The following is a 57,671-nucleotide window of genomic DNA, read 5'->3' as shown; positions in this document are numbered from 1 at the left end:
GCGGAGCTTTCCGGTTTCCCGCTATCGAGCGTAGGGCGGGTCTGCGTAGGCTCATTCATTCGCAACCGGTGGTGCTGCAGAGAATCGTCATCCGCTACCGGGGGGGCGAATATATCGGTTGGCGGAACGGCAAAACGAGCTGGGATGCGAATACGGAGCTCGATGGTCGGCCAATCGAGCTAGTGTGCGAGCTCGATCGAGAGCCTGGTCACGAAGGAACGCATTACGGGATCTGCCAGGTCGCCTGAAAGCTGAGCGAGGCTTTTACAACGGCCCCATCGCGGCAGGGATCGCGTGCCGGCGAGACACCGCAACCTGGCCTCCTGTTGTCATCGTCGTGCCGGCTTGCGCTATAATCTGCCCCGTCGTGGGGGAGTAGTCTGCTTCACCAGCGTGGTGAAGCGTCATCATCAACATAATTGGCGCGCCCGTGCCATGGTGATGACAGCCGTTTCTCGGCTTGGCGAGACCTGTGACGTTATCCCTTCTTACCCGGGCCGGGCGAAGGCGAGACGTCATTGGGTTCTCTTGTCCCGGCCCGTGGAACATAACCGAGATGCGCCTGCTTTCCCAACTCCGCGCCACGGGGCGACTGTCATGATCTGGACTGTCGCACTGCTCATCGCCTCCGCCGCAATCATCTACCTTTCCTGCGAGACATTCGTCAACGGTGTCGAATGGCTCGGCCAGAAACTGCGCGTGAGTCAAACGGCCACCGGCACCATTCTTGCCGCATTCGGCACTGCGTTGCCCGAGAGCGTCGTTACACTCGTTGCGGTTGCCTTTGGCGGCACCCCCGCGCAGAAGGAGATCGGTGTCGGCGCCGCGATCGGCGGACCGCTCGCCCTCAGCACCGTCGCCTATGCGGTCGTGGGCATCACGCTTCTCGCAACGGCGCGCCGTGTCGGTCGGGACAAGGCACACGTCGAGGCGGACACGCGCCGATTGCGCCGCGATCAATTGTGGTTTCTCGCGATCTTCGTCTTCAAGATCGCGCTGGGCTTGGTGGTGTTCTCCTTCAAGCCCGTGCTGGGTATCGCGTTTCTGTTGGCGTACGCCGTTTATTGCTGGAAAGAACTCACGGCGACCGACGATATCGACGGGCTCGATGAGCTGGAACCGCTTAAATTGCGTCCGCACGATCCAAGTCCGGCGATGTTCTGGATCGCCGTGCAGACGCTCGGTGCGCTGGCCGTGATCTTTCTGGCGTCGCGGCTGTTCGTGCGGCAAATCGAAGTGATCGGACCTTGGCTAGGTCTTGCGCCGCAACTCACCGCGCTGCTGCTGAGCCCAATCGCGACCGAGTTACCCGAAATCATGAACGCGGTAATCTGGGTGCGGCAGCGTAAGGAACGTCTTGCTCTCGCCAACATCAGCGGCGCAATGATGATTCAAGCGACTGTGCCCACTGCGTTCGGCCTCTTCTTCACGAGTTGGCATCTCGCCACGCAGTCGATCATCGCCGCGGGCGTCACAGCGGTTGCCATCGTTTTCTTGCAACGAGCCTTCAAGGCACCGCAGGTGCATAGCCGAGAGTTGGTCCGCGTCGGTTGGCTGTACGCGGTATTCGCGGCGCTTTTGATCGTATTTTGATCGGCAGCGTTCGAGCGTAAGCTTGCAACGGGCAAGACGCGGCATCAATATATGTCCTCATCTATTGCGTGCGCGATTCAAGTGTCGCTCCCATGCTCGTTGCAACCGTTCTTCCGCCAGGACTAAGCGCGACGTTCGCATGCGTGCTGCTCGTGGCATTGTCCATCGCCGGAATCCCGAGCGCGCGAGCCCAGGCGGACGATGCGGCGCCGATGACGATCGAGTCCGACGTTCATCGATTTGTCGTCCAGCACAACGGCACGCTCGAGGAGTACGACGACACGACGTTGCGCGCGAATACCGCAACCGGCGTCGATGCGATTGCGCAGCACTATGTCTGGTTCGATAAGGACACCGAAAGATTGACGTTGGTGGCGGCCGAATCGATCGATCCCGATGGCAACACGCATCCGGTCGGCCGCGATGCGGTTCGCGACGTGCAGGAACCGCGCGCGGCCGGCGCGCCGATGTTCGAGGACGGTATCCTGCGCACCGTGATCTTTCCCGGCGTGGAGCCCGGGTGGCGCATTCACGTCGCGTTTCGTAAGTCGCGCTTCAAGGCGATCGAGCCGGGGGCCTTCGCCTACTTCGTCGAGCCTGAGCGCGTCCCCGTCGAGAATCAGCAACTCGTCTTCGATCTGCCGGCTGACATGCCGCTTTATGCCGACGCTCGCGGGTACGCGGCGAAGCCGCCCGTGACCGAGGGCGGGCGTACCCGATACGAGTTCGATTACCGTCACGGTCCCTATGCGCCGATCGAGCACGGCGCGGTAGGGTATGCACAGTATGGCGATCGGCTGATGGTCACCACGACGCCGAGCTTCGCCGCTTTCGCGGAGCGTTACGAGGAGGGGGCCGTCGATCCGACCGCGAACGATCCAGCGATCGTTGCCTTCGCGCACGCACTCACGGCCAATGCGCCCGATGCCTGGTCGAAAGCGCGCGCGCTCTACGACTGGATGCGCGCAAACATCCGCTATGTGGCCCTGTTCGTCGGCGAAGCGGCGACGCGGCCGCACCATGTCGTCGACATCCTGCGCGACCGCTATGGCGACTGCAAGGACCATGTGGCGCTCTATGGCGCACTGCTCGCGGCCGTCGGCATACGCAGCGAGCCTGCGCTGATCGCACTCGGGCCCGTCTACACCTTACCCTCGGTGCCCGGTTACGGAGCGGGCGCGATCAATCACGCGATCGTATGGATTCCCGAGCTTCGGCGCTTCGCCGATACCACCGCGGGCGGCATCGCGTTCGGCGATCTGCCGTCGAGCCTCGTGGATAGGCCGGCGCTGCTCGTCGACGAAGGCGTGCTCGTACGCACGCCGGCGACGCAACAACGCTCGCGCGATGCGCGCGTGCAGATCGGCATTGACTCGAGCGGCAGGGGGCGCTACGCCTATCATGTCGAGGATAGCGGTTTCACAGCCGAACTCGAGCGAAACGCCTTCCGGCGCGCGACGCGCGAGCGCATGCAGCAGATCGCCTATGAGCGGTTGCAGAAAGCGGGTCTACGTGGCACGGCGACGCTCTCGACCGACGACGTATCGGCGACGGCCGGCCCGTTTGCGGTCACGATGACGGGCATGATCGAGCATATCGTCTGGCCCGACGGCATGATGGGCGTGCCGGCGCTCTCGAGCCTGGCGGGCGGGATCGCGACACAGGTCGAGGACTGGCTCGCGGTGCCGCGGCGAACTCGACCTTATGTCTGCATCGGCGGCACGTTCGAAGAGGAAGGGCAGATCGATCTGCCGCCGAACGTCAAGACGATCTATGTCCCCGAAGCACTTTCGATAAGCGCGGGCGGCTTGACCTATGCGTCCGATTACATTTTCGATCCTCAGACACGCGTCGTTCAGGTGACGCGCCGGCTGAAGGCCGATTTCGGCAAACAGGTTTGCACGCCAGATGAATTTGCGCAGATGCGCGTCGCGCTGGAACGAATCGAGCGAGACGCCATGGCGCAGGTCATCGTGCAAGGCAGTGGCCAATAGCGATCGGGTACATGCACGATCGAACGTATCGATCACCGTGCGATTTTAAAGAGTGCGGGAATAATCGGTTCCCGGCAGGTCAACGCCGAAGCGCTCTTCGCCGTGATGTATTAAGCTGCTCGGGGGCTTCGAACACCGCGACGACGCCCACATTGAGCTCATCGACAGGATTCATGTTCGCGGTCAAGAGGCATTTGATGATCAGTGACGGTTCTTCGCAAAGCGGCGCCCCCGCGAACCCAGGCCAAATCGGTACGAATGGCGGCGCGGGTCGTGCCGCCGCGGGAGACGAGCAGTCTCCGTTCAGCAGTCTGCGTTTCCACCAGATCTTTCCGACGCTGACCGATGCGGAGATCGATCGGATGCATCGTTTTGGTGCGCTCTGCTGCTACGCGGCGGGCGACATGCTTTATAGCACGGGCAGCTCGAGTCCTGGCATGTTCGTCCTCTTGTCGGGCAAGGTGCGTTACATCGCGCGCGACGGCCTCGGTCGTCAACGCTTGATTCGCGAGGACGTTTTGAGGGGCGAATTTACGGCCGATATCGGCATGCTGTCCGGCAAGCCAGCCCTCGTCGATGCTGAAGTCATCGAGCAGGTCGAAGCGCTCGTGATCCCGCCGGACAGGCTGCGTGCGCTGATGATCGCGGAGGCCGAGCTCGGCGAAAAGATCATGCGCGCGCTCATTTTGAGGCGTGTCGCGGCGATCGAGCGCGGGCAGGGCGCGGTGCTCGTGGGCTCGCCCAATGGGCCCCGCCTGCTCGCGCTGCAGCACTTTCTGCGGCGCAACGCGTATCCGCATGTGGCGCTCGACGTCGGCGATGCCGATGCGATTGCCTTACTCGAGCGTTTGACTCCACAGTGCGATGACATGCCGCTCGTCGTATGTCCCGATGGCACCGTGTTGCGCAATCCCGACGAGGGGCAGCTCGCGTCTTGTTTAGGACTCCTGCCGGAGTTCGATCGCGCCCACCTATACGACGTCGCGATCGTCGGCGCGGGACCGGCTGGTCTGGCGGCAGCCGTGTATGCCGCGTCCGAGGGCCTGTCGGTGGCCGCTTTCGACTGCCGCGCGCCAGGTGGTCAGGCGGGTTTGAGCGCCCGCATCGAGAACTTCCTGGGTTTTCCGACGGGGATCTCCGGGCAGGCGCTGGCCGGGAGGGCGTTCGTTCAAGCTCAAAAGTTCGGTGCGCACATTGCCATTCCGGTAGAGGTGAAGGCCCTGCATTGCGGAGAGTATCCGCTCGAGGTGGAGTTGACGGGTTCACGCCGTGTCACGGCGCGCACCGTCATCATCGCGAGCGGTGCGGAGTATCGGCGTCCGGCCGTGGATAGCCTCGGGCGCTTCGAAGGTCGCGGCATCTACTACTGGGCGACGCCGATCGAGGCGCGACTATGTCGCAACGAATCGGTGCTGCTGGTCGGCGGCGGCAACTCCGCGGGGCAGGCGGTGGTGTTTCTTGCTTCGCACGCCGCTCATGTCCATTTACTCGTCCGCGGCCCGGATCTCGAACAGAGCATGTCCCGGTATCTGATCGATCGCATTCAATCGCTGCCGAACGTCACGATCCATACGAATTGCGAAGTTGCCGCGCTCGAAGGCGAGGAGCGGCTCGAGCTCGTCCGTTATCGCCGGCGCGACGGTGCGCTCGAAAGCATCGCGACTCATCATCTGTTCCTCTTCATCGGTGCCGAGCCTAATACGAGCTGGCTCCGCACTTGCGGTGTATCGGTGGACAAGAAAGGCTTTGTATTGACAGGCGCTGACCTGGGGCCGGAAGAGAGTCCGAGGGCCTCGCCGCTGCCGCTCCAGACCAGCGTCGCGGGCGTGTTCGCGATCGGCGATGTCCGGTCGGGTTCGACGAAGCGCGTTGCGGCGGCCGTGGGGGAAGGGGCCGCCGTGGTCGCGCAGATTCACCAGTTTTTGGCCGCGCAGTCGGAAGCAGCCGGTGCGTCCATAGCCGCCGCCAACGTTCGCTAACGCGTGGCGCGATGTAGTGCCCCTGGAGTGCTGCTGCGCATGCTGCCCCTTCGATGATACTGTCGAAGCTTCATTAAAAAGGGCTCGTAGATGGACCGCATGGCAGCCATGGAAACGTTCGTCGCCGTCGTCGAGGCGGGATCTTTTTCGGCCGCTGCGCGCCGGCTCGACCTCGGGCAGCCCGCCGTTTCAAAATCGATCGCGCAATTGGAACAGCGACTCGGCGCGCGGTTGCTCTTGCGCTCGACTCGCGGGCTGACGACGACCGACGCAGGCCAGCGTTTCTACGAGCACGCGAAACGAGCCATCGAAGAAGCCGAAGAAGCGGAGCATGCGGCACGGCAGTCTTCGGACAGTCTTTCCGGGCGCCTGCGCGTGTCGGCGGCCGTGACCTTCGCCCGCTTGCACATTCTGCCGGGGTTGAAGCGCTTTCTCGATCGTCACCCGCATCTCGAGATCGACATCGTGCTCGACGACCGCAACATCGATTTGCTCGAAGAAGGCATGGACGTCGCCCTGCGCATGGGGACGCTCGACGACTCCGCGATGACCGCGCGCAGGATTGCAAGCAGTCCGCGGCTCGTCGTCGGCACGCCTGCCTATTTTGCCGAGTCCGGCATTCCGAAGACGCCGGCCGATCTGAGCGGCCACGAAGTGATCGTCTATTCCCAGCGAGGCGGCGGTGAGTCATGGTCGTTCAGTCAAAGCGGCAAGCAGGTCACCGTGGCCGTTGCAGGCAGGGTGCGTGTGAGCGCGGCGGAAGGCATACGAACAGCCGTGCTCGGCGACATGGGCCTCACCGTCGCTTCGCAATGGATGTTCGCGCCCGAACTCAGTGAGGGCAAAGTGCGCGCCGTACTCAAAGACTGGGAACTGCCTCCAGTCGACCTATGGGCTGTGTTCCCGTCCGGTCGCCTTGTCACGTCGAAGGCGCGTGCGTTCGTTGCGTTTGTCGAGGAAATGCTGGCGGTCTCGCCCGCCTGAGGCACCGGGTCTCCTACCTTGTGGTTCAGGCGAACGCGGAACCACTCGCCGCGGCCGCGCCGCGGCTTGTCGAAAAAGCGGCATTAGACCGATTGCGTCGCCTTTTGCAGGACCGGGAACATTTCCGACGGATCAGGACGGTGCGTGTAATCGGGGTTCACTTCGGAGTACAGAACAATGCCGTTCGTACCGATGACATAGCGCGCCGGCATCGGCAGTGTCCAGCTCGGGTCGGCATTGAAAGTCGGCAGGTCGTTCTTGAGCTTCTGGTAGAGCTCGATCAGATAGTCGGGGAGCTCGAATCGCAGTCCGAATGCGGCAGCCGTGCCATTGTGCGTATCGCTGAGCACGGGAAAGCGCAGCTCGTTGATGCGGACTGACTTGCGGCTATTGACGGCGGTCTGCGGCGAAATCGCAACCACATTCGCACCGTAGCGCTGCAACTCGGGAAGTGCCTCATTCAGCGCCTGCAGTTCGAGGTTGCAGTAGGGGCACCACACCCCGCGATAAAACGTGACGACGAGCGGACCTTGCTCGAGCAGTTCGACGGACGAGACGTCGTTGCCGTTCTGGTCCTTCAGGCGAAAGTGCGGCGCAACATCGCCGGCCTTGATCGCACGGCTCGCCTGACCGGAGGCAATGAGCTCAGCCGTCGCTCGCTCCATGACGGGGTGGATCTCCGGTGGCGCGTTGTACGGGGGCTTGCCAGCTTTGAAGTCGGCTTTGAAAGCGTCGAGTTTGTCCTGAAGCGACATGATGTATCTCCGATGATGCGGTAAGTGGCTGTTCGCTGTCGGCCCGTTTATTGACCCGTGCAGCCGGGACACAGCGGCTTTCGTTACGGCAGTCACGACATCTGTATTCGTCGTGGCTCGATCATCGGTGAAACGCAAACGGCGCGGATAGGAGCCAGCGGGCATAACTGCCATTCCCATGGGGCATGGTCTCAAAGGGCAAGATCCGAGAGCTGTAGGTCAGCGTCTGTGAGAGGGCAGGGTCACATCGGCGTGCGAACGAAAGCTGATCTGCTAGTATCTGACTGGGTCAATCGTATTGCGATACCGGTAGGAGCCATCACGTGCGCCATTACACGAAAGCAACCTTCAATGTGACGGAAAGCGTTGGCTTCCAACTCGTCAGGGCGCGCAATCTCATCATCGCCGAGATGGACGGCGCGCTTAAGGAGTTCGATATTTCGAGCCAGCAGATGGGTATCTTGCTGGTGCTCAGGCGGAAGCTGGCAACGACACCTTTCGAGATGTCGAAGATGCTCGGAATGGACACGGGCCTGATGACGCGGATGCTCGACAAGCTCGAAGCGAAAGGGCTCCTCGTTCGTTCACGAGATCAGCAAGACCGGCGTGTCGTCAACCTCGCACTCACGAACGATGGGACGGCCGTCGCCGACCAGGTGCCGGAGGTTGCCGTGGAAGTGCTGAACGCCCGCCTGAAGGCTTTCACGAAGGACGAGCTCACCGAGTTGCGCAGGCTGCTGCACAAGTTTGCCGGCGACTGACCGGACACCGCGGGTCATCACCAGACCATCCCCGGTCTCATCGAATAAGACGGATTGTTCATCCCACCGAAACTGTGAGTTATCAATGCGCCGTTGACTATATCTGACAGGTCAACTATCGTGCGTGCACAGTTTGGAGAGAGAGAACATGTCCGGCACGATTTTTTTACCCATATATCTGACACGTCAGAGAAATGACGCTCAACCGAACCCCAGGCGGCGCGTTTCAGCCGTACTGAGCATCGGTATGTCAGTGATATTCGCCGCAGTGCTATCGGCGTGCGCGAACTATGCGGGCATCCATAGCGATGCGAAGCCTGCCGAGCCGCAACAGTACGCCACGCAGCAAAGCATTCCCGCTGACGGGGGCCGTTGGCCTGCGGCCGACTGGGCTGACCAGTTCGGCGATGCGCAACTGAAGGCGCTGATCGTCGAAGCGTTGAAGGATAGCCCGACGCTCGATCAGGCGCGTGCCCGCGTAGCGGCTGCTGCTGCTTACAGCGAAACGGCGAACGCCAACACGATGCCGCGCGTCGATGCCAGCTACTCGCTCACGCGCCAGCAATTCTCGAGCACGGCGCTCGTGCCGCCGCCCTACGGCGGCTCGTGGCAGACCGAAAACAAGGCGCTGCTCAGCGCTTCGTACGATCTCGACTTGTGGGGCAAGAATCGTGAGGCGCTGAGGGCGGCTATCTCTCAGCTTCAGGCGAGCGAGGCCGACGCGCAAGTCGTCAAACTGACGCTGACGACATCCATTGCTCGGACATACAACCAGCTTGCACGCCTCTACGCGCTGCGCGACATCGCGCAGCGGGAAGTCGCCAGACGGGAGCAGATCGAGCGCATCACCGCAGGGCGGATTGCGACGGGGTTGGATACCGAAGTCGAGCGCAAGACCGCGCAGGCTAATCTGGCGACGAGCCGCGCCGCGCTGACAGCGCTCGATGGGCAGATCCTCACGACGCGCTATCAGATCGCCGCGCTGCTCGGCGCCGGTCCCGATCGCGGCTTACAGCTTGCCCAGCCGACACTGGGCCCGGGCGACGACGTTCGCCTGCCGGACAACCTGCCGGCCGATCTCGTGAGCCGCCGCCCCGATATCGTTGCGTCGCGCTGGCGCGTCGACGCGATGACGCACGACGTGAAGGAGGCGAAGGCCGAGTTCTATCCGGACATCAACCTGAGCGCCGCAATCGGCCTCGACGCATTCGGCTTCGGCCGATTCCTGACGGCGGCGAGCCGGACAGCTTCCGTCGGCCCGGCGGTCCATTTGCCGATCATCGATGCGGGCGAACTGCGCGCCAACCTGAAGGGCCGCTATGCCGACTTCGACTATGCCGTCGCGACGTATAACCAGACGCTCGTGACTGCGCTGAGCGAAGTCGCCACGCAACTCGCCGGCGTTCGTTCGACAGATGCTCAACTCGTCGATGCGCAGGCGGCGCAGGACGCCGCGCGCAAAGCCGACGAACTCGCGCTGATCCAATACAACGCGGGCCTCACGAATCAACTGACTGTATTGAACGCGGACGTCAACGCGCTATTGGCTGATCAGGCGGTCGCCAATCTCCGTATGGATCGCCGCGACAAACAAATCGCGCTGGCTTCCGCGCTCGGCGGTGGGTTTGTCGATACGTCCAACTCGGGAAAAGACGCGCGGCCCTATCCGGCAGCGGCATTGCCTGACGGCCGCGCTCCCTCGATGCGACCGGCTGTTGCTGCCCCACGTTGAACGGCAAACCCATCCCATCTACTCGGAGAACTCAGATGAGCGAAATCGACACCTCGGAGCTCGAATCGTCGCAAGCGACGAGCGCCAAACGCGAGACCACATCGGCGAAAGCCGTTACCTCGAACGAATCGAACGCGCGGAAGAGGAAGTTGCTACTTGCACTGCTCGGCGCTGCCATCGTGGTTTCGGCGGCAGCTTATGGCGCGTACTACATGACCTACGCCCGCTATCACGAATCCACTGACGACGCGTACGTTAGCGGCAACCTCGTGCAACTCACGCCGCAGGTGACGGGCACCGTCGTCGCCGTGAATGCCGACGATACGCAGATCGTCAAGCAGGGCGACCCGGTCGTGAGACTCGACGACGCCGACGCTAAAGTCGCGCTCGGCAACGCGGAAGCGACACTCGCGCAGACCGTGAGGCAAGTCAGCAGACTCTACGTGGACAACCAGTTCTACGCCGCGAACATCGCTCAGAAGCAGTCGGACTTGGCCCGCGCCCAGGACGACCTGCGCCGCCGCCAGGCAGTGGCCGGCACGGGGGCCGTGTCGGCCGAAGACATCGCTCACGCGCGCGACACCGTCACGGCCGCGCAGGCGGCGCTCGATGCCGTGCGGCAACAGGCGCAAGCCAACCACGTCCTGACCGACAACACCACAATCACGCAGCATCCGAGCGTGCTGGCGGCCGCGTCGAAAGTGCGCGACGCGTACCTGGCATACTCGCGCAACACGCTGCCCGCGCCGGTCACCGGCTATGTCGCGAAACGTTCCGTGCAAGTCGGCGAGCGCGTGTCGCCCGGTACTCCGCTGATGGCGATTGTGCCGCTCGACGGGGTGTGGGTCGATGCCAACTTCAAGGAGAGCCAGCTGCGCGGCATGCGCATCGGCCAGCCTGTGGCGCTCGAGGCGGACGTCTACGGCGGCAAGGTCAAATATCACGGCCGCGTGGTCGGTTTCTCGGCGGGTACGGGGAGCGCCTTTGCCACATTGCCCGCGCAGAATGCGACCGGGAACTGGATCAAGGTGGTCCAGCGTCTGCCCGTACGCATCGAACTCGATCAGAAAGAACTGAACGCCCATCCACTGCGTATCGGACTATCGATGAACGTCGACGTGGACACGCACGACGACGCCGGCGCGCAACTCGGCGCAGCCTCGAACACGACTTACCGCACGGATGTATTCGCGAACTGCGGCGCGCAGGCCGATGCCGAGATCGAAAAGATCATCGAGCAAAACACGAGGCCTGTCCGGCAACTTGAGCGGAGCGCATCATGAATTCCCCGATTCGACTAGCACCGCCGCCGCTGACAGGCGGCAAGCTGATTCTGGCGACGATCGCGGTTGCGCTTGCAACGTTCATGAACGTCCTGGATTCTTCGATCGCCAATGTGGCCATCCCTACGATCTCGGGCAATCTTGGCGTATCGGTCGACGAGGGCACCTGGGTGATCACGCTGTTCGCCGCGGCCAATGCGGTGGCGATTCCGCTGACAGGATGGCTGACTGAGCGAGTCGGCCAAATCAAGCTCTTCGTCGTCGCGATCCTGCTGTTCTCGTTCTCTTCGTGGCTGTGCGGCGTGGCACCGAACCTGATGGTGCTGCTCGCGGCGCGCGTATTGCAGGGCGCGGTAGCTGGACCGCTGATCCCGCTGTCGCAGGCGATCCTGCTCGGATCCTATCCGAAAGAGAAAAGCTCCACGGCGCTGGCGTTGTGGGCAATGACGGCGACGGTCGGCCCGATCGCCGGCCCCGCGCTGGGCGGATGGATCACCGATAGCTATAGCTGGTCGTGGATCTTCTATATCAACGTGCCAGTCGGTCTCTTCGCGGCGGGGGTGACGTGGTTGATCTATCGGGACCGGGAATCGCCGAAGCGCAAGCTTCCGATCGACAAAATCGGACTGCTGTCGCTGATTGCATGGGTGGCATCGCTGCAGATCATGCTGGACAAGGGCAAGGACCTCGACTGGTTCAACTCGCCTGTCATCTGCACGCTAGCCGCCGTGGCCGCTGTCAGCTTCGTCTTCTTCCTGATCTGGGAGTTCACGGCGAAAAACCCGATCGTGGACGTGCGGCTTTTTGCGGTACGCAATTTTCGGGGCGGCACGATTGCGATCTCCGTCGCTTACGCCGTGTTCTTCGCGAACCTGGTGATTCTTCCGCAGTGGATTCAGGGCTATCTGGGCTATCGCGCCGTGGATGCCGGTCTAGTGACGGCGCCGCTCGGCATCTTCGCCGTGCTGCTTGCTCCAGTGATGGCGAAGGTCATGCCGAAGTCCGATCCGCGCGTGTTGGCGACGCTGGCGTTCGTCGGCTATGCCGGCGTCTTCCTGATGCGTTCGCACTACACCACAGACGTCGATCAATGGACCCTCGTATTGCCGACGCTCTTGCAGGGCATCCCGACCGCGCTCTTTTTCGTCCCGCTGACGGCGATCATCCTGTCCGGACTGCCCGCTGAGAAGATTCCCGCGGCGGCTGGCGTATCGAACTTCGCGCGCGTATTCGCGGGCGCGGCCGGCACTTCGCTCGTCACGACCGGCTGGAACGACCGGACGATTTTGCATCACGCGCAACTCGCCGAGCAGGCGAGCGTCGACAATCCCGCCTATGGGGCGGCGATCGCGAATGTGCATGCGGTCCTGGGCGGCAGCGTGGATCAGGCCGTTGCTTTCTTCGAGCGTTCGCTGAATGCGCAGGCGGCGATGCTCGGGCTGAACGACATTTTCTGGCTGTCCGCCGGGATCTTTGTCGTGATCATTCCGCTCATCTGGCTGACGAAACCGGCAAAGGGCGGAGGCGGCGCGGCGGCCGCGGGCGCACACTGATTGCACCGCAGCACGAGCGGCGAACGACGTCGGATGATGCATCATCCGACGTTCTCTTTTCCAAAAGCGACACGCGCCCGGCATCGTTTTTTTATTGATTGACCGTTCAAACAAAAAAAACATAGAGTGGCCGCGAACGACAGAACGCCACTCGAAGAGCGATCGATTTCAACGACGACGGAGCGCATATGGACCACCTCAACGGGAAGTCACGTCAACTCGGCACAGCCATTAGCTGCGCCGCTCTATGTCTCGGCTCGCTGTACGCGGCAAGCGCGTTCGCGCAGGCAAGCGCAAGCCCAGGCGCGGGCGCGGGCGCGGGCGCCGGGGGCGCAGCCGATACTGCGAATTCAGCAAACACGGCGAATTCGTCGAGCGCGGCGAGCGTTGCTCCCGCAACGACCGCAGCCGTGGATCCCCCGACGCCCGCCAGTGCTCCGGCCTCGGCATCGGCGCCGGCGGCCTCACCATTGACAGCAAATGTCACGCTGGCCTCGCAATACGTCTCGCGCGGGTTTCGTCAGACATGGGGCAAGCCGGCGATTCAAGGCGGCTTCGACTACACGCACTCGAGCGGCCTCTTTGCCGGCACCTGGCTGTCGACGGTCAGCAGCAAATTCATCGAGGGCGGCACGGTCGAATGGGATCTCTACGGTGGCTACGGCGGCTCCCTCGGCGATCTGACTTATACCGGCACGGTCTACTACTACGTGTATCCCGGCGCCCGCATGGAAGCGAGCGCAACGAACTACAACTACGGCGAATTCGTTGCTGCGCTGACTTACAAGTGGTTCACGGCCCGCTATTGGCTGACTTACACGCCGAACTACTTCGGCTACGACAGCCAGTCGCTTGGCATCGGCAACGACAAGGGCAGTCGCGGCTCCGGCTACCTCGACTTGAACACCAACATCGATCTCACGCACGGCTTTTCGCTGCTACTCCATTACGGCTGGGAGCGCGTGCAAAACTTCTCCGCGTACAACTGGCAGGATGGGAAAGTGGCCATCTCGAAGACGTTCGATGGCGGCTGGACGCTGACAGGGGCGGTCACTAAGGCGTGGGGCGCGACAAACGTGTACGACCGCTACACGACGGGTGCGCGCGATTCGGCGGGCAACATCGCGGTTTCGAATCCGTTGCGGACGACGTTTTTCGCGACGCTGACCAAGACGTTCTGATTCATTTCCCAGGACTCATTCCATGCTTTCCCGAAACGACATGAGCAGATCGTCCCCGTTTTTATTGATTGATCGTTCAAACAAAAAACACTAGAGTATCCGCATCGAATCCCGAGGCCGCTGACCCATGCCCAAAGTCGGAATGCGCGAAGTGCGTCGCGCGCAACTGATCGACGCCACCCTGCTGTGTATCGACCAGTGTGGCCTGTCAGGCACGACGCTCGCGTCGGTCGCGCAGCGCGCGAACATTTCGACGGGTATCGTCAGCCACTACTTCGGCGATAAGAGCGGGCTGCTCGAAGCAACGATGCGCCATATCCTTCGCGATCTCTGGGCGGCGACGAGGCGTCGCCGCCTCGTCGCGGCGAAGGCCGGCCCGCGCGCGCGGCTGCGCGCGATCGTGGCGGCCAACTTCGACGTCTCGCAGGTGAACACACCGGTGATGAAAACGTGGTTGGCGTTTTGGGCGCAAAGCATGCACGAGGATGCGCTGCGCCGCTTGCAGCGTGTCAACACGCGGCGCCTGTACTCGAATCTGTGCGCCGAGTTTAGAAAAGTGATGCCGCTCGCTGCCGCACGCCGCGCCGCGCGCGGGCTCGCGGCGATGATCGACGGCTTGTGGCTGCGCGGCGCGCTCAGCGGCGAGCCGTTCGATACGCGAGCCGCGTTGCGGCTCGCCAACGAGTACATCGACTTGCTGCTCGCGCAGCGCGAGGGCTCACGCGAATGATCCGCACGGCACGGCCGTGCCGTCTTACCGGTTTGCGAGGAAACCCCTGATGCCTGACTACGGTTTGCAGCGACTCTTCATCGGCGGCGAGTACGTCGATGCCACCAGCGGCGCGACTTTCGACACGCTGGACCCGGCAACGGGCGAAAAGCTCGCGACGGTTCAGCAGGCGAGCGAGGCCGATGTCGATCGCGCGGTTCGATCGGCGCAGCAAGGTCAGCGCGCATGGGCGGCACTGGGCCCGATGGATCGCTCGCGCATTCTGCGGCGCGCGGTCGACCTATTGCGTGCCCGCAACGATGAGCTTGCCGAGCTCGAAATGCGCGATACCGGCAAGCCGATCGCGGAAACACGTGCCGTCGATATCGTCACTGGCGCCGACGTGATCGAATACTATGCGGGTCTCGTCATGGCGATCGAGGGGCAGCAGATTCCGCTGCGCGACGAATCGTTCGTCTATACCCGGCGCGAGCCGCTCGGCGTGACGGCCGGCATCGGCGCGTGGAATTACCCGATCCAGATCGCATGCTGGAAGTCCGCGCCCGCGCTGGCCGCCGGCAACGCGATGATCTTCAAGCCGAGTGAAGTGACGCCGCTGTCGGCACTGAAGCTCGCCGAGATCTATATCGAAGCCGGTGTGCCCGCCGGGGTGTTCAACGTCGTGCAAGGCGATGGCCGCGTGGGTGCGATGTTGAGCGCTCACCCGCATATCGCAAAGATGTCGTTCACCGGGAGTGTCCAGACCGGCCTGAAGGTGATGTCGCTCGCCGGTGGATCGTCGCTCAAGGAAGTGACGATGGAACTCGGCGGCAAGTCTCCGCTGATCGTGTTCGAGGACGCGGACCTCGATCGTGCCGCCGATATCGCGATGGGCGCCAATTTCTTCAGCGCGGGGCAAGTGTGCACGAACGGCACGCGCGTATTCGTCCATCGCTCGATTCAGCAAGCCTTCGAAGCACGCATCGGCGAGCGCGTGAAGCGGATCCGCATCGGCAAGCCATCGGAGCCGGCGACGAACTTCGGTCCGCTCGTGAGCCGTGCGCAGCTCGACAAGGTGCTCGGTTTTATCGAGAGCGGTCGACGCGAAGGCGCACGGCTCGTGGCAGGCGGGGCGCGCATCGTCGACGGCGAGTTTGCGCGCGGCCTTTTCGTGCAGCCGACGGTCTTTGCCGATTGTCGCGACGAAATGAAGATCGTACAGGAGGAAATCTTCGGTCCGGTCATGAGTCTGCTTTCGTTCGATACGGAGGACGAGGTCGTCGCGCGCGCGAACGACACGCGCTACGGTCTCGCGGCGGGTGTCGTTACGGAAAACCTCGCACGTGCGCATCGGGTGATCCATCGGCTCGAGGCCGGCATTTGCTGGGTCAACACCTGGGGCGAATCGCCCGCGCAGATGCCGGTAGGCGGCTATAAGCAATCGGGGGTGGGGCGCGAAAACGGCCTCGCGACACTCGAGCACTACACGCGGCTGAAGTCCGTCCAGATCGAACTGGGCAGGTATCAGCCGCTGTTCTGAGCAAGGTAGAGCGAGGTCGGGCGATGAGCATCGTTTCACGCTCGTCGGCGCGGCAGGCGAAGCGGGTCTGTGACGCCCAACGTGTTGAGGCAACTCAGTATGGGTTCGAACGAATACGACTACATCATCATCGGTGCAGGTTCCGCGGGCAATGTGCTCGCGACGCGGCTGACCGAAGACGCCAGCGTGACGGTGCTGCTGCTCGAAGCAGGCGGCCCGGATTACCGCTTCGACTTCCGCACGCAGATGCCGGCGGCGCTCGCTTATCCGCTGCAAGGCCGGCGCTACAACTGGGCGTACGAGACGGAGCCTGAGCCGCATATGAACAACCGCCGGATGGAATGCGGACGCGGCAAGGGGCTGGGCGGCTCTTCGCTCATCAACGGCATGTGCTACATCCGCGGCAACGCGCTCGACTACGACGGCTGGGCGCAACGAGAAGGTCTCGAAGCCTGGTCCTATCTCGACTGCCTGCCCTATTTCCGGAAGGCGGAAACGCGCGACGTCGGTCCGAACGACTACCATGGCGGCGACGGCCCGGTACATGTGATGACGAGCAAGCCGGGCGTCAATCCGCTCTTCGAGGCGATGGTCGAGGCCGGCGTACAGGCGGGCTATCCGCGCACCGACGATCTGAATGGCTACCGCCAGGAAGGCTTCGGGCCGATGGACCGCACCGTCACGGCGAACGGGCGGCGCGCGAGTACCGCGCGCGGTTATCTGGATCAGGCGCGCTCGCGCCGGGAACTCACGATCGTCACGCATGCCACGGCGGACCGGATTCTTTTCAGCGGCAAGCGCGCCAGCGGCGTCGCGTACCTGCAAGGCAATTCGACCTCGATCGTCACCGCGCATGCCCGGCGCGAGGTTCTGCTGTGCGGAGGCGCTATTGCATCGCCGCAGATCCTGCAACGCTCGGGCGTCGGTCCCGGCGGATGGCTACGGGAACTCGGCATTCCGGTGGTGCTCGATCTGCCCGGTGTCGGCAGGAACTTGCAGGATCATCTGGAAATGTATCTGCAGTACGCGTGCAAAGAGCCCGTGTCGCTTTATCCCGCGCTGCTGCTGCACAACCAGCCGGGCATCGGCCTCGAGTGGCTGCTGAAGGGCACGGGGATCGGCGCCAGCAATCACTTCGAAGCCGGCGGCTTCATTCGTACGCGCGACGACGACCCGTGGCCCAACATCCAGTATCACTTCCTGCCGGTCGCCATCAATTACAACGGCACGAATGCGATCAAGATGCACGGTTTCCAGGCGCACGTCGGATCGATGCGCTCGCCGAGCCGCGGGCGCGTCAAGCTGCGTTCGCGCGATCCGCGCGATCATCCGTCGATCCTTTTCAACTACATGGCCGAGCCGCTCGATTGGCGCGAGTTCCGCGACGCAATCCGCATCACGCGCGAAATCATGAGGCAACCCGCGCTCGATCGCTTCCGCGGTGAGGAACTGAATCCGGGAGCGAAATGCGTGACCGATTCGGAGCTCGATGCGTTCGTGCGTTCACGCGCTGAGACCGCGTATCACCCGTCGTGCTCGTGCGCGATGGGCAGCGACGAAATGTCGGTAGTCGATGCGGAAGGTCGCGTGCACGGGCTCGAAGGGCTTCGAGTCGTCGATGCATCGATCATGCCGCTGATCACGACGGGCAACCTGAACGCGCCAACGATCATGATCGCAGAGAAGATCGCCGACCGGATCCGCGGTCGCGCGCCGCAGCCCCGCGCGAGCGCGCCGTACTACGTCGCGAATGGCGCGCCGGCGCGGGGTGCCGCACTGCGCGAGGCCACGACTCCCGCCAGCTGAGCGACACATTTTTTCCTACGCCACACGTGTGCAACAACCATCGCCCTACGGATACGCGGGCAATCAACGTACTAACCAAAGTGAAATGAGGAGAAGGTGATGAAGCAGCTCTTGATCAAAGCCGGTTGCGCGTGGATTGCCACCGCGGCGTTGGCGGCACCGGCGTTCGCGGGGGACACGGCAGCTTGCCGCAATGTGCGCTTTGCGGACGTCGGCTGGACCGATATTGCGGCGACGACCGGCATTGCGTCGACGATCTTCGAAGGGCTCGGCTACCATCCGACGACGACGATCGCTTCAGTGCCGATCACGTTCGCCGGTATCAAGAGTAAGCAGATCGACGTGTTCCTCGGTTATTGGTCGCCGACGATGGATCCGATCATCGATCCGTTCGTGAAAGCGGGGCAGATCAAGGTGCTGCAGCCCGCGAACTTGACCGGGGCGAAGTACACGCTTGCAGTGCCCGACTACGTCTATAACGCCGGCCTCAAATCGTTCGCCGACATCCAGAAATACGCGGACAAGCTCGGCGACAGAGTCTACGGCATCGAGCCCGGCAACGACGGCAACGCGCTGATTGACAAGATGATCAAGAACAATCAATTCGGTCTCGGCAAGTTCAAGCTCGTGGAATCGAGCGAGGCGGGCATGCTCGTTCAGGTCAACAAGGCGATTCGAGAAAAGCAATGGATCGTCTTCCTCGGCTGGGAGCCGCATCCGATGAACGTACAGATGAAGATCGATTACCTCAGCGGCGGCGACGACGTATTCGGCCCGAACTACGGGGAGGCAAAAGTCTTCACGGCGACACCGCCTGATTATTCGGCGCGCTGCCCGAACGCGGCCAAGCTCGTGTCGAATCTGCAGTTCACGACGGAAATCGAGAACCATGTGATGGTGCCGATCATGAACAAGGAAGAGCCGGGGAAGGCCGCCGAGGCATGGCTCAAGCGCAATCCTCAAGTGCTCGATAAATGGCTGACGGGCGTGACGACGTTCGACGGCAAGAACGGGCTCGAGGCCGTGAAGTCGTATATCGCCTCGCACTGAGCGTGCAATACGAAGCGGGAAGCGGCGGCGCTTGAGTTCGCGTAAGGGCGCCCCGCGGAGGACGATCTCCCGCACCCCCGCGAAGCATCATTCGCGAACTCAGCGGCGTCTCGCGAGCGTCAACTTCCCTTGTTGTCCGACGAGGGCTTTGTTTCCGATAGATCGTCCTTCCTGACTTCCGCCTGACGGACCTCGGTTCCGTCCTCGCCGGTTTCTGAAATATCGGTCTCGAACGTCTCGGAGTCGTCCGCTGCTTGGTCCTTGTCCGGATTGTCCGGTTGCTTGGTGATCGGTCCTTTCTGGTCAGTCGCCATGATTCGCTCCTTGCACATTGCATTTCGTTTTCGCCGTGCCGCCTTTCGATCGCGCTCGCCGGCGGGCGTTGGCGGCGCCGGCATGCTCAACCGCTGACTCCCTTCTTCTTGGCGAGCGACTGTGCCATGCGGTAATGCTCCTCGATGATGGACAGGCCCTTTTGCGCGAGTTTTTTCAAATCGGCGTTTTTCCCGTCGGAGATTTCCTTCTTGAACGCGGCAATCGCCTGTTCATGGCCTTGCAGGCCGACCTTGTCGATATAGGCGTCATCGAACTCCTTGCCCTTTAACGGGCGCAGCGAATCGAGCACGCTCGTATCCGAATTGTCCTTCGGCACCTTGACGTCATGCGGCGCGGCAGCCTTGAGCTCCACTGTCATCTTCGTATGATCCAGCAGCATGTGATGCGCGAACGACTTGACGTCCTTGTCCTTTGAATTTTTTTGCGCGAGCTTGGCTGCGTCGATCTCCGTGGAACTGGACATCGAGGCTGCCTGCACGAAGTCGCGATCGGGCGCCGGCAGCGGATTGGCCTCCGTCGTGGATGCAGCCTGGCTTTCCTGCGCATGCACCGTCGCAACAGGCATCAGTGCGACGCAGCATGCGAGAACAAATGTCGGAAGTTTCAATTCGAGCTCCTCGAAGCGTGGTTGCGGGGACGCAAAGCGGTTGGCGCCTGCGAAGACGCAGGCGCATCTCTGTGTCGCAACGAACGTGCCGGAGGAGGCGGCGGGCGCAATGGCCGTGTGCGGCGGCTTACCGGCGCTTGCCGTATTCTTCGCCCGCGGCTGTCCACGCGATCGCCTGTTCGCTCAGGCTGAAGCCGAGGCCGGGCCGGCTGGGCACGTGCATTCGCCCACCGCGCAACTCGAGCCGCTCGTTGAAGAGCGGCTCCAGCCATTCGAAGTGCTCGAGCCACGGTTCTTCCGGATACGCGGCTGCCAGATGAAGATGGATCTCCATCGCGAAGTGCGGGGCAAGCTTGAGTCCGCGCAGACTGGCAAGATGCATGATTTGCAGAAATGGCGTGATGCCGCCGACCCGCGGTGCGTCGGGCTGGACGTAGTCGGCTCCTCGGGTTTCGATCAGTTGTGCGTGTTCGCCGAAGCTCGTCAGCATTTCGCCGGTGGCGACAGCCGTGTCGAGCGATGCGGCCAGTGCAGCGTGCCCCTCGAAGTCGTACGCGTCGAGCGGTTCCTCGATCCAGGTCAGATCCAGCTCTTCGAACTTGCGGCACGCGCGCTGCGCCTTGAGCCGGTCCCATTGCTGGTTGGCGTCGACCATGAGTGGGAAGTCCGGACCGAGAAGATCGCGCACGGCCTTCACGCGCCGGAAGTCTTCGCGCGTGTCGGGCTGCCCCACCTTGATCTTGATGCCGCCGATGCCGTTGCCGCGCGAGCGGTCGACATTCTCCAGAACGGTGTCGAGCGACATCGACAGGTAACCGCCGGACGTGTTGTAGCACTGTACGGAATCGCGATGAGCGCCGAGCAGCTTGGCGAGCGGCAACCCCGCGCGTTTGGCTTTGAGGTCCCACAGTGCGATATCGAATGGGGCAATGGCCTGTGTCGTGAGACCGCTTCGCCCCATCGACGCGCCGGCCCATAGGAGCTTGTTGAAGATTTTGCCGATGTCGTTTGGATCTTCGCCGAGCAGAGCGGGCGCCAGCTCCTTGGCGTGCGAGAACATCCCTTGTCCGCCCGCACGCTTCGAGTAACCGAATCCGATGCCGCGATGGCCCTGCTCACTCTCGATTTCAGCGAAGATGAACGCGATTTCCGTGAGCGGTTTCTGTCTTCCGGTGAGGACCTTGGCATCGCTGATGGGCGAGGCGAGCGGCAGGAAAGTCAGCGACACCTTCACCCATGCTATGCGGTCGGTCGTCGCTTCGCCAGGCTGAAGGCTCGCGATTCCGGGCAGATTGAAAGTTTGCGTCTGGTCAGCCATATTGAGTCTCCCGAGTACGGATTAGTGTGTGCGGACTAGCGGCACAGTTCGTCGAGCGTAAGGCGGCGAATCCTGCCGACGATGAAAAGATACGAGCCGGCTGCAACCAGCCCGTGCCCTCCTACGTAGACTAGCGCGCTATTGAAAGAGCCGCTGGAATGAAGCAGGTAGCCGATGACGACCGGCGTGACGATCCCGGCGATGTTGCCGATCGCGTTGAACACGCCACCTGTCACGCCGACCATCTCTTGCGGTGCGGTGTCGGCCACGACACTGAAGCCGAGATTGCCGAAGCCCTTGCCGAAAAATGCGGCGCTCATGACCGCGACGACGAGCCAGGGCACATCGATGTAATTGCAGAGGATCATCGTGGAGCTAAGTAGCACTCCGGTAACGATCGGCCCCTTGCGTGCGAGGCTCAGCGAGCCGGTAGACCTGAGTAGGGCGTCGGAAACGAACCCCGATACGACGGCGCCGATGAGACCGCACAGTGCGGGGATCGATGAGACGAAGCCAGCTTGCAGGATGTCAAATCCGCGTTGCTTCACGAGATAGATAGGGAACCAGGTCACATAGAACCATGTGACTGCCGTGATGCAGTACTGGCCGACGAACATGCCGAGCAGCATGCGGCTGCGAAACAGCAGGCCGATCTCCGCGATCTGCGATCGTTGCGGCACGCCTGTCGCGGCGCGCTTACGGCCTTGAAGATCGACGAGGCCGCCGCCTTCACGGATATACGAGAGCTCGGCCTCGGTGACGCGCGGGTGACGAATCGGCAGGTAATAGAAACGCAGCCAGACCGCCGCAATGACGAAGCCGACGCAACCCATCACGATGAAGACGTATTCCCATCCGAACGCATAGCAGAGCCAGCCCATGAACGGGGTGAAGACCGCGAGGGAAAAATACTGAGCGCTGTTGAAAATCGCGCCCGCGATGCCGCGTTCCGATGATGGGAACCATGACGCGATGACGCGTGTCGACGCGGGGCCGACGGGCGACTCCGCAACGCCGAGCAGGAACCGCAACCCGAGCAGAAGCGGAAAGACGAGGCCGACGAAATGAACGAGTCCCATGCAAACGGTGAAGGCGGACCATACGGCCACGGCCCAGAACATCGAGCGCTTTGAACCGACGCGATCGGACAGCCAGCCGGAGGGAATCATGAACAGTACATAGGCCCAACTGAACGCCGAGAAGAGGTAGCCGATCTCGATCGTCGTGATGCCGAGCTCGCGGCCCATATCGGTACCGGCGACCGACAACGCCGCACGATCGCCGCTGCTCAGTGCGAGCACTATCGTGATCAAGGCGAGCATGCCGAAGCGCCAGCGTCCCCGCGCCGCCGCGCCCGCCCGATCCAAAGGAAATGGCGCAGCGACGCTGTGCGCGTCCGCATCTGCCGGTAAAGTCCTATGAGTGCCGCTCATTGTTCGTCTCCGTATTCCTTTCTCGTTGCCCGCCGCCGCAGTCTTCCTTTTTGTGCCGAGACGCTTGCGCGGCTCGTGGGCGTTGCTGGTGCACGACAACGCTTTTAGACGATGGTACGGACGCGGGCGCGGTGATGGCCAGCTGATCCCGGCTCCTCATGACGGCAGAGTTCCAGATACTGGAACCCATCGGCGCCCGGCCGCTTCGACGGCCATGTCCGCGCGGATGGGCAGGTCGGCACGCGAATCAGCATGCCGTCGCGCGACAACGTGCGGCATGCGTCCGGAGAGCGCACCAAGAGCAAAGCGCTCGGCGTGGGTGCAAGCGAATTCGTGCCCTGGCCTATCGGCGTGACCGTATCATGAGGGCTGCCGCCGGGGGTCTGTGTCCGCAGGAGTTCCGTTTGCGGTCAATCGTCGGCGATTTCCGAGCCGCCTGATGCCAACCTTACCCGCAATAGCTGGCCCGACCACGGGGCGCTGTTGAGCAATTCGAGCGACTGCAGATGGCGGTCGCTCGTCACGTATAGAACGGACCCATTCTCGGACGGTGCCAACGCGATTCCGGTTGGTGCGGCAATGGGCAGGGACTTCAGCGTATCGACGTTGCCGTCCTCGGCGAAGCGCACCAGGCTCCAGCCGTCCTTCAATCCTGTCCAGATACCACCCTGCGCATCAAGCGCGAGGCCGGTGAGCCGCCCCGATCCTTTCGGCATCGATGCGACGCGGCGCACGGATGCCGCGCGGGACGATTCAGCTTTGCGCAGCCGATAGAGTGTCCCTGAGTCGGGCGCGATCGCATAAGCGCCGGTGCCGTCGCGCGTGAACGCCATCGCTTCGATCGACTCGCCGATTCGCCAGTGCGACTTGAATCGTCCCTGGTCGACAATCTCGCCGATACGGTAGGATTCGTCGCGCTTATCGCGCATGATCGCCCAGGCGCGCATGGACTGATCGGCGCACAAAATCCGAATGGCCGGATCGCTCCATGCAGTGGCGTCGTCCATGCGCTCGATGGTGCCGTCTCGTTCGATCCACGCACGCTGTCCCTGCTGATCGACGAAAAGCCGGTCGCCGAACAGGTGCATTGCGGTAATCGGTGCATCGAGTTGAGCGACGATGCGGTCCTCTACGCCGTCGAAACATCGAATCGCCGGCGCAAGCGTGTCCGCCCAGTATAGGCATCGATGCGCGGAGGACCAGCACGGATAGGCGCCATGGAAGGCCCAGTTTTCGCTCACGGGTTCGATGCCGTCGCTCTCGATACGCGTGCGGTTGCCGGCCAGCTGTGAGCCGACGCGCCGCCCGGCTTCGGCAAGCTCCGGACCGAGCAATTCGAGGCGGGCGACACTCAGCCGATACGCCGGACCCGCTACGCTCAATGCACCGCGCACCTTGCCGGCGGGATCGAGAATCGGCGCCGCGACGCATCGCACGCCCGTTACGATCTCTTCGTCGTCGATGGCGTAGCCTCGGGCGGCGGTAATGGCCAGTTCGATTTGCAGACGCCGACGGTCGGTGATGGTATGCGGAGTCAGCGCGTCATAGGTGATGGCTTTGAGGAGCGCATCTCTTTCCTCGGGCGCGAGCCGCGAAAGGATCGCCTTGCCTTGTCCCGTGCAATGCAGCGGCTTGCTTTGCCCGAGTGCCGCGGACGAGCGCTGGGAATGCGCGCCATCGCAACGCTCGAGCGACAGCACCGATGCGCCGTCGAGCACCGCGAGATACGACGTTTCCCCGGTCAAATCGCGTAGCGACCGCAGTTCCGAGCTGGCCGCGGCGACGAGGTCCGGCATGAGGTACGCGTTGCGAACGAGTTCCAAATATCGGAATCCGAGTCGGTAGACGCGCTTCACGGGGTCACGCCTGACAAGCCCGCGCTCGACGAGCGTCGCAAGGATCCGATAGAGCGTCGTCTTTGGCAATCGGGCGCTATCGAGCAACTCGGCGTTGGTCATTCCCTGTCGAGCGGCGCCGATCAAATCCAGGACGCCGAGCGCCTTATCGAGCGACGCCGTTCCTTCCCCTAATGCCATATTCCCAATCCATGGAACCGAAGTCTGATGATGAGAATATCACCGGTATCCAGGAGCGTGACTCTCCCGATAGCATGCACTCACTTGGTCCGCGGCCATTTGGAGCTGCGAGTTCCATGCCCTGGAACCCGAGCGCGGATCGTACTTTGAGGATGCTCTCGTGAAGACCCATCACTATTCGGATTCGCTCGAAACCGCGGTCGATCGCAACGTCATCGTGAGCGACGAAACGCTCGCGAAGCTGGCGAAAGTCAGCAGTGGCTCATTGACGACGCAACTCTTCAAGCGTGGTTACCGTCAACCGGCACTGGTTGGACTGCGTGCGCTCAACAGGTATGTCGGACCGTTCGCGGGCCGCGCATTCACCATGCGTTTCATTCCGGCGCGCGAGGATATCGATACCTACAGCACGATGACCACCCAGCCCAACGCCGACAATCTGCAATGGCAGGGTATCGAGCAGGTGCAGCCGGGGGACGTGCTGGTGATCGACAGCCGCGACGATCCGCGCGCGGCATCGGCCGGCAACATTCTCGTTACGAGGCTGCTGGCGCGCGGTGCGAAAGCGATCGTCACTGACGGCGCTCTACGTGACGGCTCCGAAATCGCGAATCTTCCGCTGCCGGCCTATTGCCGGGAAGTAACCGCGACGACGCGCATTTCGTATCACCACGTCGCGGACCTGCAAGTGCCGATCGGTTGCGCGGGCGTGGCCGTCTATCCCGGCGACATCATCGTCGGCGATGCGGATGGCATCACCGTCGTACCGACGCATCTCGCGGAAGAGCTCGCCGAATTGTGCTCTCGCCAGGATGACCTCGAGCGCTACCTCGCAATGCGCATCGCCGCGGGAGAGGCGTTGTGGGGTGTGTATCCGCCGAGTCCCCAGACGTACGACGCCTATGACCGTTGGGTTGCCGCGGGCCGTCCGCATATCCCATCGATCATGGGCAAGAAGGGGGAGTAAGCGATGGCTGTCATTGATCAAGCCAAATACGCCGCGTTGATTCGACGTTACTTCGATGCGTGCAACGAGGCGAACTACGACAAGCTGATTTCATGCTTTACACCGGATGCCGTTCACTATTTTCCGGCTGGCCTGCCGGACGTTCCGTGGCGCACCGCCGATACGATTGCTCGCAAGTGGATCTGTTGCGTCGAGCATCTCGGCTCTCGATGGACGATCGAAAAGATTCTCGTGAGCCATGACAGCCACGAAGCGGTGATCGAGTGGACACACTGGAAAGGCAGGCTCGGCACGGCGTTGCGCGGCGACGAGTGGTACGTGTTCGATGAAGAGACAGGACGTATCCGCGAGATCCGAGCCTACTACGCGGCGCCCGCGGACAAGGAGGTCGCCATTAACGAACTCGTCGATTTCGACTACGCGCAACGCGGCTACCATCTGAAGGCCGCATCATGATGAAACACATCGTCATGTTCCGGAAGCTCGCGCACGTCGATCGGCAACCAGCGCTCGAGCAGCAACTCGTTGCAAAGATGCATGCACTCGATGCAGAGATTCCGTTCATACGCGAATGGCGCGTTTCAGGCAACGAACTTCAACGGCCGATCTGCTGGGATTATGTGCTCGAGTCCTCGTTCGACAGCCGGGAGGATCTCGAGCGCTATCTGCCGCATCCCGCACATAGCGCGTTGATCCAGGCACTGAAGGCCTATTTCGAATGGGTCGCCTGCGACTACACGGTCCAGGATGCGGCGGCAACGACGGAGCGTGTCAGAGCCCGACTTCAGAAGATCACATAGACCTTCCGGATCGTTTCGTCGACCTTCCACAGTCCTTCGGTGTTCGCTTCGAAGAACAAGGTATCGCCGCTGCGAAAGTGAATCGTCTCTTCACCATCGGGCGTGAACGTGCCCGAGCCGGCAATGAAGTGCATCACTTCCGCCTGCTTGACCGACCGCCGGTAGGTGCCGGGCGTGCACTCGAACACGCCTGTATCGATCGCTTCGCTGCCCGGAATGACGTACTGACGGCCCGATACCCGGGCCGGCTCGGTTCCCGGTAGACCGGCGACGCCCCAGTCCTGCAGCGCGTCCAGTTGAACGGCTTGCTTGATTTGCTGGACTTTCACGTTGCTTTTCCCTGTTTGCGCGTGGAGAGATCGATACGCTGTTCGATTCGGCCCAGCCGGACCACGGTGACGCCGGGCCGCAACTGGCGCAGCGACGGCATCACTAGCACGCAATCGTCGTAAGGCGTGGCGACGGGTTCTCCGTCGGACCAGCCGATCACCGCGCCGGCTTTCTCGAATACTTCGAGGCCCGTGTACGGTGCCGCAAAACGGAAATCCATGCTCTTCGCGACGACCGGTTCCGTCACGCGCACGACGCGCATTTCATCGGGCAGCGGCACGATCCATCCGGACGGCAGATCGCTTTCGTCGACGATCCCTGCCAGCAACAGGAAGCGCGCGGTGCAGTCACGAGCCACCGTGACGGCGCTTTTCTCCCAGTGCTGGCCGCATTCGATGAGAAGGGCGTTCTTCTGGCTTGCTTCGTCGCCGAAGCCTTCGTAGTCGCGCATGCGGCGGCCTTCGGGGTGGCCCTCGTCGCAGATCACCGTGGCAGGCGTGCCGAGGCGCACCGCAAGGTCGGTGCCTTTTCGCAGCGGACCGGCGACGATCAGCGGCAAGCTCTTCTCGTGCATCGAGTGCAGATCGAGCAGCAGATCGACGGTATCGACCACGGGTCGCATCGCGCGTGCGCGATCGAGTTCGGACGAGCGCGTCGCGAGATCGTCGAGCTTCGCGGCGGTCCATACGCGGTTGAAATCCTGATCGACGAAGCGCGCCTTGTCGGGTATCGCGCGATCGAAACGCGCATAGGCATTGACGTTCGCGAACGAGAGCGTGAGTTTGCCGCGGCGGGGACGCAACTGCCCGCGCAACAATTCGTCGACGACGATCGCGCCGCAGACTTCATTGCCGTGCGTGAGCGCGTTGATCATCACGTGCGGACCGGCCACGCCGGAATCGAACGTGTAGACGTACGGGACGCCCGTATTGCCGGGTGCATGCGGGGCGATATCGGGGAAATCGACTTCGATCGGATAGGCATCCATCTTATTCCAGCCCTCCCTGGCAGAGATACTTGATCGACAGATAGTCATCGAGGCCGTACTTCGAGCCTTCACGGCCGTAGCCGGATTCCTTCACGCCGCCGAAAGGCGCCGCTTCCGACGCAAGCGCACCTTCGTTGATGCCGACGATGCCCGCCTCGAGCGCCCGCGATACGCGATCGATGCGGCGTACGTCCTGGCTATAGAAGTACGATGCGAGGCCGAACGGGGTATCGTTCGCGGCGTCCACCGCTTCCTGCTCGGTGTCGAACGGGAAGAGCGGCGCGACAGGTCCGAATGTTTCCTCGCAGCAGAGCATCATGTCCGGCGTCGCGTTTCCCAGCACCGTCGGCGCGTAGTAGTGCGGCCCAAGTTCCGTCAGGCGCTTGCCGCCCGTCAGCACGAGCGCGCCGTTAGCGACCGCATCCTCGACGTGACGCGCAATCTTGTCGACCGCGCGCGCGTTGATCATCGGGCCGATCTGTGACGCCGGATCGCTCGCGGGGCCGACTCGCAGCTCGGCCACTTTCGCGCTCAGCAGCGCGGCAAAGCGCTCATAGACGCCGCGCTGCACGTAGATGCGGTTAGGGCACACGCAGGTCTGCCCGCCGTTGCGGAATTTCGCAGCCAAGAGACCTGTCACGGCCGCATCGAGGTCCGCATCGTCGAACACGATGAAAGGCGCATTGCCGCCCAGCTCCAGCGAAAGCTTCTTCAGCGTGCCCGCGGATTCGCGCGCCAGGTGTTTGCCGACCGGCGTCGAGCCCGTGAACGTGATCTTGCGCACACGGCCATCGGCGAGCCATTCGCCTACCGTCTCGGCGGCCGACTCGCGCGACGCCGAGATCAGGTTGAGCACGCCGTCGGGCACGCCCGCCTCATGCGCGAGCATCACGAGCGCGATTGCGGTCAGCGGCGTATCCTCCGCGGGCTTCGCGACGACGGTGCAGCCCGCGGCGAGCGCGGGCGCGATTTTGCGCGCGATCATCGCCAGCGGGAAATTCCACGGCGTGATCGCCGCGACGACGCCGATGGGTTCCTTGATCGCGCTCATGCGCTTGCCGCGCTGCTGCTGCGGAATCACGTCGCCGTAGATGCGCGTGGCTTCGTCCGCGAACCACGCGACGTACGACGCGCCATACGCCACTTCGCCTCGGCCTTCGGCGAGCGGCTTGCCCTGTTCGAGTGAGATCAGCGCGCCGAGCGCGTCCTGTTGCTCGACGATCAGCGCATGCCAGCGGTGCAGCACCGCGGCGCGCTCCTTCGGCAGCTTGGCGCGCCAAGCCGGCAACGCTTTCGCCGCGGCGTCCGCGGCGGCGCGTGCATCGGCCGGCCCGCTGTCGGCAACGTCGGCAATCAGCTTGCCGGTAGCGGGATTGGTGACGGCGAAGCGCCGCCCGCTCGCCGCGGCGACCCACTGGCCGTCGATGAAATTGTCGGCGCGGATCAGCGCGCGGGCCTGCTCTTCAAGATTGATGCTCATCCGAGTGTCTCCTGCTGCGTTCCTGCTGCGTTAGCGAGCTTGCACGACATGCGCAGCGATCGCCGCGCCGACATCCTTCGTCGACGCGCCGCCGCCCAGGTCGCCGGTGCGCGGGCCTTCCTTGAGGATGTGCGTGATCGCCGCGACGATCGCATCGTGCGCGTCATGTTCGGCGCCCGTGCCGTTGCCGAGGAAGTCGAGCATCATCGCCGCGGACCAGATCATTGCGATCGGGTTCGCGATGCCTTTGCCGGCGATGTCGGGCGCCGAGCCGTGCACTGGCTCGAACAGCGACGGAAAGCGCCGGTCAGGATTGAGGTTGCCCGACGGCGCGATGCCGATCGTGCCGGTACAGGCGGGGCCGAGATCCGAGAGGATGTCGCCGAACAGATTCGATGCGACGACGACATCGAATCGGTCCGGATTCAGCACGAAGCGCGCGCAGAGGATGTCGATGTGCTGGCGGTCCATCTTGACGTCGGGATAGCGCGCGGCCATCTCGTCGGCGCGTGCGTCCCACCATGGCATGCTGATCGAGATGCCGTTGCTCTTCGTCGCGACGGTGAGCTTTTTCGCGCGGCGCCGTGCGAGTTCGAACGCGAACTTCATGACGCGCTCGGTGCCGTGCCGCGTGAAGATCGACTGCTGCATCACGACTTCGCGCTCGGTACCCTCGAACATCGTGCCGCCTACCGACGAATACTCGCCCTCGGTGTTCTCGCGCACGATCATGAAGTCGATGTCGCCGGGCTTGCGGTTCGCGAGCGGGCTGGGTACGCCTTCGAAGAGGCGTGCGGGGCGCAGGTTCACGTATTGGTCGAATTCGCGCCGAAATTTCAGCAGCGATCCCCAGAGGGAAATATGATCGGGGACCTTCGCGGGCCAGCCGACCGCGCCGAAAAGGATGGCATCGCAGTCCTGCAACTGTGCCTTCCAATCGTCGGGCATCATCTGGCCGTGTTGCTCGTAGTAGTCGCACGATGCCCATTCGATATGGCGGTAGTCGATGCCGATGCCGAAACGCTCGCGGGCGGCGTCGAGCACGCGCACCCCTTCGGGCATCACTTCCGTGCCGATGCCGTCACCGGGGATGACGGCAATGCGGTAAGTCCGGGCCATACATGTCTCCTTGAGGGCCTGCGCACAGCTTCGACGCTTTGCGCACGGCAAGAACAAAATCGTCGTTCGGCTCGCCGGGCTCGGCTCAGTATCCGCGCGCCCGGTCGATCTCGCCGATCATCGGCTCACCTGCCCGATGACGGCGCAAATTCTCCAGTACGACATCGACAGCCGTATCGGCGCGCGTCGCGCTCGCGATGTGCGGTGTGATCCGCACGCGCGGCTGGCCCCAGAGCGGATGATCGGCCGGCAAAGGCTCGGGGTCGGTCACGTCGATCACTGCGCTGTGAATCTGGCCGCGGTTCAGCGCATCGAGCAGATCCGCCGTGACCAGGTGCGGTCCGCGGCCTACATGCACGAGCGATGCGCCTCTCGGCAGCATAGCGAAAATACGTCGATCGAGCAGGCCGCGCGTCGCGTCGGTGAGCGGGAGCAGGCAGATCAGCACATCGGTGCGCGCGAGAAACGCATCGAGCGCGCCTTCACCCGCGAAGCATTCGACGCCCGGGATAGCGCGCGGCGAGCGGCTCCACCCTGCGCACGCGAACCCGAAAAGACGCAGCCGCTCGAGCACCGCGGTGCCGAGCATGCCGAGCCCCAGCACGCCGACCCGCCGCCCTGCGGCCGGCCGCAGCGGCATGGGTTTCCACACGCGCGCCTGCTGCTGCATTGCGTAGTCGAAGAGGTCTCGATGGATGGCCAGCACCGCCTCGGTCACGTACTCGACCATGCCTTCCACGATGCCCGGCTCGATCATGCGCACGACCGGCAGATGCGCGGGAATGCGCGCGAGATCGAGCTGATCGACGCCGGCTCCCACCGAGAAAACGACCTCGAGATTGGGTAGCGTGATTGCCAGATCGTCCGGTTGCCAGGCGATCAGATAGCGAACGGCGGCGGGGTCTCCAATGTCGGGCCAGACGCGAAACGGCGTATCCGGCGCGAGCTGCGCGAAGCGCTCCGCCCAGATCGCGCCGCGCACGGGGTCGGCCTTGTAGAGCACGGTCATATCGCTCATGTCGCTCGCGTCGCTATGCCATGGCCTGATTGATGATGCCGAATGCGCGATACGGCGTATCCTGCTGACCGCTATGCGCTTCGGCAGGCGCATTGCGCACCATCTTCACGACCGAGTCGATGCGCGCCATGCCGAGCGCGAGCAGCCAGTCGTTGAGGCCGGTGCCGCCCGGCACGTCGATACGCACGAACTCGCCGGCGTGTTTCGCGAGCCAATGCGCGATCAGCGACTTCGCGCGCTGATCGTCGGGCGAAGGCGTCGCTGCGACAGGGCCGATTACATAACCGCGACCGAAACGGCGGAACAGCGAAAAGCCCACCAGCTCGCCGTCGCGTTCGAGCACGACGCCCTGCGCGACATCGAGCAGCGCGGGGATCGTCGCGCTGCGATCGAGCCCGCTCGCATGCGATGCCATTTCGATGACCTTCGGCACGTCGTCGCTTGTGAGCGGACGCAGCCGGTCACCCACTGGCGGCGTGACCGGCTGCACGTCGCCGATCGCGCCTTGATGCTGAGCGAGCGTGCCGCACTCGCGGAAGCCGAGCTTCTCGTAGAGCGGCTTGCCGGCGGCTGTCGCATGCAGGAACGTGATACGGTTGCCGAGCGCTTCGAGCACCAGCTCCATCAGCTTGCGGCCGATCCCGCGCCCCTGTTGTTCGGGCGACACGATCACGAGACCGAGCGTGCCGCGGTCAACGCCGAATTTCCAGTAGAGGGCGGTGCCGATCACTGCGCCGTCGTCTTCCGCGATGAAGCCGGCACCGGCATCGAACATGAAGCGCCAGTCTTCCGCGCGATGCGGCCACCGCACGGCAAGCGACAGCGCATGGGCGGCGGCGATGTCGTCGGACGTAAAGGCTCGATAGGTCGGGGTCTGCTTGACGAGTGGTTCGGACACGGAGCGCTCCTGTTGGCGGCCGATCGACCTATGCCGTGCGACAAGATCCACTGTTCGATTGTCGCGAGGCAGTTCGTAGGACGATCTTTTTGTCTCGAGACCGACCGGTGGACGGAAGTCAGCAGCAGTCGGCGTTCACTACAATGTCGCATTATTCAATATAATGAGCAAGATCGTCGAGCGTTCGTCGTGCCGGCGGCCGCGAAAACTTCGGTTCCCGCTGGACGAGCGCCGGCATGCAAGCGATCAGATGTGCGTGGAAGCGGAGGTCGGGACCGTCCGCGTCGTTTTGAACAGGAGTCATATGCAGCGAACACAGCTCAGCAAGAAGCGCGCGGCGGAACCGAGCCACGCCGATGTCGGCGCCCGCCTGCGGGCCTTGCGCGTCGCTCAGGGACTGTCGGTCAACGAGCTCGCGATGCGTGCCGGCGTGTCGGTCGGTACCGTGAGCCAGGTCGAGCGCAACAAGGCAAATCCGTCGGTGCGCATTCTCGAGCGGCTGCGGCAGGCGCTGGCCGTGCCGCTCGCGACGCTGCTCGAGGCGGACGACGCCATATCGGATCCCGTCACGGGCGACTTCGTGCGCAAGGCGGCCGAGCGGCCTATCTTCGAGGTCGGCAAGAACGGCATGCAGAAAGAACTGCTGTCGCCGCACGGCGAGCACGATCTGAAGATGATGATCATCTTGCTGCCGCCGGGCGCGGGCTCGGAAGAGGTTCTCATCGGTGTGGGTGAAAAAGCCGGCCTGGTGCTCGAAGGCACGGTGGTGCTCAACGTCGGCGATCGCCGCGCCGAGTTGCGGACCGGTGACAGTTTCCAGTTCAAGAGCACGGTGCCGCACAGTGTGCGCAATGAAAGCGGCAAGACGGCGCGCCTGCTGTGGATTATGAACACGCAGCCGCCGGTTGTTCATCTCTGATCCGTCTTACTCACCGGATCCGTTCCGCGTTGTCACTTTCATCCCTTCGATGACGCGCGCTCGTTCAGCGTAGTCGTTCACTCCAGCGCGTCCGCGCTGCATCTTTGTTCATCCGGTGCAGGCGCGGACCACGCCTTCAGCCACAGTCCGAACCTCCCGCACCATTGAACTCCGCTGCATTGCAGCGCCCCCCGTTCAAACCAGCGCGTGCGGCGCCAATGCTGCGTGTCGAACACTTCACACGATCGCTTGCCGACCGAGATGAACGGATCTCTTGCGCGCCGCACCACAAGTTTTTTCGAAGATTTATTTTTGACCACTAGGAATTCATTTCGCGTTCACTATAATGAAATCCGCTCGGTGCTCGTTCATTGCGGGAGTCGCAGCGCGATGAGCAGGCGCAACAACAACTGGTGGTGATGTGCCGGAGGAGACAGGCGATGTCGGCATCTCACTACATGCTTCGAAGTTACGCATAGGCTAAGCATGTCCACACCGTCACTCGATTTCGATCCGTCTACCGTCCCATTGCCGCAGGGACATTTCATTGGCGGTGCGTACCACTCGACCAATGAGGCGCAGATCGCCGTCTACCGTCCATCCGATGGTCAATTGCTCGGCTACGTTCCCGATGCTTCGGCTTCCACGGTCGACTATGCGGTGAGCAACGCGCTGCATGCGTGGAAGACGAGCAGCTGGGCGACGCAGTCGCCGCGCGAGCGCGCAAGGGTGCTCACGCGCTGGGCCGAACTGATCGAACGCAACAAGGTGAGTCTCGCCCAGCTCGAGACGGTGAGCTCGACGCGCCCGGTGGCCGAAGCGTACTCATTCGACGTGCCGTTCACGGCGGATGCGATCCGCTTCTTCGCCGAGCTTGCCGACAAGCTCGGCGGCGACGTCGCGGCGACGCGTCGCGACAGTCTGGGCTTCGTGACGGCCGAGCCTTACGGTGTCATCGGCGCGATTGCGCCGTGGAATTTCCCCCTGTCGACGTGCTCGTGGAAATGCGGGCCCGCGCTCGCGGCCGGCAACGCGGTCGTGCTGAAGCCGTCGGAAATGACGCCGTTCTCCACGCTGCGCCTGGCGGAGCTCGCGATCGAAGCCGGCATGCCGCCCGGCATCTTCAACGTCGTGAACGGCCACGGCGCGACGACCGGAGCGGCGATCACGCGCCACCCCGACGTTTCCAAGGTCAGCTTCACCGGTTCGACGCGTACCGGCGCCGCGATCATGAGCGACGCGGCGCTGCATGGAACGAAGCCGGTCACGCTGGAGCTCGGCGGTAAAAGCCCGCAACTGGTGTTCGAACGTCTGACGAACCTCGAGCACACGGCGCGTTGTATTGCTCGCGGCTTCACGACCAACGGCGGCCAGGTCTGTGTCGCCGGTACGCGGTTGATCGTGCACAAGCGCATCGCCGAGCCATTGCTCGACGCGGTGCAGCGTTTGCTGACACCGATTGCACCCGGGCCCCTGTGGCATAGCACGACGCGCTACTCGCCCCTCATCAGCCGCGGCCAGGCCAAGCGGATCGATTCGCTGATCGAAGAAAGCCGCGTGAGCGGCGCCGAAGTGATCTTCGGCGGTGGTTATTTCGAGGATACGGGCGACGGCTGTTTCCATCGGCCGACGCTGCTTGCCAACGTGACTGAAGCCACGCCCGCGGTGCGCGAGGAGTTGTTCGGCCCGGTGCTGACGGTGCAGACGTTCGAGGACGAGGAGGAGGGGATCGCGCTCGCGGGCCACCCGACGTACGGCCTGTGCGCGGGCGTCCATACGAGCGATATCGGTCAGGCACTGCGCGCGATGCGCCGTATCGCGGCAGGCACGATCTGGATCAACCGTTACGGCCGCAGCGGCGACATGATCATCCCGACCGGCGGATTCAAGCAGTCGGGTATCGGCAAGGATCTCGGGCGGCAGGCGCTGGAAGCCAGCATGCGTCACAAGAGCGTGCTGATCGACTTCGACGCGATGTAATCGCGCCGACGCGGAGAGAGGCAGCCCGATGCACCGCGCGCGGCGTTCACTGCAATGAGCGGCGCATCAGGAAGATGAAGGCCAACTTGAACCCGCAGCGGGTTCGCACGACGACAGGAATTTGACCATGATCGATTTCGAGCCGAAGTACATCACATTCGACTGCTATGGCACGCTGACGAACTTCCAGATGGCCCAGACGGCGCGTCAGCTTTACGGCGACAAGCTGGACCACGCGAAGATGGACGAATTCGTCGAGTTCTTCCGCGGCTACCGGCTCGATGAAGTGCTCGGCGCATGGAAGCCGTATCGCGACGTGGTCGTGAACTCGGTTCGCCGCACCTGTGAGCGCACGGGTGTGCCGTTCGACCTCGCGACCGCGGAGAAGATCTATGAAGCCGTGCCGACGTGGGGCCCGCATCCTGACGTGCCGGAGGGGCTCTCGCGCCTTGCGAAGAAGTACAAGCTCGTGATCCTGTCGAACGCGTCGAACGATCAGATTCAGAGCAATGTCGACAAGCTCGGCGCGCCGTTCCACAAGGTCTACACCGCGCAGCAGGCACAAGCGTACAAGCCGCTGCAAAAGGCGTTCGAATACATGTTCTCGCAGCTCGACTGCAATCCGGAAGACGTGCTGCATGTCTCGTCTAGCTTCCGCTATGACCTGATGACGGCCTACGACATGGGCATCAAGCACAAGGCGTTCGTCAACCGTGGTCATGAGCCGCTCAACCCGTATTACCACGTCAACGAGGTCAAGGGCATTCCGGAACTCGCGTCGCTGCTCGGCCTGTGATTCGCGCCGGACAGACCCGCTAAGCCGCCACTCGCGTGCCGCCAATCGACAGGGAACGCAACAGGACATCAGGATGAAGCTCGACTCGTACTGGCTCGATACGGCACCACGTTTCTCGCAGCCCGCGCAAGGACCGCTCGCGGGACGCGTCGACGTGGCGGTGGTCGGCGGCGGTTTCACCGGACTGTCGGCCGCGCTCGAGCTGGCCAAGCGCGGCAAGTCGGTGGTCGTGCTCGAGGCGGGGCGGCTGGCCGCGCAGGCGTCGGGCCGCAACGGCGGCCATTGCAATACCGGCGTTGCGCAAGACTACGCATCGCTCGCCGCGCGCATCGGCAACGAACGCGCATCGGAGTTCTATCGTGCCTATGCGGGCGCCGTGGAGACGGTCAAGTCGATCATCGTGGAAGAGCAGATCGACTGCGACCTGCGGCAAAGCGGCAAGATCAAGCTTGCGGCGAAGCCGCAGCATTTCGCGTCGCTCGCGAAGTCGTACGAAGTGCTCAAGCGAGAAGTCGATCCGGACGTCGAGCTCGTTCCACCCGAGCGCATTCGCGACGAGGTTGCCTCGGACGGCTTCTTCGGCGGTCTCGTGCAGCGCAATGGCATGCAGATGCACATGGGCAAATTCGGTGTCGGGCTCGGCGAAGCGGCCGCGCGGCGCGGTGCGCGGATCTTCGAGGAAACGCCCGTCACGGGTCTCAAGCCGCTCGGCGGCAACACGTTCGAGCTCGAGTGCGCGCGCGGCACGCTGCGTGCCGACCGTGTGCTGATCGCCACGGGCGCCTCGCAGGTCGGGCCGCTGCAGTGGTTCCGCCGCCGGCTCGCGCCGGTCGGCAGCTTCATCGTCGCGACGGAGCCGCTCGGCAAGGCGCGCCTCGACGCGCTGCTGCCGACGCGCCGCTCGTACGTGACCACCCGCCATATCGGCAACTATTTTCGTGCGACGCCGGACGAGCGCCTGCTGTTCGGCGGCCGCGCGCGCTTCGCGATGTCGAATCCGCGCTCGGACGAAAAGAGCGGCCGCGTTCTGCGCGAAGGCCTCGTGACGTATTTCCCGCAGCTTGCGGACGTCCGCATCGACTACTGCTGGGGCGGCCTCGTCGACATGACGATGGACCGCCTGCCGCGCGCGGGGCAGCACGAGGGCTTGTTCTATTCGATGGGCTATAGCGGCCACGGTGTGCAGATGTCCGTGCACATGGGCCGCGTGATGGCCGACGTGATGTTCGGCGCCGCCGCGCGTAACCCGTGGCGAACGCTCGAATGGCCGGCGATACCGGGCCATTTCGGGCGTGCCTGGTTCCTGCCGCTCGTCGGCGCGTATTACCGGTTGCAGGATGTGCTGCATTGAACGGTGTCACGAGCCGTACCGGGTAAACGGTACGGCCGAAAACACATTGAAGGTCAATCCCTGAGGAGATCCCATGTCGCGTTTCAGCTTTGAGTCCGCTTCCGCCGTCCGCCCGCACGCCGTTCAACGTTTCCTGGCCGGTGCCGGCGTCGCACTGTCGATGATGTTCGGCGCCGCCCACGCCGCCGATCAGCAAACGCTCACGGCGGGCTCGCCGCCGTCGAGCGCACCCACCACGTTCATGGACGTGAAGACGCAGAAGATCGAAGGTTTGATGCCCGACGTCGTGAAGGAAATCGGCAAGCGCGAAGGCTTCAACGTGTCGTACGACGCGGTGCCGTTTTCGGCGCTGATCCAGTCGGTCGTGTCGGGCAAGATCGACATCATCGTCGCCGGCATGACGCCGACGCCGAAGCGCGCCGAGGTCGTCGATTTCTCGCAGCCGGTCACCGCGTTCGGTGAAGGGATCATCGTCAAGGAGTCGAACAAGACCAATTACCGCTCGGTGCAGGATCTGAAAGGCTTGTCGGTCGGCGCGGGAACGGGTACGGACTACGGCGATCAACTCGTGAAGCTCGGCATCTTCAAGGAAGTCAAGATGTACGACAGTCCCGCGGACATGACGCGCGACGTCGCGCTCGGCCGCATCGCGGCGGGCTTCAACGACTACCCGATTCTGAAGGCGCAGGAAGCGGCGGGCGCGCTCGCCGGGACACGCGTGGACGACGACTACGTGCCGATGAAGAAGTTCGACATAGCCATCGCGGTGAAGAAGGGCAACAGCGAACTGCTCACGAAAATCAACGACGCGCTCACGAAAATGAAGGCGGATGGCTCGCTCGATGCGATCCTGAAAAAGTGGCACCTCGCCGGTTGATCGAGCCGACGAAACGACCGCAATGAGACCGCAACGAGCGATTGCAAAAGGCAAGACATGCGTTGGCACGATATAGTCGACTTTGTACCCATTCTGCTGCAGGGTGCGGTGATGAGTATCTTCATCACCCTCGGTTGCCTGCTGCTGAGCACGGCGCTCGGCCTCGTCTGGGCGTTGCTGAAGATGTCGCGCTACCCGAGGGTCGTGCGCGTGGTCAGCGCGATGATCAACGTCGTGCGCGGCCTGCCGATGATCGTGCTGCTGTTTTACATTTACTTCGTTCTGCCCGACGTTCATGTGCAGGTGTCGGCGCTCGAGGCAAGCATCATCGGCCTCGGCTTCGGCTACTCCACCTACGTCGCGGAGATCATCCGCTCGGGCATCGAGGCGGTCGATCCGGGGCAGTTCGAGGCGGCGCAGTCGATCGGCATGGGCCGCGTGAAAACGATGGTGCGCGTGATCCTGCCGCAGGCAATCAAGGTCGCTCTGCCACCGTACAGCAACACGCTCGTGATGATGCTGAAGGACTCGTCGCTCGCCTCGACGATCACAGTGGCGGAGATGACGCGCGAGGGCCAGCTGATCGCCGCGTCGACGTTCCAGAACATGACTGTCTACACGCTCGTCGCGCTCGGCTATCTGGCGATGAGCCTGCCGCTGATGAGCATGACGCGCTCGCTCGAGCGCCGATTCGGCCGGCACAGGGCGCGTTGAGGCCCGACGAGGATCCAATGAAGTCGAAGCGAGATTGAAATGATCGAAATCAGGGACGTGCACAAGAGCTTCGGCGCCGTGCCCGTGCTCAAGGGCATCACGCTCAGGATCGAGCAGGGCGAAGTGGTCTGCCTGATCGGCGCGTCGGGCTCGGGCAAGTCGACGCTCCTGCGCTGCATCAACGCGCTCGAGTCGTACGATTCGGGGGAGATCACGCTGTTGGAGCAGCGCGTCGAGCAGCGCTCGCGCCACATCAACCAGCTTCGCACGCAGGTCGGCATGGTCTTCCAGCGCTTCAACTTGTTCCCGCACCGCACGGCGCTGGAGAACGTGATGGAGGGGCCGGTGCACGTTAAGCGCGAACCGCGCGAGCAAGCGCGGCGCGAGGCGATCGAGCTGCTGCACAAGGTCGGGCTTGGGGAAAAGCTCGACGCCTATCCGCACCAACTGTCGGGCGGTCAGCAGCAGCGCGTCGCGATCGCGCGGTCGCTCGCGATGAAGCCGAAGGCGATTCTCTTCGACGAGCCGACTTCGGCGCTCGATCCGGAACTCGTCGGCGAAGTGTTGAGCGTCATGCGCACGCTCGCGCGCGAAGGCATGACGATGCTCGTGGTCACGCACGAAATGGGCTTCGCGCGTGAAGTGGCCGATCGTGTTTGCTTCCTGCACGCGGGCCTCATCATCGAGGAAGGCAGCGCGCAGCAGGTGCTCTGCTCGCCGCGCGAAGCACGCACGCGCGAGTTTCTGCGTCATGTGCTGACGAACCGCGTCGAAGCCCCACACGCGCCAAACGGCGCGACAGGAGCAGTGGCATGAACGGACGATTCGTGCGGCTCGGCGAAACCGGCCGCGAGAAAGTCAGGCTGACGATCGACGGCGCGCAGGTCGAAGCGCTCACCGGCGATACGCTGCTCACCGCAATGCTCTGCTCGGTGCGGCACGTGCGCCAGTCGGAGTTCGGCGATGAAAAGCGCGCGGGCTTTTGCCTGATGGGCGCATGTCAGGACTGCTGGGTCTGGACGCACGATGGCGAGCGGCTGCGCGCATGCACGACCGTCGTCGAAGCGGGCATGCGGATCGTGACGACTCAACCGGAGGCGCAATGGGTGAACCTCGTATCGTGATCGTCGGCGCGGGGCCGGCCGGCGTACGCTGTGCCGAAACGCTGCTCGCGGCGGGCGTTCGCCCGGTCGTCGTCGATGAGGGCCGCCGCGATGGCGGACAAATCTATCGGCGCCAGCCGGAGGGCTTCACGCGACCCTATGCGAAGCTGTACGGCACCGAGGCGTCGCGTGCCGAGAGCCTGCACGAGACGTTCGAGCGGCTGCGCGGACGGCTGGACTATCGGCCGCAGACGCTCGCATGGAACGTCGCGCAGGGCAAGCTGCATATCGTCAGAGAGGGCCATGCGAGCAGGCTGCCGTACGATGCGCTGATCCTGTGCCCCGGCGCGACCGATCGGTTGATGCCCGTGAAGGGTTGGCAGTTGGCCGGGACCTACAGCCTCGGCGCCGCGCAGATCGCGCTCAAATCGCAGGCCTGCGCGATCGGCCGCCGTGTCGTCTTCATGGGTACCGGGCCGCTGCTCTATCTCGTCGCGAACCAATATGTTCAGGCGGGCGCTGAAGTGGCGGCCGTGCTCGATACGTCGAAGACGAGCGCGCGGCTGCGTGCGTTGCCGAAACTGCTCGCGCGCTTCGACGTCCTGCGCAAGGGCAGTGCGCTCGTCTCGTCGCTCAAGCGTTCGGGCGTGATGATCGCGAACGGCATCGAGCCGGTAGAAATCGTCGGCGATCCGACCGACGGCGTGCGGGGCGTGCGCTATCGCGCCGCGAACGGTAACCTAGTAGAGCAGATCGATTGCGATGCCGTCGGTCTCGGCTATCACCTGCGTTCCGAGACACAGCTCGCCGACCTCGCGCGCTGCGCGTTTCGCTTCGACGCCACGACGCGCCAATGGGTACCGCGGATCGACGAACTCGGCCGCGCCAGCGAAAAGGGCGTCTATATCGCGGGCGACGGCGCGCGCGTGCTGGGCGCGGACGGCGCGGAGATCGCGGGGCGGCTCGCCGCCTATGCGGCGCTGATCGACCTCGGCCACGAGGTTCCGGCCGCGACGCTCGAGACACTCAAGCGCGAACAGCGCAAAATGGACCGTTTCCGGCTCGGTCTCGTCGAGGCGTTCGCATGGCCCGTCGAGCAGGCCGCGCGGCTCAGTGACGACACGGTCGTCTGCCGTTGCGAGGGCATCACGGCGGGCGAGCTGCGCCGCGTCGTGCGCGAGGAGGGCGCGCAGGAAGCGAACCGCGCGAAGGCGTTCAGCCGGGTCGGAATGGGGCGCTGTCAGGGCCGCTACTGCGGCCATGCCGGCGCCGAGATCATCGCGGCCGCGGCGAACGTGCCGCTCGAACAAGTGGGGCGACTGCGCGGGCAGGCGCCCGTCAAGCCGCTCTCGATCGCGACCGTGGAGGACGCCGAATGAATACTCATCGCGCGCAAGCCGATGTCCTGATCGTGGGCGGCGGCTTCATGGGCGCCGCGACCGCCTTTTTCCTGAGAAAGCGGGGCCGGTCGGTGATCCTGCTCGAACGGCAGCTCGTCGGACAGCAGGCGAGCGGCACGAACTTCGGCAACGTGCGCCGGCAGGGGCGCTTTTTGCCGCAGCTACCGCTCGCGAACCGCTCGCGCGAAATCTGGGGACGTCTGCCCGAGCTGATTCAGCACGATGCCGAGTTCCTGATGTCGGGCCACGTGCGGGTCTGCTACCGCGAGGAACAGGCCGACCAGTTCGAGGCGTATGCGAAGGAAGCGGCGCACTACGGCCTGAAACTCGACCTCATGCGCGGCGACGCGCTTCATCAGCGCTTTCCGTTCCTCGGGCCCGAAGTACTCGCCGGTTCGTACTCGCAGATGGACGGCCACGCCAATCCGCGGCTCGCGGCGCCCGCGTTCGGCCGGGCCGCGGCTCGGCTCGGCGCACGGATCGTCGAGAACTGCGACGTCGTGACGGTCGAGAAGGAGGGCAATGAATTTCGCGCGACGAGCGCGGACGGCCGCACGTTCCATGCTCCGGTCCTATTGATCACCGCGGGCGCGTGGGGGAACCTGCTCTCGCAGCAGTTCGGCGAGCCGGTGCCGATCGCCGTGAACGGTCCGCAAATGTGCGTGACCGAGCCCGTGCCGTACGCGCTCCAGCCGGTCGTCGGCGTGTCGTCGCCGCACATGGAGGAAATCGTCTACTTCCGCCAGGTCACGCGCGGCAACATCGTGATCGGCGGTTGCGCGCGTGCGCCGGCATTTCTCGACGAACGCCGCGCGAAGGTGCTGCCGCAGAACACGCTGCTGCAGTTCCGCCAGGCGCAGCGCGTCGCGCCGATGCTGCGCAAGCTCAACATCATTCGCGTATGGAGCGGTGTGGAGGGCTACATGCCCGACGATCGGCCGATCATGGGCGCGAGCGGCACGACGAGCGGCCTCTTTTACGCGTTCGGTTTCTGCGGGCACGGCTTCCAGCTCGGGCCGGGCGTCGGCGACACGATGGCCGAGCTCATCGATACGGGCGCGACCAGCACGCCGATCGAGCCGTTCGACATCCGCCGCTTCGCGACGGGCGCCGCCGCCGCGCATGGCGACGCGGCGGGCCACTCGGCTACGCGGGCCGCGTGAGCGTTGCGCGCGCGATTACTGATGCTGCCGTGAGAACAGCGACTCGAGCGGATACTCGGTCTTGACGAACGGCGTCTTGATGATCACGTAGCTGAAATACTTCTCGATGCCGATGTCGCGCTCGAGCAGCCCTTCGATCACACTTTGATAGTGGTTGACGCTGCGGGTGACGAACTTCAGCAGGTAGTCGTAGCCGCCGCTCGCCAGATGGCATTCCACGATCTCGTCGACGGGGCGGATCGCCGCCTCGAACTTCGCGAAGTCTTCGCGGCGATGGTCGGCGAGCGTGACCTCGGTGAAGACGATCTGCACGTCGCCGAGCTTCTGCAGCTGAATATGCGCGCCGTAGCCGACGATATAGCCGGCCTTCTCGAGCCGCTTCACGCGGATCAGGCAGGGGCTCGGCGAGAGCCCCACGGCGTCGGCCAGCTCGACGTTGGTGATGCGGCCTCTCTTCTGGAGTTGCGAAAGAATACGCAGGTCGATTCGGTCCAGTTTCGTGTCACCGCTCATCGTCATCTATCGGTCTGCCTGTCGAAGGATTCGCTTCGCACCGCACGTCGTGTCGAGCAGACCGATGTTATCACGCGCCCAAGCGCGTCCAGCGCCCGCCGGGTCAGGCCGCCGCGCGGCTCGCGGAGCGCAGCGCCGCCCGCACTTCCGCTTCGTCGAGCACTTCGTCGAGCGTGCGCTCGAGACGCGCGAAGAGTTCGTCGAAGTCCGCCTCGGTATAGCAGAGCGCCGGCGCGAAACCGAGAATGTTGTCGCCGAACGCGCGGAATATGAGGCGGTTGCGATAAGCGGCCGCCGCGATGCGCTCGGGCAATTTCAGCGAGGCATCGAAGCGTGCGCGCGAATCCTTGTCGGCCACGAGCTCCAACGCGCCGAGCAGCCCGCGGTGCCGCGAGTCGCCAACGAGCGGATGTTCGAGCAGACCGTCGAGCCCGGCCGCGAAGCGCGGCGCCTGTGCCTGGCCGTTCGCGAGCAGACCCCCTTCGTGATAGAGGTGCAGCACTTCGAGCGCGATCGCGGCGCTGACCGGATGTGCGGAGTAGGTCTGGCCGTGACCGACGACCGCGGTGTCGCGCGCGTCGCCGGCAATGCCCTGGTAGATCTCGTCGGATATCAGCACGGCACCCATCGGGGCATACCCTGAGGTCAGCCCCTTCGCGACCGTCATCAGGTCCGGCTCCACGCCTTCCGCCTCACACGCGAAGAGCGGGCCCGTGCGGCCGAAGCCCGTGATCACCTCGTCGGCGACGAACAGGATGCCAAGGCGTCGGCACGCGTCGCGCATCGCTTTGAGCCAGCCGGCCGGCGGCACGATGACGCCGCCCGAGCCCTGGATAGGCTCGCAGAAAAACGCGGCAACGTTGTCGGCGCCCAGTGCCGCGACCTTCGACTCGAGCGCCGCGACCGATGCCGCGATGAGCGCTTGCGGATCGTCGCCGTTCGCCTGGCGGTACGCGTACGGCGACGGCAGATGATGCTGATGCGGCAGCGGCAAGTCGAAGTGGCGATGGAACGCGGGCAACGCGGTGAGCCCGGAGCCGACCGACGAGGAGCCGTGATAACCGCGCTCCAGCGCAATCATCTGTTTTTTGGACGGGCGGCCCGTCGCGTTGAAGTAATGCGTGATGAACCGGACAGCCGAGTCGATCGCGTCCGAGCCGCCGAGCGTGAAATAGACGCGCCGCAGCGAAGCGGGCGCGAGCGAGACGAGCTTCTCCGCGAGCTCGATCGCGGGCTCCGACGAAAAATGAAAATAGGTGGTTGCGTAGGGCAGCTTCGTCATCTGCCGCGTCGCTGCATCGACGATGCTTTGCTGGCCGTAGCCGACATTGACGCACCAGAGGCCCGCGAATGCATCGAGCAACTCGTTGCCGTCGACGTCGCGTAGGTAAGCGCCGTGGCCCGACTCGAGCACGGTGGCGCCGCGCGCTTCGTGCGCGCGATAGTTGATGACCGGGTGAATGAGGTGCTTGCGGTCGGCGTCGATGAGCGATGAACTGGACATGATGGGATTTCCCCCGTTATGAGGTGGCACTGGACTGCTCGATGGTAGCGAGAGAGGTGTGCGCACCGCTTTGCCAAAAAATCCCCGAAAGAGTGCGCGCGTCGCGTTTTGCATCCGGTTGGCAGCATTTTCTGCTGCGGCCGCTTAATAGCGGGGCGGGACGCGGGCGCCGAAGTCCAAGAGGCGGTCGCGCCCAGCGGGCCGGGCGCGAAGCGCGCGGAGGACGACGCCCGAAACGGTATGGCGGCGGCCAGTGGGTCGCGTGCGGGTAAGGGTCAACGCGAGGTATGGCAAAACATGCTGCAAAGGCTACCCAAAACCGTCATTTCGAATGGTCGGACCCAGCGATATGCGACATCTGCCATTTTTTGCGGTGCTTAAATCGATTCATGCAGCAACGTCGGACCGCGACCAGCACGCGTATTCCGTCGAAGACCAAAGCTGGAAATCCCACGTCCCATTCTTCGAGTGAGGAGCAGTTCTCATGTACGACGACGAAATCGAAAAAGGCGGTATCAGCCGCCGCGAAGCGTTGCGTTTGCTGGCCGCGAGCGGCATGGCCGCCGTTGGTGCGGGGGGCTTGCTGGCGGGCGCCACGTCCGCGTTCGCCGCCCCCACGCCGAAGAAGGGCGGCAAGATCCGGGTCGCGTATGACTCGTCGTCGACGGCCGATACGCTCGATCCGGCGAAGGGCTCGACGGGCGCCGACTACATCCGCTTCTTCATGTTCTACAGCAGCCTGGCGCAGCTCGATGCGTCGCTCACGCCGCAGATGAATCTCGCCGAGGCGATCGATACCAGCGACGCAAAGACGTGGGTGATCAAGCTGCGCAAGGGGGTGACGTTCCACGATGGCAAGCCGCTCGCGCCGGCCGACGTCGTGTATTCGCTGATGCGCCACAAGAATGCCGCGGTTGGCTCGAAAGTGAAGACGCTCGCGGACCAGTTCGTCGACGCGAAGCAGACGGGTCCCAACGAAGTGACGCTCACGCTCGTCTCCCCCAACGCGGACCTGCCGGTGATCCTCGCGACGCCGCAGTTCGTGATCATCAAGGACGGCACGACCGACTTTACGACCGCGAACGGCACCGGACCCTACAAGGTCAAGTCGTTCAAGCCGGGCGTGTCGACGATCGGTGTGCGTAATGGCAGTTTCTGGAAGACGGGCGGCGGCCCGTACCTCGACCAGATCGAACTGATCGGCATTGGCGACGGCGCGGCGCGCGTGAACGCGCTGCTCTCCGGCGACGTGCAGCTGATCGCCGCGGTCGACCCGCGCTCGACGCAGCGCATCGCGTCGACGGAGGGTTACGAGGTGAAGGAGACCAAATCGGGTCTCTATACGGACCTCATCATGCGCCGCGACAATCCGCTGTCGGGTAACCCCGACTTCGTGCAGGGCATGAAATACCTGTTCGACCGCGACCAGGTGCGGACCGCCGTGTTCCGCGGCTACGCGGTGATCGGCAACGACCAGCCGATCCCGCCGAGTCACCGCTATTTCAACGCGTCGCTGCCGCAGCGCCCGTTCGACCTCGACAAGGCCAAATTCCACTTCCAGAAGGCGGGTGCGATCGGCACGCCGCTGCCGCCGATCTATGCGACGTCCGACGCGAACGGTTCGATCGAGATGGGCGAGCTGCTGCAGCAGTCGGCCGCCAAGATCGGTGTCAACCTGACGATCAACCGCGTGCCTGCCGACGGCTACTGGTCGAACCATTGGATGAAACACCCGCTCGGTTTCGGCAGCATCAACCCGCGCTCGAGCGCCGACGTGCTCTTCACGCAGTTCTTCAAGTCCGACGCGCCGTGGAACGAGTCCGGCTGGAAGGATCCCAAGTTCGATCAGCTGCTCGCCGCGGCGCGCTCGGAAACCGACGACGCGAAGCGCAAGCAGATGTACGGCGACATGCAGGCCCTGGTGTCGGAGCAGTGCGGCATCGGCATTCCGACGTTCCTGAGCTTGATCGATGCGAACGACAAGCGCCTGCAGGGGCTCGGTTCCAATCCGAGCGGCGCGATGATGGGCTTCATGTTCGCCGAGCACGTCTGGTGGAACGCCTGATCGGCTCATGACTTGGAGGGGCGGCTGCCGCGGCGCGCGGCGACACGGTAGTCCGCCGGATTTTCGTCCTGTCCGCCGCATGCTCTGATGAGGGCTGCGACGGACCGGGCCGGGCGTCTTTCCGCGCTCACGCTCCGTCGCATGCAGGGAGGGCCTCGCAGATGAACCGGAACATCGTCGAGTTGATCGGCCGACGCATCGCGGTCACCGCGCTGACGCTGGTGATCGTCTCGATCATCATTTTCGCGATCACGAACCTGCTGCCGGGCGATGCCGCGCAGGCCGCGCTCGGCCAGTCGGCCACGGCCGAGACCATCGCGGCGCTGCGCCAGCAGTTCGGGCTCGACCAGCCCGCGTGGCTGCGCTATTTGCACTGGCTCGTCGGCCTTTTGCACGGCAATTTCGGCGTCTCGCTGTCGAACAACCTGCCGGTGACCGAATTGATCTCGGGAAGGCTGCCGAAGTCGCTGACGCTCGCGGCGATCACGACGGCCGTCTCCGTGCCGATCGCGGTGTCGGCCGGCATCGTCGCCGCGGTGAAGCGCGAGTCGCTCGTCGATCGGCTGGTGAGCCTCGGCACGCTCTCGCTCGTCGCGACACCCGAGTTCCTGATTGCGACGGTCGCGGTGTTCGTGCTCGCCGTGAAGCTCCACTGGCTTTCCGCGCTGTCGTATAGCGGCGAGATCGACAGCCTGCACGATTTCCTGCGCGCCTATGCGATGCCGGTCGTTACGCTGTGCGCGGTCGTGATCGCGCAAATGGCGCGCATGACGCGCGCGGCGGTGATCGAGCAACTGAGCTCGTCGTATGTCGAGATGGCGATGCTCAAGGGCGCGAGCCCCACGCGCGTCGTGCTTCGGCATGCGCTGCCGAACGCGATCGGGCCCATCGCCAACGCGATCGCGCTGAGCCTGTCGTACTTGCTCGGCGGCGTCATCGTCGTCGAGACGATCTTCAACTACCCCGGCCTCGCGAGCCTGATGGTGGATGCGGTCAGCAACCGCGACTTCCCGCTCGTGCAGGCGTGCACGCTGCTCTTCTGTCTCGGCTATCTGGCGCTCGTGCTGCTGGCCGACCTTTGCGCCATTCTTTCGAATCCGAGGCTGCGGACATGACGATGCTTCGACCGTTCTCTCAGCAACCGAGGCGGCAGCCCGCCCGGCCGGATGCCATCGATCCGGTGCAGCGCAGCAGCGCGTTGCCGCCCGGCGCGGAGCCGTCGCGGCCGTGGGGCGGCGGAGCGCCGATGCCGCCGCCGCGTGAATCCGCGCGGCGCCGCAGGTTGACGCAGCGCATGGGTCTCTCGACGGGCGGCTGGATCGGCTTCGCGATGGTCTGCTGCGCGCTCTTCGTCGCGGCCTTCGCGCCATGGATCGCGCCGCATCAGGTAGGCGCGATCGTCACGAACGACGTGTTCGCGGGCTTCAGCGCGAAGCTGCCGCTCGGCTCGGACTACCTCGGCCGCGACATGCTGACCCGCATCATCTACGGCACGCGGCTCACCGTCGTGCTGGCACTCGCTTCGGCGTTGCTCGCGGCCATCACCGGCACGACGCTCGGTCTGCTTGCCGCGGTGGCCGGCCGCCGCATCGACGAGACGATGAGCCGGCTGCTCGATGCGATTACGTCGATTCCGTCGAAGATGTTCGCGCTGATGATCGTGGCCGCGTTCGGCTCGTCGCTGACGCTGCTGATCCTGACGGCGGCGATCAGCTATATGCCGGGCTCGTACCGGATCGCTCGATCGCTTGCGGTCAACATCGGCACGCTCGAGTACGTGCAGGTCGCGCGGGCGCGCGGCGAGAGCGCGCTCTACATCGCCTGCTTCGAGATGCTGCCGAACATGATTCACCCGATGCTCGCGGATACGGGGCTGCGCTTCACGTTCGTCGTGCTGCTCTTGAGCAGCCTGAGCTTCCTTGGTCTCGGCGTGCAGCCGCCCTATGCGGACCTCGGTTCGCTCGTGCGCGAAAACATCGCGGGGCTTGGCGAAGGCGTGCCGGTCACGATCCTGCCCGCGCTTGCGATCGCGGTGCTGACGGTCGGCGTGAACCTGCTGATCGACGGCTTGCCGCATCGGGGCGCGCGGCGCAAGCAGGCGGCGAATGCGGAAGGAGGGCACTGAATGAGCGACGAACTCTCCAACCTCGCCGCCGAAGCCGCCTTGCGGGCGAACGGCAATCTCGTCGAGGTGCGCGGTCTGCGCGTGGCCGGGCACCGGCCGGGCGAGCCGGATACGACGATCGTCCACGACATCGACTTCGACATCGCGCGCGGCGAAGTGCTCGCATTGATCGGCGAATCGGGCTCGGGCAAGACGACGATAGCGCTGTCGCTGATGGGGCATGCGCGCGGCGGCTGCCGCATTACGGGCGGATCGATTCGCGTGGGCGACACGGACGTGCGCGCGCTTTCGGCGAAGGGGCTCGCCGCCCTGCGCGGCCGCAAGGTCGCCTATATCGCGCAGAGCGCGGCGGCCGCGTTCAATCCGTCGCGCTCGATCATGGATCAGGTGATCGAAAGCGCGCTGATCCACGGCACGCTCGGCAAGCGCGCCGCACAGGCGAAGGCGATCGAGTTGTTCCGCGCGCTCGCGTTGCCGGAGCCCGAGACGATCGGCCGGCGCTACCCGCACCAGGTGTCGGGCGGCCAGTTGCAACGGCTGATGGCCGCGATGGCGCTGATTACCGACCCTGAGCTCGTGATTTTCGACGAGCCAACCACCGCGCTCGACGTCACCACTCAGATCGACGTGCTGCAGGCATTCAAGCGCGTGATTCGCCAGTACGGCATGACGGCCGTCTACGTGTCGCACGATCTGGCGGTGGTCGCGCAGATGGCCGATCGCATCGTCGTGCTGAGCGATGGTGAGATCCGCGAAGTCGGTGCGACAGAGCAGATCCTGCACGCGCCGGCGCACCCGTATACGCAAAGCCTCGTCGCCGCCGTGACGCCGGTGGCCTCCGAAGCAACCGCGACGCTGGAGGCATCGCAGACGAGCGCCCCGTTGCTCGAGGTGCGCCGCCTGACGGCGGGTTACGGTCGCAAGGATGCGAAGGGTTGGCCGGCGAAGGTGATCCTGAACGAAGTGGACCTCGTGATTCGCCGCGGACAGACGGTCGGCGTGATCGGCGAGTCCGGCTCGGGCAAGACGACGATCGCGAAGGTGATCGCGGGGCTCGTGCCGATCGCGGGCGGCAGCCTGCTGCTCGACGGCGAACCGCTGGCGGGCGACTTGAACCGCCGCACGCGCGAGCAGTTTCGCCGTATTCAGATCGTGTTTCAGAATGCCGACACGGCGCTGAATCCTGTGCATACCGTCGAGCGCACGCTCGCGCGGCCGCTGAAGTTCTATCACGGCATGAAGGGCGAGGCGGCGCGTCGCCGCGTCGCCGAGCTGCTCGAGCTCGTGCGCCTGCCGGCCGCGCTCGCGCAGCGGCGCACGGGCGAGCTCTCGGGCGGCCAGAAGCAGCGCGTGAATCTGGCGCGGGCGCTCGCGGCCGAGCCCGACCTGATTCTTTGCGACGAAGTGACGTCGGCACTCGACACGGTAGTCGGCGCGGCGATTCTGGATCTGCTGCGCGATCTTCAGAAGAAGCTCGGCGTCTCGTACCTCTTCATCACGCACGACATCGCGAAGGTGCGCGCGATCAGCGACGACATCGTCGTGCTGTACGCGGGCCGTTGCATCGAGACCGGCGATCGCGACGCGCTCTCGGCGCCGCCGTACCACCCGTACTCGCATTTGCTCGTATCGTCGGCGCCTGAGCTGCGCGCCGGCTGGCTGGACGAAGCGAGCGAGCGCTGTCACCAGACGCTGGCGCCGATCGGCTCGTCCGCCGATGACCCGGAACTATGCACGTTCCTCGCGCGCTGTCCGATGCGAATCGACGGTGTGTGCAACCGCACCGCGCCGACTCCGCGCACGCTCGAGAACGGCGCGCAGGTGTTGTGCCACCGCGGCGAAGACGAGCTCGAGCGATACCAGATGTTGCCGCTCGCGGACGGCACGACAGCGGACGCGTCCTCGCCGCGCGTGACGGTGCAGCAGCAGTAGTCGGCGTTTCATGCGAAGACCCGCCGCACCGGCCGCACAGGCCGCGGCCCTGGCGCTCGCTCCAGCAGGCTTTGACCGCCGCCCCGAGGCACCTTTCCGGGGCAGGCAGTGACTCGTCCGGCGCAGGTCCTGGCCGGTCTTCTTGCGAGGGTATTGATCGATGGGCTTGAGAATCGGAGTGGACATCGGCGGTTCGTTCGCCGATTTCGCGGTACTGGACGATGCCACCGGCGAGTTGAAGACGCTCAAAGTCTTCTCGCGACCGGACAGCCCCGGCAGCGAAGTGTTGCGCGGAATGGAGCAACTGCGTGAGCGCGATGGCATCCTGCCCGCCGACGTCACATATTTCACGCATGGCACCACAGTCGGCGTCAATGCGGTCGTGCAACGCAAGGGCCTGCGGCTCGGCCTCATCACGACGCGCCATTTCGAGGACGTGCTCGATCTCGCGCGGCTTAAGGGCCCCGACATGTACAGCCTGCTGTCGAAGCGGCCCGCGCCGCTCGTGCCGCGCGAACGCGTGTTCGGCGTGAATGAGCGGCTGGCGGCGGACGGCAGCGTCGAAACGCCGCTCGACGAGGCCAGCGTGCTCGACGCGATCGATCGACTGAAACGCGCACGCTGCGAGGGTGTCGTCATCGCGCTCTTGCATTCCTATCGCAATCCCGGGCATGAGCACGCGGTGAAGGCGATCGTCGAGCGTGAGATGCCGGGATTCTTCGTGTCTTGCTCGAGCGATGTGTGGCCGATCATCCGCGAGTACGAGCGCACCTCGACCGCGGTGATCGGCGGCTATGTGCAGCCGAAAGTGTCGCACTACCTGAGCTCGCTGCAGCGCGCGCTCGTCGAGACCGGCATCGGTGCCGACATGAAGGTGACCAAGTCCAACGGCGGCGTGATGAGTGCCGAAGCGGGCAAGAGGAACTGCGTGCAGATGATCCTGTCGGGTACCGCGTCGGGCGTGATCGGCGCAGCGCATGTGGCGCGGCAAAGCGGGCTCTCGCGCTGCATGAGCCTCGACATCGGCGGCACGACGGCGGACGTCGCGCTTATCGTCGACGGCGAGCCGCAGTATGCGAGCGGCGAGTACATCGGCGATTTCCAGATCCATATTCCGTCGGTGTCGGTCTCGTCGATCGGCGACGGCGGCGGCTCGATCGCGTGGGTCGACGAGTTCGGCGTGCTGAAGGTCGGCCCCGAAAGCGCCGGCTCGAATCCGGGACCCGTCTGCTACGGCCGCGGCGGTACGCGCGCAACGATCACGGATGCATTCGTAGTCCTCGGCGTAATCGGCAATGCGAGCCTCGGCTACGACTCCGTGAAGGTCAATCACGACGCGGCGCACCGCGCGATCGGTGCGCTCGCGCACAAGCTCGGCATCGATGTCTACGCTGCGGCCGAGGCGATCGTCGACGTGTCGGTGTCGGGCATGTACGCGGGCGTAAGCCGTATCGTGTCGCGCTTCGGCATCGATCCGCGCATGTTCGCGCTGCTGCCGTTCGGCGGCGCGGGGCCGATGCTCGCCTGCTATTTCGCACGGGCGCTGGGCATGGAAAAGATCGTCGTGCCGACCGCCCCGGGCGTGCTGAGTGCGCTAGGCGGCCTGATTGCCGACACCCGCAACGACTTCGTGAAGACGACGTATTACGACCTCGATACTACGACGCTCGCACAGCTTGCCGACGACGTGCGCGCACTCGAAACGGCGGCGCGCGACTGGATGCGCGCGCAGACCGGCAACGACATCGACGCGAGCGTCTTCGTTTCGGCCGATATGCGCTACAAGGGCCAGTCGTTCGAAATCGACACGCCGCTCGAAATGAGCTGGCTCCTTGGCGGCGACACCGCTCCGCTCGCCGAGGCGTTTCATCGCGAGCATGAGCGCCTGTATGGCCACCGCGACGAGAGAGCGAAGGTGCAGGTGGTGGCGCTGCGGCTCGTGATCAGCGCGGCGACCCCGAAACCGAAGCTAGTGACGATCGAAGCGGACGATGCGCCGCCGGTGCCGGCGGGCACGATCCGCGTGTACATGGACGGCGCTTTCCATGACGCAGCGCTTTATCGTCGCGCCGCATTGAAGGCGGGGCAGCAACTCGACGGCCCCGCGGTGATCGCGCAGGACGACTGCACGACGAGCGTACTGCCGGGCTTCCGCGGCCGCGTCGACGCCTATGGCAACCTTGTTTTCACGCATCGCCAATGAATCCGCACGGAGCATCGCATATGCAATTCGATAAGGCAGTGCTTCAAATCTTCGCGAACTACTGTGTCGCGGCGGCCGAGAGCATGGCGTACACACTCGTGCGGACCGCGCATTCCACGTTCGTGAAGGAAACCGAGGACTTCTCGTGCGCGATCACGACGCCCGAAGGTCTCACGTTCGCGTCGCCGAAGACGCTCGGCGCGACCTGGTATGTCGGCCTCGACTACAGCTCCGTGATCGGCATGATCGACCACTACGAGCCGGGCGACATCGGCATGACCAACGATGCTTACAGCGGTTTCGTCGCGACGCATACGCCCGACATCGTGCTCTGGAAGCCGGTCTTCCACGAGGGCGAGATCGTCTGCTTCGTCGGCGGCCACATCCACAACACCGATATGGGCGGCGCGGTACCGGCCTCGCTTTCGCGCACGCTCACCGAGATTCAGCAAGAGGGCATCCGCTTTCCGCCGTGCAAGATCGTGCGCAAAGGAGTCGTCGACGAGTCGCTGATCCGGCTGATGGCCACCAACGTTCGAGTGCCGGGACAGAACACAGGGGACTTGCATGCGCAGCTTGCATCGCTGCATACGGGCGAGCGGCGCGTGCTCGAGATCATCGAACGCTTCGGCCTCGACGGTTTCAAGGCGGGCATGAAGGCGCTGCTCGACTATTCCGAGCAACAGGCGCGCACGATTCTGCGCGGCATTCCGGACGGCGACTATTTTTTCTCGGAATTCGCCGACGAAGACTCGGTGAACGGCAAGCCGATGCGCGTTGCGCTGACCGCGCGCATCCGCGACGGCTCCGTGGAGATGGACTATACGGGCAGCGATCCGCAGTTGCAGTCGTCGCTGAACATGCCGACGGGGGGCCACGAGCGGCATGCGCTCGCTCTGGTTGGGCTCGTCTACGTGCTCTACACGCTGAACCCCGAGATCTTGCTGAACTCGGGGATGCTGCGCGTCGCGCGTTGCATTTTGCCCGAAGGGACGGTCGTGAATGCGCTGCCGCCCTCGGCCGTCGGGATGCGCAGCCTCACCTGCAAGCTCACGCACCTGCTGACCTTCGGCGCGTTTTCGCGAGCCGTGCCGGATCGCCTCGGCGCCTGTCCCGCAGGTGGTCTGTCGATTCTCAGCGTGAAGACGATGGACCGCCACGGCGCGACGGTCATGGCGTCGATCGGGCCGATCGGCGGCGGCGCGGGCGGCGGCCCCAGCGACGATGGCGAGGACGGCTCCGGGGCGAACAATGCGTTTTTGCGCAATACGCCTGTCGAGATCAACGAGGCCGAGGTGCCGATCCGCATCCTGCGCTACGGTGTCGCGCCCGGATCGGGCGGCGCCGGGCAGTACCGCGGCGGGCAAGGGCTCGTGATGGAATTCAAGGTGTTCGCGCCGAACACGCTCGTCACCGCGCGCAACCGCGACCGGACGCGCTTCGCCTCATGGGGCGTGCGCGGCGGGCATGCCGGCGCGAATGCGCGCTTCACGCGCAATCCCGACACGCCGCGGGCGGAAGAGCTCGACAACAACGATCTCGTCGTCTGCATGCCAGGCGACGTGATTCGCCTCGTCGGTGCGGGCGCGGGCGGTTATGGTCGGCCCGTCGATCGCGAGGCGCTGCGCGTACGCGATGATGTTTTGCGCGGCTATGTGACCGCCGACGAAGCGCGCGACGTCTACGGCGTCTTGCTCGACGGCGACGAGCTCGATGTGGCCGGCACAGAGCGGCTGCGCGATGAGCTGCGTGCTCGGCTCGCGGACGTCCAGGCGCCGGCGTTCTCGTATGGTCCGTATCGCGAGGCGTTCGAGGCGAAGTGGACGCACGCTCGTTATGCGGCCTTGACGTCGATCCTCGCGGGTGTGCCGGTGCAGTGGCGTTACTTCATCAAGCATCGACTCTTCGAAGCGCTCGATGCGCGACTCGCCGAGATCGCTTCGGAGGGTGAGCACGACGATGGCGATGCCGGGCTGGTGCATGCACTCTTCGCGGAGCTTTGCTCGAGTTACCCGCAACTGAATGCCACGCGCGTTTGAGGCCGCCAGCCAGGCCGTGAACAGGTCATTCGCGGGTCATTCTCGGCCGCCCTGCAAGCTCAAGTGGGTCGAGCCGCCGGATCGCACCTCGATACGCTGTCCGTCTATCGCCGTCGACGAATCGCGGACCAACCCGTTGTGGTGCAACATCGTTACGCGACCCTGCGTCCAGCCGAATACCATCATGGAGCCAACGATTCCGAGCGCGACGACGGCGCGCGCGAAGCCGGGGAGCAAGCCGTTGGCGGAGCGGAAGCGTTCCGAGAACGTCGGCTTCTCCACGCGAGCGATGCGTTCGGTACCGACGACCAGCGTGTCAAAGGTTGCGGGCGCGGACGGTGCGGGCTGCGGGGCGTCCGGCGGTACTGTGCCCGGGGCGGCATGGGCTGCGGCAACGATCGCCTCGGAGCGCAGCAGTTCGTCCAGCGTGGCGCGTCGCAGCGCGGACAGGCGGCCCGCCGCATGGTGAACCCAGCCGTCGACCACGCGCAGCCAGTCGTTGATGTTGCCGCGTACAGGGTCATTGAGGCCGAAGCGGCCCAATGCGGCGGACCAGCTTTCGATGCCGAGCGCAGCCAACACGGGCGCACCCGGCTCGACGTCTTCGGCCACCCGAAACACTTGAACCAACGCCCGCTGCAACAATTCCGCCGCGCGCAGGATATGTCCCACGCCTTTCTCGCTGATGGAGCCGCCCGCCGCTGCGCGTTGCCTCCAGAGCGACAGGTACGCCTGCGCATCCCGCACGTTGGCCTCGGTGTGCTCGGCATAGTGCAGCACGCTCAACAGGCCTTTCAGATAGTCGCGCCATTGCGGCGAAAGCGCACCGGCGGCGGCAAGATGGGCACTGCGCACTGTCTTCAGGACGGTCTGTAGAGCGGCACGGACAGCCGCGCGCTCGGCATCCACCGCGGCGATCGCGGCCGGCAGCTCAGCGCGCCGCAGCACCCGATCCCGGTGGCGGATGATCCCGTCGGGGGCATCGTACCGCCCATCGCGCAGCGACGAGAGCAGGGCATGCTCGCGCTCCAGAGCGCGCAGCCGGTCCAGATCCTGACTGATGGTTGCCGGATACAGCATGTCGAGGTGCAGGGGGCCGGCCAACGTCACCGCTTCCGTCAGCGCGTCTGCCGAGCGCGCTTGTCGGGTCGCGGGAAACGCCAGGTAAATGCCCCGATACTGCGGCTTGAGGTGTTCCTGCGTGAACTGCTCGTCCAACTGCTTCAGAGAAACTTCCGGCTCGACCGCGGCGTGCTCGGTGTTTCCGGTCAGCTTGGCGGTCATCCGCTCACGCAGCTCCTCGGCATTGTCGAATAACGCCCATGCGCTGCGTTCGTCGGCCGGCGCGGCCAGATAGGTCCGTTTGGCGTTCTCCTCGCGCTCATGGTTTTGCGGGTGCGTGGCCCACATGCGGGGCGGCTGCGCGAGCTCCCGATTGAACACGCGAAAGGCAGCGGCCCCCTCGACCGGAACGCGCGGGCGTTGACCGTACGACGGGTCGTTATAGATGCGATTGAGCCGGTCGGCCATAGCCTGATGCACGATGAATACATCGCGCGGCGGGCGCTGATTGCCGAGTTCGCTGCGCACGAAACCCAACGTCCGGTCCCAGGCATCGTCCGCGATTTGCAGCCGGTGCAACGCGTGTACCAACGCGTCGCTGCCGGTCAGCGACACGGCCACGAGGTCGGCTTGCATTTCCATTTCACGCGACAGTGCGCGCTGGGCGATGATCACCAAACGGAACGTGGTGTCGACAATGGCCCGCAACGCCCACACGACGAGGCTGAGCAGCCAGCCGATCCAGGAGATGCGGACATCGAGATTCGACAGACGGCGCAGGAAGCGATCGAGCAGATCGCGCTTGGCGACGATATGGGCCGCGATCTGCTGCGCGGTATAGACCCATCGGCCCACTGCCATCGAGCGCTGCGCAAAATGCCCGAACTCATGCGCGCACACTGCCTTGAATTCGCTCAGGTTCAGCAGGTTGACCAGCCCGAGCCCGATCTCCAGGTTCTTCTGCGAAGGCCGGATGAGGTTGAGCAGCGACAAGTCGTAGAACACCGCCGCATTGACGCGCGCACTGACGAACACCTTATGCGGGCGGGGGGCGCCGGCATCATCGGCAATCTGCTCGAGGAAGGCAATGAGGCGCGGCTGCTCCGTGCGCGTCAGCTCGACGCCATCGGCGTGCTCGCCTTTGCGGATGAAGAACAGCGCCTTGGCCAGGAACGCCGCCAGGAACAGGCTGCCGCCGCAGGCGAGCCATTCCGGCAGACTCGCCGAAGCGCCATCCAACGCCAACCGCAACGCGCCCCTGAGGCCGGCAAAGGCAAACCAAGCAGTCAGCGCGAAATAAAGCACGATGAAGAGCAGCAGGCCGGCCACGGCCAACCATGCATTGCGCTGATACGAAGCGGTCGGGCGCGTCAAGCCGGCCGGCACATTGCTCGGCCCGGGCGGGTATAGGGTCGTCATCTTTGTTTTCTCGTTGCAGACTTGGCGGCGAAGCGACGCCTGCCTCGCGCTGGATTATGACATCTGAATGTGAAAAGTAATCGATTCTGTCGAAGCCCGCGGATTAAGGGATCTGTCAATTTGCACCGTTGCAACAGCCGATTCACAGCCGATTGACAGCCGGGCTCGACGCGCTCCGCGTTGTATGTTGGAAACGCCGAATCCACAAAACGTCGCGAATTGAAAAAAGATGCGGCAGAATAGGCCGCCATTCCGT

Annotated in this window: 49 protein-coding genes and 1 riboswitch (1 of these 50 running past the window's edge); of the genes, 33 read left to right on the top strand and 16 right to left on the bottom strand. The window is 64.2% G+C overall.

The genetic code is table 11. The features are described from left to right. The 5 genes from AB4Y31_RS16290 to AB4Y31_RS16270 form a co-directional block, all read left to right on the top strand. Positions 1–248, top strand: partial view of a DUF6795 domain-containing protein gene (locus tag AB4Y31_RS16290; protein WP_368674798.1) — the 3' portion only. Its footprint begins 154 nt before the window's first position; only the last 248 of its 402 coding nucleotides appear in the window; the start codon falls outside the window, past its left edge; it ends in the stop codon at positions 246–248. A 110-nt stretch (positions 249–358) separates the two neighbouring features. Beyond that, positions 359–542: riboswitch (yybP-ykoY riboswitch) on the top strand. A 55-nt stretch (positions 543–597) separates the two neighbouring features. Continuing rightward, on the top strand, positions 598–1,593 hold the full coding sequence (locus AB4Y31_RS16285; RefSeq protein ID WP_368674797.1) for a sodium:calcium antiporter: 996 nt from the start codon (positions 598–600) through the stop codon (positions 1,591–1,593). Positions 1,594–1,685: 92 nt separating this feature from the next. Then, positions 1,686–3,587, top strand: coding sequence for a DUF3857 domain-containing transglutaminase family protein (locus AB4Y31_RS16280; protein WP_368674796.1), 1,902 nt, complete (start codon positions 1,686–1,688; stop codon positions 3,585–3,587). A gap of 173 nt (positions 3,588–3,760) precedes the next feature. After that, positions 3,761–5,566 (top strand): FAD-dependent oxidoreductase, encoded by a 1,806-nt coding sequence (locus AB4Y31_RS16275; RefSeq protein ID WP_368674795.1) that lies wholly within the window; start codon positions 3,761–3,763, stop codon positions 5,564–5,566. A 90-nt stretch (positions 5,567–5,656) separates the two neighbouring features. Further along, positions 5,657–6,550, top strand: coding sequence for a LysR family transcriptional regulator (locus AB4Y31_RS16270; RefSeq protein ID WP_368674794.1), 894 nt, complete (start codon positions 5,657–5,659; stop codon positions 6,548–6,550). An 83-nt stretch (positions 6,551–6,633) separates the two neighbouring features. Here AB4Y31_RS16270 and AB4Y31_RS16265 read toward each other — a convergent pair whose 3' ends face one another. Beyond that, complete coding sequence (locus AB4Y31_RS16265; RefSeq protein WP_368674793.1) at positions 6,634–7,305, bottom strand: peroxiredoxin-like family protein; 672 nt, start codon at positions 7,303–7,305, stop codon at positions 6,634–6,636. Positions 7,306–7,628: 323 nt separating this feature from the next. Here AB4Y31_RS16265 and AB4Y31_RS16260 point away from each other — a divergent pair, with 323 nt between their 5' ends. From AB4Y31_RS16260 to AB4Y31_RS16245, 4 genes are all read left to right on the top strand, one after another. Continuing rightward, complete coding sequence (locus tag AB4Y31_RS16260; RefSeq protein ID WP_368674792.1) at positions 7,629–8,066, top strand: MarR family winged helix-turn-helix transcriptional regulator; 438 nt, start codon at positions 7,629–7,631, stop codon at positions 8,064–8,066. 247 nt (positions 8,067–8,313) lie between these two features. Further along, positions 8,314–9,798 carry an efflux transporter outer membrane subunit gene (locus AB4Y31_RS16255; RefSeq protein WP_368674791.1) on the top strand — a complete coding sequence of 495 codons (1,485 nt, stop codon included), beginning with the start codon at positions 8,314–8,316 and terminating at the stop codon, positions 9,796–9,798. Positions 9,799–9,833: 35 nt separating this feature from the next. After that, positions 9,834–11,081: an HlyD family efflux transporter periplasmic adaptor subunit gene (locus tag AB4Y31_RS16250; protein WP_368674790.1), complete on the top strand. Its 1,248-nt coding sequence runs from the start codon at positions 9,834–9,836 to the stop codon at positions 11,079–11,081. After that, the gene (locus AB4Y31_RS16245) at positions 11,078–12,634 is read left to right on the top strand and encodes a DHA2 family efflux MFS transporter permease subunit (RefSeq protein WP_368674789.1); all 1,557 of its coding nucleotides are present in this window, start codon (positions 11,078–11,080) and stop codon (positions 12,632–12,634) included. Before AB4Y31_RS16250 ends, AB4Y31_RS16245 begins: the two co-directional genes overlap by 4 nt. A 214-nt stretch (positions 12,635–12,848) precedes the next feature. Here AB4Y31_RS16245 and AB4Y31_RS16240 read toward each other — a convergent pair whose 3' ends face one another. Continuing rightward, complete coding sequence (locus AB4Y31_RS16240; protein ID WP_368674788.1) at positions 12,849–13,121, bottom strand: hypothetical protein; 273 nt, start codon at positions 13,119–13,121, stop codon at positions 12,849–12,851. Here AB4Y31_RS16240 and AB4Y31_RS16235 point away from each other — a divergent pair. The 5 genes from AB4Y31_RS16235 to AB4Y31_RS16215 all read left to right on the top strand — a co-directional run bounded on the left by AB4Y31_RS16235 (position 13,105) and on the right by AB4Y31_RS16215 (position 18,920). Further along, positions 13,105–13,815, top strand: coding sequence for a TorF family putative porin (locus tag AB4Y31_RS16235; protein ID WP_368674787.1), 711 nt, complete (start codon positions 13,105–13,107; stop codon positions 13,813–13,815). The genes AB4Y31_RS16240 and AB4Y31_RS16235 overlap by 17 nt on opposite strands. 127 nt (positions 13,816–13,942) lie before the next feature. Next, positions 13,943–14,545: a transcriptional regulator BetI gene (gene betI, locus AB4Y31_RS16230; RefSeq protein ID WP_026229284.1), complete on the top strand. Its 603-nt coding sequence runs from the start codon at positions 13,943–13,945 to the stop codon at positions 14,543–14,545. 49 nt (positions 14,546–14,594) lie between these two features. Further along, positions 14,595–16,064: a betaine-aldehyde dehydrogenase gene (gene betB / locus AB4Y31_RS16225; RefSeq protein ID WP_368674786.1), complete on the top strand. Its 1,470-nt coding sequence runs from the start codon at positions 14,595–14,597 to the stop codon at positions 16,062–16,064. Positions 16,065–16,163: 99 nt separating this feature from the next. Next, a complete protein-coding gene (gene betA, locus AB4Y31_RS16220; RefSeq protein ID WP_368674785.1) occupies positions 16,164–17,870 on the top strand; it encodes a choline dehydrogenase in 1,707 nt (568 codons plus the stop codon). Between the two features lie 99 nt (positions 17,871–17,969). Then, entirely contained in the window at positions 17,970–18,920 is a 951-nt protein-coding gene (locus AB4Y31_RS16215; protein WP_368674784.1) for a choline ABC transporter substrate-binding protein, read from the top strand. 119 nt (positions 18,921–19,039) lie between these two features. On the opposite strand, the gene AB4Y31_RS16210 is transcribed toward AB4Y31_RS16215, so the two are convergent. From AB4Y31_RS16210 to AB4Y31_RS16190, 5 genes are all read right to left on the bottom strand, one after another. After that, complete coding sequence (locus AB4Y31_RS16210; RefSeq protein ID WP_107149715.1) at positions 19,040–19,234, bottom strand: hypothetical protein; 195 nt, start codon at positions 19,232–19,234, stop codon at positions 19,040–19,042. Between the two features lie 86 nt (positions 19,235–19,320). Further along, entirely contained in the window at positions 19,321–19,821 is a 501-nt protein-coding gene (locus AB4Y31_RS16205) for a DUF4142 domain-containing protein (RefSeq protein ID WP_051089950.1), read from the bottom strand. 169 nt (positions 19,822–19,990) lie between these two features. Beyond that, positions 19,991–21,181, bottom strand: a complete 1,191-nt coding sequence (locus AB4Y31_RS16200) for a mandelate racemase/muconate lactonizing enzyme family protein (RefSeq protein ID WP_368674783.1) — start codon at positions 21,179–21,181, stop codon at positions 19,991–19,993. 35 nt (positions 21,182–21,216) lie between these two features. Beyond that, on the bottom strand, positions 21,217–22,614 hold the full coding sequence (locus AB4Y31_RS16195; RefSeq protein WP_368674782.1) for an MFS transporter: 1,398 nt from the start codon (positions 22,612–22,614) through the stop codon (positions 21,217–21,219). 410 nt (positions 22,615–23,024) lie between these two features. Next, entirely contained in the window at positions 23,025–24,650 is a 1,626-nt protein-coding gene (locus AB4Y31_RS16190) for an IclR family transcriptional regulator C-terminal domain-containing protein (RefSeq protein WP_368674781.1), read from the bottom strand. Positions 24,651–24,810: 160 nt separating this feature from the next. Between AB4Y31_RS16190 and AB4Y31_RS16185 the strand changes: the two genes are divergently transcribed. Genes AB4Y31_RS16185 through AB4Y31_RS16175 form a run of 3 tightly spaced genes read left to right on the top strand, consistent with a single transcriptional unit; the run spans position 24,811 to position 26,417 of the window. Next, on the top strand, positions 24,811–25,617 hold the full coding sequence (locus AB4Y31_RS16185) for a ribonuclease activity regulator RraA (protein WP_368674780.1): 807 nt from the start codon (positions 24,811–24,813) through the stop codon (positions 25,615–25,617). Between the two features lie 3 nt (positions 25,618–25,620). Further along, complete coding sequence (locus tag AB4Y31_RS16180) at positions 25,621–26,073, top strand: nuclear transport factor 2 family protein (RefSeq protein ID WP_368674779.1); 453 nt, start codon at positions 25,621–25,623, stop codon at positions 26,071–26,073. Then, complete coding sequence (locus AB4Y31_RS16175) at positions 26,070–26,417, top strand: Dabb family protein (RefSeq protein WP_368674778.1); 348 nt, start codon at positions 26,070–26,072, stop codon at positions 26,415–26,417. The genes AB4Y31_RS16180 and AB4Y31_RS16175 overlap by 4 nt, the downstream gene beginning before the upstream one ends. Here the strand turns inward: AB4Y31_RS16175 and AB4Y31_RS16170 are convergent. From AB4Y31_RS16170 to AB4Y31_RS16145, 6 genes are all read right to left on the bottom strand, one after another. Further along, on the bottom strand, positions 26,402–26,746 hold the full coding sequence (locus AB4Y31_RS16170; protein WP_368674777.1) for a cupin domain-containing protein: 345 nt from the start codon (positions 26,744–26,746) through the stop codon (positions 26,402–26,404). The genes AB4Y31_RS16175 and AB4Y31_RS16170 overlap by 16 nt on opposite strands. Then, positions 26,743–27,735, bottom strand: coding sequence for a M14 family metallopeptidase (locus tag AB4Y31_RS16165; protein WP_368674776.1), 993 nt, complete (start codon positions 27,733–27,735; stop codon positions 26,743–26,745). Before AB4Y31_RS16165 ends, AB4Y31_RS16170 begins: the two co-directional genes overlap by 4 nt. Position 27,736: 1 nt before the next feature. Continuing rightward, on the bottom strand, positions 27,737–29,215 hold the full coding sequence (locus AB4Y31_RS16160; protein WP_368674775.1) for an NAD-dependent succinate-semialdehyde dehydrogenase: 1,479 nt from the start codon (positions 29,213–29,215) through the stop codon (positions 27,737–27,739). A gap of 30 nt (positions 29,216–29,245) precedes the next feature. Next, complete coding sequence (locus tag AB4Y31_RS16155; protein WP_018438599.1) at positions 29,246–30,334, bottom strand: tartrate dehydrogenase; 1,089 nt, start codon at positions 30,332–30,334, stop codon at positions 29,246–29,248. A gap of 85 nt (positions 30,335–30,419) precedes the next feature. Then, positions 30,420–31,343, bottom strand: a complete 924-nt coding sequence (locus AB4Y31_RS16150) for a 2-hydroxyacid dehydrogenase (protein ID WP_368675307.1) — start codon at positions 31,341–31,343, stop codon at positions 30,420–30,422. A 22-nt stretch (positions 31,344–31,365) separates the two neighbouring features. Next, on the bottom strand, positions 31,366–32,250 hold the full coding sequence (locus AB4Y31_RS16145) for a GNAT family N-acetyltransferase (RefSeq protein ID WP_368674774.1): 885 nt from the start codon (positions 32,248–32,250) through the stop codon (positions 31,366–31,368). Positions 32,251–32,554: 304 nt separating this feature from the next. Between AB4Y31_RS16145 and AB4Y31_RS16140 the strand changes: the two genes are divergently transcribed. The 10 genes from AB4Y31_RS16140 to AB4Y31_RS16095 all read left to right on the top strand — a co-directional run bounded on the left by AB4Y31_RS16140 (position 32,555) and on the right by AB4Y31_RS16095 (position 42,553). Further along, complete coding sequence (locus AB4Y31_RS16140) at positions 32,555–33,169, top strand: cupin domain-containing protein (RefSeq protein WP_020565961.1); 615 nt, start codon at positions 32,555–32,557, stop codon at positions 33,167–33,169. Between the two features lie 486 nt (positions 33,170–33,655). Beyond that, the gene (locus AB4Y31_RS16135) at positions 33,656–35,149 is read left to right on the top strand and encodes an aldehyde dehydrogenase (protein ID WP_368674773.1); all 1,494 of its coding nucleotides are present in this window, start codon (positions 33,656–33,658) and stop codon (positions 35,147–35,149) included. Positions 35,150–35,276: 127 nt separating this feature from the next. Beyond that, positions 35,277–35,945 (top strand): haloacid dehalogenase type II, encoded by a 669-nt coding sequence (locus AB4Y31_RS16130; RefSeq protein ID WP_368674772.1) that lies wholly within the window; start codon positions 35,277–35,279, stop codon positions 35,943–35,945. Between the two features lie 73 nt (positions 35,946–36,018). Further along, the gene (locus tag AB4Y31_RS16125) at positions 36,019–37,296 is read left to right on the top strand and encodes an NAD(P)/FAD-dependent oxidoreductase (protein ID WP_368674771.1); all 1,278 of its coding nucleotides are present in this window, start codon (positions 36,019–36,021) and stop codon (positions 37,294–37,296) included. Between the two features lie 73 nt (positions 37,297–37,369). Further along, positions 37,370–38,173: an ABC transporter substrate-binding protein gene (locus AB4Y31_RS16120; RefSeq protein ID WP_368674770.1), complete on the top strand. Its 804-nt coding sequence runs from the start codon at positions 37,370–37,372 to the stop codon at positions 38,171–38,173. A gap of 57 nt (positions 38,174–38,230) precedes the next feature. Further along, positions 38,231–38,887: an amino acid ABC transporter permease gene (locus AB4Y31_RS16115; RefSeq protein WP_018438591.1), complete on the top strand. Its 657-nt coding sequence runs from the start codon at positions 38,231–38,233 to the stop codon at positions 38,885–38,887. Positions 38,888–38,926: 39 nt separating this feature from the next. Next, positions 38,927–39,703 (top strand): amino acid ABC transporter ATP-binding protein, encoded by a 777-nt coding sequence (locus AB4Y31_RS16110; RefSeq protein ID WP_368674769.1) that lies wholly within the window; start codon positions 38,927–38,929, stop codon positions 39,701–39,703. Then, positions 39,700–40,011 (top strand): (2Fe-2S)-binding protein, encoded by a 312-nt coding sequence (locus AB4Y31_RS16105; protein WP_368674768.1) that lies wholly within the window; start codon positions 39,700–39,702, stop codon positions 40,009–40,011. The genes AB4Y31_RS16110 and AB4Y31_RS16105 overlap by 4 nt, the downstream gene beginning before the upstream one ends. Then, a complete protein-coding gene (locus tag AB4Y31_RS16100) occupies positions 39,990–41,369 on the top strand; it encodes an FAD-dependent oxidoreductase (RefSeq protein ID WP_368674767.1) in 1,380 nt (459 codons plus the stop codon). The genes AB4Y31_RS16105 and AB4Y31_RS16100 overlap by 22 nt, the downstream gene beginning before the upstream one ends. Beyond that, a complete protein-coding gene (locus AB4Y31_RS16095) occupies positions 41,366–42,553 on the top strand; it encodes an NAD(P)/FAD-dependent oxidoreductase (RefSeq protein ID WP_368674766.1) in 1,188 nt (395 codons plus the stop codon). Before AB4Y31_RS16100 ends, AB4Y31_RS16095 begins: the two co-directional genes overlap by 4 nt. Positions 42,554–42,568: 15 nt before the next feature. Here the strand turns inward: AB4Y31_RS16095 and AB4Y31_RS16090 are convergent, their stop codons facing one another. Beyond that, positions 42,569–43,066 carry an Lrp/AsnC family transcriptional regulator gene (locus AB4Y31_RS16090; RefSeq protein ID WP_026229281.1) on the bottom strand — a complete coding sequence of 166 codons (498 nt, stop codon included), beginning with the start codon at positions 43,064–43,066 and terminating at the stop codon, positions 42,569–42,571. Positions 43,067–43,169: 103 nt separating this feature from the next. After that, positions 43,170–44,570, bottom strand: coding sequence for an aspartate aminotransferase family protein (locus tag AB4Y31_RS16085; RefSeq protein WP_368674765.1), 1,401 nt, complete (start codon positions 44,568–44,570; stop codon positions 43,170–43,172). A gap of 484 nt (positions 44,571–45,054) precedes the next feature. Here AB4Y31_RS16085 and AB4Y31_RS16080 point away from each other — a divergent pair, with 484 nt between their 5' ends. The 6 genes from AB4Y31_RS16080 (at position 45,055) to AB4Y31_RS16055 (ending at position 54,934) form a co-directional block, all read left to right on the top strand. Further along, positions 45,055–46,635 (top strand): ABC transporter substrate-binding protein, encoded by a 1,581-nt coding sequence (locus AB4Y31_RS16080; protein WP_368674764.1) that lies wholly within the window; start codon positions 45,055–45,057, stop codon positions 46,633–46,635. A gap of 161 nt (positions 46,636–46,796) precedes the next feature. Beyond that, positions 46,797–47,750 (top strand): ABC transporter permease, encoded by a 954-nt coding sequence (locus AB4Y31_RS16075; protein ID WP_368674763.1) that lies wholly within the window; start codon positions 46,797–46,799, stop codon positions 47,748–47,750. 2 nt (positions 47,751–47,752) lie between these two features. Continuing rightward, on the top strand, positions 47,753–48,760 hold the full coding sequence (locus tag AB4Y31_RS16070; RefSeq protein WP_368675306.1) for an ABC transporter permease: 1,008 nt from the start codon (positions 47,753–47,755) through the stop codon (positions 48,758–48,760). Further along, positions 48,761–50,692: an ABC transporter ATP-binding protein gene (locus AB4Y31_RS16065; RefSeq protein ID WP_368674762.1), complete on the top strand. Its 1,932-nt coding sequence runs from the start codon at positions 48,761–48,763 to the stop codon at positions 50,690–50,692. Between the two features lie 160 nt (positions 50,693–50,852). Further along, complete coding sequence (locus AB4Y31_RS16060) at positions 50,853–52,895, top strand: hydantoinase/oxoprolinase family protein (RefSeq protein ID WP_368674761.1); 2,043 nt, start codon at positions 50,853–50,855, stop codon at positions 52,893–52,895. A gap of 20 nt (positions 52,896–52,915) precedes the next feature. After that, positions 52,916–54,934, top strand: a complete 2,019-nt coding sequence (locus tag AB4Y31_RS16055) for a hydantoinase B/oxoprolinase family protein (RefSeq protein WP_368674760.1) — start codon at positions 52,916–52,918, stop codon at positions 54,932–54,934. Positions 54,935–54,970: 36 nt separating this feature from the next. Here the strand turns inward: AB4Y31_RS16055 and AB4Y31_RS16050 are convergent, their stop codons facing one another. Continuing rightward, entirely contained in the window at positions 54,971–57,370 is a 2,400-nt protein-coding gene (locus tag AB4Y31_RS16050) for a M48 family metalloprotease (protein WP_368674759.1), read from the bottom strand. Between the last annotated feature and the right edge of the window lie 301 nt (positions 57,371–57,671).

Source organism: Trinickia sp. EG282A, from assembly GCF_040965455.1.
GTDB lineage: Bacteria > Pseudomonadota > Gammaproteobacteria > Burkholderiales > Burkholderiaceae > Trinickia > Trinickia symbiotica.
This window is presented reverse-complemented; position numbering and strand designations above follow the sequence as displayed.

What these genes read in the sequence shown, in the direction of transcription:
- AB4Y31_RS16285 (WP_368674797.1), top strand. Translation starts at nt 598, where the DNA reads ATGATCTGGACTGTCGCACTGCTCATCGCCTCCGCCGCAATCATCTAC.
- AB4Y31_RS16280 (WP_368674796.1), top strand. Translation starts at nt 1,686, where the DNA reads ATGCTCGTTGCAACCGTTCTTCCGCCAGGACTAAGCGCGACGTTCGCA.
- AB4Y31_RS16275 (WP_368674795.1), top strand. Translation starts at nt 3,761, where the DNA reads ATGTTCGCGGTCAAGAGGCATTTGATGATCAGTGACGGTTCTTCGCAA.
- AB4Y31_RS16270 (WP_368674794.1), top strand. Translation starts at nt 5,657, where the DNA reads ATGGACCGCATGGCAGCCATGGAAACGTTCGTCGCCGTCGTCGAGGCG.
- AB4Y31_RS16265 (WP_368674793.1), bottom strand. Translation starts at nt 7,305, where the DNA reads ATGTCGCTTCAGGACAAACTCGACGCTTTCAAAGCCGACTTCAAAGCT.
- AB4Y31_RS16255 (WP_368674791.1), top strand. Translation starts at nt 8,314, where the DNA reads ATGTCAGTGATATTCGCCGCAGTGCTATCGGCGTGCGCGAACTATGCG.
- AB4Y31_RS16250 (WP_368674790.1), top strand. Translation starts at nt 9,834, where the DNA reads ATGAGCGAAATCGACACCTCGGAGCTCGAATCGTCGCAAGCGACGAGC.
- AB4Y31_RS16245 (WP_368674789.1), top strand. Translation starts at nt 11,078, where the DNA reads ATGAATTCCCCGATTCGACTAGCACCGCCGCCGCTGACAGGCGGCAAG.
- betI (WP_026229284.1), top strand. Translation starts at nt 13,943, where the DNA reads ATGCCCAAAGTCGGAATGCGCGAAGTGCGTCGCGCGCAACTGATCGAC.
- betB (WP_368674786.1), top strand. Translation starts at nt 14,595, where the DNA reads ATGCCTGACTACGGTTTGCAGCGACTCTTCATCGGCGGCGAGTACGTC.
- betA (WP_368674785.1), top strand. Translation starts at nt 16,164, where the DNA reads ATGGGTTCGAACGAATACGACTACATCATCATCGGTGCAGGTTCCGCG.
- AB4Y31_RS16215 (WP_368674784.1), top strand. Translation starts at nt 17,970, where the DNA reads ATGAAGCAGCTCTTGATCAAAGCCGGTTGCGCGTGGATTGCCACCGCG.
- AB4Y31_RS16210 (WP_107149715.1), bottom strand. Translation starts at nt 19,234, where the DNA reads ATGGCGACTGACCAGAAAGGACCGATCACCAAGCAACCGGACAATCCG.
- AB4Y31_RS16205 (WP_051089950.1), bottom strand. Translation starts at nt 19,821, where the DNA reads ATGCCTGTTGCGACGGTGCATGCGCAGGAAAGCCAGGCTGCATCCACG.
- AB4Y31_RS16200 (WP_368674783.1), bottom strand. Translation starts at nt 21,181, where the DNA reads ATGGCTGACCAGACGCAAACTTTCAATCTGCCCGGAATCGCGAGCCTT.
- AB4Y31_RS16195 (WP_368674782.1), bottom strand. Translation starts at nt 22,614, where the DNA reads ATGAGCGGCACTCATAGGACTTTACCGGCAGATGCGGACGCGCACAGC.
- AB4Y31_RS16190 (WP_368674781.1), bottom strand. Translation starts at nt 24,650, where the DNA reads ATGGCATTAGGGGAAGGAACGGCGTCGCTCGATAAGGCGCTCGGCGTC.
- AB4Y31_RS16180 (WP_368674779.1), top strand. Translation starts at nt 25,621, where the DNA reads ATGGCTGTCATTGATCAAGCCAAATACGCCGCGTTGATTCGACGTTAC.
- AB4Y31_RS16175 (WP_368674778.1), top strand. Translation starts at nt 26,070, where the DNA reads ATGATGAAACACATCGTCATGTTCCGGAAGCTCGCGCACGTCGATCGG.
- AB4Y31_RS16165 (WP_368674776.1), bottom strand. Translation starts at nt 27,735, where the DNA reads ATGGATGCCTATCCGATCGAAGTCGATTTCCCCGATATCGCCCCGCAT.
- AB4Y31_RS16160 (WP_368674775.1), bottom strand. Translation starts at nt 29,215, where the DNA reads ATGAGCATCAATCTTGAAGAGCAGGCCCGCGCGCTGATCCGCGCCGAC.
- AB4Y31_RS16155 (WP_018438599.1), bottom strand. Translation starts at nt 30,334, where the DNA reads ATGGCCCGGACTTACCGCATTGCCGTCATCCCCGGTGACGGCATCGGC.
- AB4Y31_RS16150 (WP_368675307.1), bottom strand. Translation starts at nt 31,343, where the DNA reads ATGACCGTGCTCTACAAGGCCGACCCCGTGCGCGGCGCGATCTGGGCG.
- AB4Y31_RS16140 (WP_020565961.1), top strand. Translation starts at nt 32,555, where the DNA reads ATGCAGCGAACACAGCTCAGCAAGAAGCGCGCGGCGGAACCGAGCCAC.
- AB4Y31_RS16135 (WP_368674773.1), top strand. Translation starts at nt 33,656, where the DNA reads ATGTCCACACCGTCACTCGATTTCGATCCGTCTACCGTCCCATTGCCG.
- AB4Y31_RS16130 (WP_368674772.1), top strand. Translation starts at nt 35,277, where the DNA reads ATGATCGATTTCGAGCCGAAGTACATCACATTCGACTGCTATGGCACG.
- AB4Y31_RS16125 (WP_368674771.1), top strand. Translation starts at nt 36,019, where the DNA reads ATGAAGCTCGACTCGTACTGGCTCGATACGGCACCACGTTTCTCGCAG.
- AB4Y31_RS16120 (WP_368674770.1), top strand. Translation starts at nt 37,370, where the DNA reads ATGTCGCGTTTCAGCTTTGAGTCCGCTTCCGCCGTCCGCCCGCACGCC.
- AB4Y31_RS16115 (WP_018438591.1), top strand. Translation starts at nt 38,231, where the DNA reads ATGCGTTGGCACGATATAGTCGACTTTGTACCCATTCTGCTGCAGGGT.
- AB4Y31_RS16110 (WP_368674769.1), top strand. Translation starts at nt 38,927, where the DNA reads ATGATCGAAATCAGGGACGTGCACAAGAGCTTCGGCGCCGTGCCCGTG.
- AB4Y31_RS16105 (WP_368674768.1), top strand. Translation starts at nt 39,700, where the DNA reads ATGAACGGACGATTCGTGCGGCTCGGCGAAACCGGCCGCGAGAAAGTC.
- AB4Y31_RS16100 (WP_368674767.1), top strand. Translation starts at nt 39,990, where the DNA reads ATGGGTGAACCTCGTATCGTGATCGTCGGCGCGGGGCCGGCCGGCGTA.
- AB4Y31_RS16095 (WP_368674766.1), top strand. Translation starts at nt 41,366, where the DNA reads ATGAATACTCATCGCGCGCAAGCCGATGTCCTGATCGTGGGCGGCGGC.
- AB4Y31_RS16090 (WP_026229281.1), bottom strand. Translation starts at nt 43,066, where the DNA reads ATGAGCGGTGACACGAAACTGGACCGAATCGACCTGCGTATTCTTTCG.
- AB4Y31_RS16085 (WP_368674765.1), bottom strand. Translation starts at nt 44,570, where the DNA reads ATGTCCAGTTCATCGCTCATCGACGCCGACCGCAAGCACCTCATTCAC.
- AB4Y31_RS16080 (WP_368674764.1), top strand. Translation starts at nt 45,055, where the DNA reads ATGTACGACGACGAAATCGAAAAAGGCGGTATCAGCCGCCGCGAAGCG.
- AB4Y31_RS16075 (WP_368674763.1), top strand. Translation starts at nt 46,797, where the DNA reads ATGAACCGGAACATCGTCGAGTTGATCGGCCGACGCATCGCGGTCACC.
- AB4Y31_RS16070 (WP_368675306.1), top strand. Translation starts at nt 47,753, where the DNA reads ATGCTTCGACCGTTCTCTCAGCAACCGAGGCGGCAGCCCGCCCGGCCG.
- AB4Y31_RS16065 (WP_368674762.1), top strand. Translation starts at nt 48,761, where the DNA reads ATGAGCGACGAACTCTCCAACCTCGCCGCCGAAGCCGCCTTGCGGGCG.
- AB4Y31_RS16060 (WP_368674761.1), top strand. Translation starts at nt 50,853, where the DNA reads ATGGGCTTGAGAATCGGAGTGGACATCGGCGGTTCGTTCGCCGATTTC.
- AB4Y31_RS16055 (WP_368674760.1), top strand. Translation starts at nt 52,916, where the DNA reads ATGCAATTCGATAAGGCAGTGCTTCAAATCTTCGCGAACTACTGTGTC.